General features: G+C 52.2%; 49 protein-coding genes and 4 pseudogenes. 29 read left to right on the forward strand and 24 right to left on the reverse strand.

The genetic code is table 11. The features are described from left to right. The 26 genes from pilV to A6U95_RS14120 form a co-directional block, all read left to right on the forward strand. Positions 1-1,213 (forward strand): shufflon system plasmid conjugative transfer pilus tip adhesin PilV (gene pilV / locus A6U95_RS14000; protein WP_241810657.1); only part of this gene is annotated, 1,213 nt, incomplete at its 5' end. A 34-nt stretch (positions 1,214-1,247) separates the two neighbouring features. Then, a complete protein-coding gene (locus tag A6U95_RS14005; protein WP_059202124.1) occupies positions 1,248-2,360 on the forward strand; it encodes an acyltransferase in 1,113 nt (370 codons plus the stop codon). Positions 2,361-2,552: 192 nt separating this feature from the next. Then, on the forward strand, positions 2,553-3,011 hold the full coding sequence (locus tag A6U95_RS14010; protein WP_059202205.1) for a DotD/TraH family lipoprotein: 459 nt from the start codon (positions 2,553-2,555) through the stop codon (positions 3,009-3,011). Further along, on the forward strand, positions 3,008-3,796 hold the full coding sequence (locus A6U95_RS14015) for a type IV secretory system conjugative DNA transfer family protein (protein ID WP_059202125.1): 789 nt from the start codon (positions 3,008-3,010) through the stop codon (positions 3,794-3,796). Before A6U95_RS14010 ends, A6U95_RS14015 begins: the two co-directional genes overlap by 4 nt. Beyond that, complete coding sequence (gene traJ, locus A6U95_RS14020; protein WP_059202126.1) at positions 3,793-4,950, forward strand: plasmid transfer ATPase TraJ; 1,158 nt, start codon at positions 3,793-3,795, stop codon at positions 4,948-4,950. Before A6U95_RS14015 ends, traJ begins: the two co-directional genes overlap by 4 nt. Further along, positions 4,947-5,207, forward strand: a complete 261-nt coding sequence (gene icmT / locus A6U95_RS14025; protein WP_059202127.1) for an IcmT/TraK family protein — start codon at positions 4,947-4,949, stop codon at positions 5,205-5,207. The genes traJ and icmT overlap by 4 nt, the downstream gene beginning before the upstream one ends. A gap of 15 nt (positions 5,208-5,222) precedes the next feature. After that, the gene (locus tag A6U95_RS14030; protein WP_059202128.1) at positions 5,223-8,474 is read left to right on the forward strand and encodes an LPD7 domain-containing protein; all 3,252 of its coding nucleotides are present in this window, start codon (positions 5,223-5,225) and stop codon (positions 8,472-8,474) included. Between the two features lie 7 nt (positions 8,475-8,481). Then, complete coding sequence (locus A6U95_RS31345; protein ID WP_071926308.1) at positions 8,482-8,943, forward strand: hypothetical protein; 462 nt, start codon at positions 8,482-8,484, stop codon at positions 8,941-8,943. A gap of 13 nt (positions 8,944-8,956) precedes the next feature. Beyond that, on the forward strand, positions 8,957-9,676 hold the full coding sequence (locus A6U95_RS14035; protein WP_059202129.1) for a DotI/IcmL/TraM family protein: 720 nt from the start codon (positions 8,957-8,959) through the stop codon (positions 9,674-9,676). A 17-nt stretch (positions 9,677-9,693) separates the two neighbouring features. After that, positions 9,694-10,716: a DotH/IcmK family type IV secretion protein gene (locus A6U95_RS14040; protein ID WP_065684910.1), complete on the forward strand. Its 1,023-nt coding sequence runs from the start codon at positions 9,694-9,696 to the stop codon at positions 10,714-10,716. A 2-nt stretch (positions 10,717-10,718) separates the two neighbouring features. Continuing rightward, positions 10,719-11,981, forward strand: coding sequence for a conjugal transfer protein TraO (gene traO, locus A6U95_RS14045; RefSeq protein ID WP_059202130.1), 1,263 nt, complete (start codon positions 10,719-10,721; stop codon positions 11,979-11,981). Positions 11,982-11,992: 11 nt separating this feature from the next. Next, entirely contained in the window at positions 11,993-12,787 is a 795-nt protein-coding gene (locus tag A6U95_RS14050; RefSeq protein WP_059202131.1) for a hypothetical protein, read from the forward strand. Positions 12,788-12,790: 3 nt separating this feature from the next. Next, a complete protein-coding gene (traQ, locus tag A6U95_RS14055; RefSeq protein ID WP_065684911.1) occupies positions 12,791-13,318 on the forward strand; it encodes a conjugal transfer protein TraQ in 528 nt (175 codons plus the stop codon). Between the two features lie 24 nt (positions 13,319-13,342). Continuing rightward, the gene (locus A6U95_RS14060; protein WP_059202132.1) at positions 13,343-13,726 is read left to right on the forward strand and encodes a DUF6750 family protein; all 384 of its coding nucleotides are present in this window, start codon (positions 13,343-13,345) and stop codon (positions 13,724-13,726) included. Positions 13,727-13,789: 63 nt separating this feature from the next. Beyond that, positions 13,790-14,734, forward strand: coding sequence for a hypothetical protein (locus A6U95_RS14065; protein WP_059202133.1), 945 nt, complete (start codon positions 13,790-13,792; stop codon positions 14,732-14,734). Between the two features lie 25 nt (positions 14,735-14,759). Next, positions 14,760-17,837, forward strand: coding sequence for a conjugal transfer protein (locus A6U95_RS14070; protein WP_059202134.1), 3,078 nt, complete (start codon positions 14,760-14,762; stop codon positions 17,835-17,837). Positions 17,838-17,851: 14 nt separating this feature from the next. Continuing rightward, positions 17,852-19,045: a conjugal transfer protein TraW gene (gene traW, locus A6U95_RS14075; RefSeq protein ID WP_059202135.1), complete on the forward strand. Its 1,194-nt coding sequence runs from the start codon at positions 17,852-17,854 to the stop codon at positions 19,043-19,045. Then, positions 19,045-19,554 (forward strand): conjugal transfer protein TraX, encoded by a 510-nt coding sequence (gene traX, locus A6U95_RS14080; protein ID WP_059202136.1) that lies wholly within the window; start codon positions 19,045-19,047, stop codon positions 19,552-19,554. Before traW ends, traX begins: the two co-directional genes overlap by 1 nt. A gap of 67 nt (positions 19,555-19,621) precedes the next feature. Then, the gene (locus tag A6U95_RS14085) at positions 19,622-21,769 is read left to right on the forward strand and encodes a DotA/TraY family protein (protein WP_059202137.1); all 2,148 of its coding nucleotides are present in this window, start codon (positions 19,622-19,624) and stop codon (positions 21,767-21,769) included. Between the two features lie 106 nt (positions 21,770-21,875). Continuing rightward, positions 21,876-22,127 carry a type II toxin-antitoxin system Phd/YefM family antitoxin gene (locus A6U95_RS14090; protein WP_059202138.1) on the forward strand — a complete coding sequence of 84 codons (252 nt, stop codon included), beginning with the start codon at positions 21,876-21,878 and terminating at the stop codon, positions 22,125-22,127. Continuing rightward, positions 22,124-22,411 carry a type II toxin-antitoxin system RelE/ParE family toxin gene (locus A6U95_RS14095; RefSeq protein WP_059202139.1) on the forward strand — a complete coding sequence of 96 codons (288 nt, stop codon included), beginning with the start codon at positions 22,124-22,126 and terminating at the stop codon, positions 22,409-22,411. The genes A6U95_RS14090 and A6U95_RS14095 overlap by 4 nt, the downstream gene beginning before the upstream one ends. 18 nt (positions 22,412-22,429) lie before the next feature. Beyond that, positions 22,430-23,104: a plasmid IncI1-type surface exclusion protein ExcA gene (excA, locus tag A6U95_RS14100; protein ID WP_059202140.1), complete on the forward strand. Its 675-nt coding sequence runs from the start codon at positions 22,430-22,432 to the stop codon at positions 23,102-23,104. Positions 23,105-23,195: 91 nt separating this feature from the next. Further along, positions 23,196-24,455, forward strand: a complete 1,260-nt coding sequence (locus A6U95_RS14105; protein ID WP_059202141.1) for a hypothetical protein — start codon at positions 23,196-23,198, stop codon at positions 24,453-24,455. 4 nt (positions 24,456-24,459) lie between these two features. After that, positions 24,460-25,527 carry a hypothetical protein gene (locus A6U95_RS14110; RefSeq protein ID WP_065684912.1) on the forward strand — a complete coding sequence of 356 codons (1,068 nt, stop codon included), beginning with the start codon at positions 24,460-24,462 and terminating at the stop codon, positions 25,525-25,527. Positions 25,528-25,537: 10 nt separating this feature from the next. Then, positions 25,538-27,868 carry an F-type conjugative transfer protein TrbC gene (gene trbC, locus A6U95_RS14115; protein ID WP_059202144.1) on the forward strand — a complete coding sequence of 777 codons (2,331 nt, stop codon included), beginning with the start codon at positions 25,538-25,540 and terminating at the stop codon, positions 27,866-27,868. 40 nt (positions 27,869-27,908) lie between these two features. Then, positions 27,909-28,307 carry a phospholipase D family protein gene (locus A6U95_RS14120; protein WP_241810658.1) on the forward strand — a complete coding sequence of 133 codons (399 nt, stop codon included), beginning with the start codon at positions 27,909-27,911 and terminating at the stop codon, positions 28,305-28,307. A 16-nt stretch (positions 28,308-28,323) separates the two neighbouring features. Here the strand turns inward: A6U95_RS14120 and A6U95_RS14125 are convergent, their stop codons facing one another. The 3 genes from A6U95_RS14125 to mobA are packed head-to-tail and all read right to left on the reverse strand — an operon-like array spanning position 28,324 to position 30,837. Continuing rightward, the gene (locus A6U95_RS14125) at positions 28,324-28,536 is read right to left on the reverse strand and encodes a hypothetical protein (protein ID WP_059202145.1); all 213 of its coding nucleotides are present in this window, start codon (positions 28,534-28,536) and stop codon (positions 28,324-28,326) included. A gap of 32 nt (positions 28,537-28,568) precedes the next feature. Then, on the reverse strand, positions 28,569-30,491 hold the full coding sequence (gene traI / locus A6U95_RS14130; protein ID WP_059202146.1) for a TraI/MobA(P) family conjugative relaxase: 1,923 nt from the start codon (positions 30,489-30,491) through the stop codon (positions 28,569-28,571). 1 nt (position 30,492) lies between these two features. After that, positions 30,493-30,837: a plasmid mobilization protein MobA gene (gene mobA, locus A6U95_RS14135; protein WP_059202209.1), complete on the reverse strand. Its 345-nt coding sequence runs from the start codon at positions 30,835-30,837 to the stop codon at positions 30,493-30,495. A 279-nt stretch (positions 30,838-31,116) separates the two neighbouring features. On the opposite strand from mobA, the gene A6U95_RS14140 reads away from it, so the two are divergent. Beyond that, the gene (locus A6U95_RS14140; RefSeq protein WP_059202147.1) at positions 31,117-31,455 is read left to right on the forward strand and encodes a hypothetical protein; all 339 of its coding nucleotides are present in this window, start codon (positions 31,117-31,119) and stop codon (positions 31,453-31,455) included. Positions 31,456-31,613: 158 nt separating this feature from the next. Here A6U95_RS14140 and A6U95_RS14145 read toward each other — a convergent pair whose 3' ends face one another. The 6 genes and pseudogenes from A6U95_RS14145 to A6U95_RS14170 all read right to left on the reverse strand — a co-directional run bounded on the left by A6U95_RS14145 (position 31,614) and on the right by A6U95_RS14170 (position 36,934). Further along, positions 31,614-32,447 (reverse strand): DUF932 domain-containing protein, encoded by an 834-nt coding sequence (locus tag A6U95_RS14145; RefSeq protein ID WP_059202240.1) that lies wholly within the window; start codon positions 32,445-32,447, stop codon positions 31,614-31,616. A gap of 453 nt (positions 32,448-32,900) precedes the next feature. Next, positions 32,901-33,467, reverse strand: a complete 567-nt coding sequence (locus tag A6U95_RS31200; RefSeq protein ID WP_065684913.1) for a DUF5983 family protein — start codon at positions 33,465-33,467, stop codon at positions 32,901-32,903. Between the two features lie 104 nt (positions 33,468-33,571). After that, positions 33,572-33,823 carry a hypothetical protein gene (locus A6U95_RS14155; protein WP_059202148.1) on the reverse strand — a complete coding sequence of 84 codons (252 nt, stop codon included), beginning with the start codon at positions 33,821-33,823 and terminating at the stop codon, positions 33,572-33,574. Between the two features lie 92 nt (positions 33,824-33,915). Continuing rightward, a complete protein-coding gene (locus tag A6U95_RS14160) occupies positions 33,916-34,356 on the reverse strand; it encodes a DUF1419 domain-containing protein (RefSeq protein ID WP_059202149.1) in 441 nt (146 codons plus the stop codon). 848 nt (positions 34,357-35,204) lie between these two features. Continuing rightward, entirely contained in the window at positions 35,205-35,525 is a 321-nt protein-coding gene (locus tag A6U95_RS14165; protein WP_065684914.1) for a hypothetical protein, read from the reverse strand. A gap of 300 nt (positions 35,526-35,825) precedes the next feature. Further along, positions 35,826-36,934, reverse strand: a pseudogene (locus A6U95_RS14170) (IS3 family transposase). A gap of 82 nt (positions 36,935-37,016) precedes the next feature. On the opposite strand from A6U95_RS14170, the pseudogene A6U95_RS31475 reads away from it, so the two are divergent. Continuing rightward, positions 37,017-37,295, forward strand: a pseudogene (locus tag A6U95_RS31475) (DNA polymerase V subunit UmuC); the annotation flags it as partial. Positions 37,296-37,457: 162 nt separating this feature from the next. On the opposite strand, the gene A6U95_RS14180 reads toward A6U95_RS31475, so the two are convergent. The 14 genes from A6U95_RS14180 to A6U95_RS14245 all read right to left on the reverse strand — a co-directional run bounded on the left by A6U95_RS14180 (position 37,458) and on the right by A6U95_RS14245 (position 46,437). Further along, entirely contained in the window at positions 37,458-37,739 is a 282-nt protein-coding gene (locus tag A6U95_RS14180; RefSeq protein ID WP_059202152.1) for a helix-turn-helix transcriptional regulator, read from the reverse strand. After that, a complete protein-coding gene (locus A6U95_RS14185) occupies positions 37,726-38,049 on the reverse strand; it encodes a type II toxin-antitoxin system RelE/ParE family toxin (protein WP_059202210.1) in 324 nt (107 codons plus the stop codon). The genes A6U95_RS14180 and A6U95_RS14185 overlap by 14 nt, the downstream gene beginning before the upstream one ends. A 118-nt stretch (positions 38,050-38,167) precedes the next feature. Continuing rightward, entirely contained in the window at positions 38,168-38,473 is a 306-nt protein-coding gene (locus tag A6U95_RS14190) for a hypothetical protein (protein ID WP_059202153.1), read from the reverse strand. Between the two features lie 371 nt (positions 38,474-38,844). Continuing rightward, a complete protein-coding gene (locus tag A6U95_RS14195; protein ID WP_059202154.1) occupies positions 38,845-40,935 on the reverse strand; it encodes a DEAD/DEAH box helicase in 2,091 nt (696 codons plus the stop codon). Between the two features lie 14 nt (positions 40,936-40,949). Continuing rightward, the gene (locus A6U95_RS14200; RefSeq protein ID WP_059202155.1) at positions 40,950-41,303 is read right to left on the reverse strand and encodes a DUF1870 family protein; all 354 of its coding nucleotides are present in this window, start codon (positions 41,301-41,303) and stop codon (positions 40,950-40,952) included. A gap of 44 nt (positions 41,304-41,347) precedes the next feature. Then, entirely contained in the window at positions 41,348-41,554 is a 207-nt protein-coding gene (locus A6U95_RS14205) for a hypothetical protein (protein WP_059202156.1), read from the reverse strand. 325 nt (positions 41,555-41,879) lie between these two features. Next, positions 41,880-42,143, reverse strand: a complete 264-nt coding sequence (locus tag A6U95_RS14210) for a hypothetical protein (RefSeq protein ID WP_059202157.1) — start codon at positions 42,141-42,143, stop codon at positions 41,880-41,882. Between the two features lie 70 nt (positions 42,144-42,213). After that, a complete protein-coding gene (locus A6U95_RS14215) occupies positions 42,214-42,534 on the reverse strand; it encodes a hypothetical protein (RefSeq protein ID WP_059202158.1) in 321 nt (106 codons plus the stop codon). Next, on the reverse strand, positions 42,531-42,980 hold the full coding sequence (locus A6U95_RS14220; protein ID WP_059202159.1) for a hypothetical protein: 450 nt from the start codon (positions 42,978-42,980) through the stop codon (positions 42,531-42,533). Before A6U95_RS14220 ends, A6U95_RS14215 begins: the two co-directional genes overlap by 4 nt. Then, positions 42,981-44,312, reverse strand: coding sequence for a ParB/RepB/Spo0J family partition protein (locus A6U95_RS14225; protein WP_059202160.1), 1,332 nt, complete (start codon positions 44,310-44,312; stop codon positions 42,981-42,983). Between the two features lie 2 nt (positions 44,313-44,314). Continuing rightward, positions 44,315-45,163 (reverse strand): ParA family protein, encoded by an 849-nt coding sequence (locus tag A6U95_RS14230; RefSeq protein WP_059202161.1) that lies wholly within the window; start codon positions 45,161-45,163, stop codon positions 44,315-44,317. Positions 45,164-45,212: 49 nt separating this feature from the next. Next, the gene (locus A6U95_RS14235; RefSeq protein ID WP_059202162.1) at positions 45,213-45,551 is read right to left on the reverse strand and encodes a single-stranded DNA-binding protein; all 339 of its coding nucleotides are present in this window, start codon (positions 45,549-45,551) and stop codon (positions 45,213-45,215) included. A gap of 159 nt (positions 45,552-45,710) precedes the next feature. Beyond that, positions 45,711-45,947: a hypothetical protein gene (locus A6U95_RS14240; RefSeq protein ID WP_059202163.1), complete on the reverse strand. Its 237-nt coding sequence runs from the start codon at positions 45,945-45,947 to the stop codon at positions 45,711-45,713. A gap of 127 nt (positions 45,948-46,074) precedes the next feature. Further along, positions 46,075-46,437 (reverse strand): hypothetical protein, encoded by a 363-nt coding sequence (locus A6U95_RS14245; protein ID WP_139102369.1) that lies wholly within the window; start codon positions 46,435-46,437, stop codon positions 46,075-46,077. 434 nt (positions 46,438-46,871) lie between these two features. On the opposite strand from A6U95_RS14245, the pseudogene A6U95_RS14250 reads away from it, so the two are divergent. Next, positions 46,872-47,566, forward strand: a pseudogene (locus A6U95_RS14250) (SOS response-associated peptidase family protein). A 519-nt stretch (positions 47,567-48,085) separates the two neighbouring features. On the opposite strand, the pseudogene A6U95_RS14260 reads toward A6U95_RS14250, so the two are convergent. Then, a pseudogene (locus A6U95_RS14260) lies at positions 48,086-48,269 on the reverse strand (phage integrase family protein); the annotation flags it as partial.

Consider the following 48,269-nt stretch of genomic DNA (forward strand, 5'->3'; position numbering starts at 1 on the left):
GGTCGTGACTGCCACACACCTGAGCACGGTGAGCCAGGGTGCACGCCGATACGTTAAAGATAACTACGACACGTTACTGAACCAGGTCAAAGGGGGCGGTAACGTCACGGTAACGGGGCAGACCCTACGGGATAAAGGGTATTTACCGCCGGGTTTTTCCCTGACCAACAATAATACCCAGACCTATATCCTCGCCGTGACGCGCAATCCCACGCAGACCGACAAACTGGTTGCCTTTGTGTTGACAGCCGGCGGTCAGGACATTGCATTCAAGGGGCAGCGGTATATCGCCCAGAACACCTCTGGCCTTGGGGGATATATCTATCCCGCCAATATTGCCAACGGTGCCGGTGGTGGCTGGCAAGTCAACCTGTCGAGTCTGGGGCTCAGTGGGCAGAGTGGTCACCTGGTGGCCTACCTGACGTCTGATGTATTGGCCGGTGGGGCAGAAGAAAGCGATCGCTTGTATCGTTTCAAAGTTAACGGCCGTCCCGACCTTAACAAGATGCATACTGCAATTGATATGGGCGCCAATGACGTGAATAATGCGAATAATATCAACGCTAAAACGGGTAATTTTAGTGAGGATGTTAACGGTAAACGGTTAATTGCTAATGACAGCGTTTGGTCCAGCGGGTGGATCACCGCTAACGGGGATATCCGCAGTAATAGCGGCTGGCTTATTACCAAGCATGGTAAAGGTTGGCTCAATGAAGACCACGGCGGGGGGTTCTACATGGAAGATAACGATTGGATCCGTTCGGTGAACAACAAGGGGATTTATACCGGTGGCCAAATCAAAGGCGGGACCGTTCGTGCTGACGGACGGGCATCAGTCGGTGAATATTTGCAACTTGATGGTACGGCAAATGCAGGGTGGGGATGTAGTCCTAATGGACTTGTTGGCAGAACATCTGAAGGTGTTCTCCTCTCTTGCCAAAATGGGATTTGGAAATCATTGGGGGCACTAGATACATTTAATGTTACTGGCGCAGAGCAATGTGAGAACCTTAAGGAATCGCGGGCATATTGTCCGGCAGGAACAAAGTTAGTATCCGGAGGATATAGATTATCCCGCTGGACGGTTTCAAACATTCTTAACTCTCCAGATGCGGCTTTTCCCGATGTAAGTTCGAATAGCTGGGTTGTAGTTACTCCAAATAATGAGTGGCGTACAACCTGCTTCACATCTATTGCAATTTGTTCAAAGTGAATTCACGTAGTCAAGAGGTCATCATTATAATATAATGATGATCTTTGCAATTGATGAAATAATAGCCATGACATCGAGTAAATTTAACAGCATCCAAGCCCTCAGGGGGTTGGCAGCACTAGCAGTAATGCTATTCCATTTCCGCTGGGCCATAAACAATGCATCCCCCGGTCTTGGTGATAAATTATTTGGTTGGGGTGCGATAGGTGTTGATCTGTTTTTTATAATTAGTGGCTTTGTTATTACACTATCTGCCAGTAAACTAAAACCTGGTATTCGTTCTGCTGTTTCATTCCTGAAAAAAAGGGCAAGAAGAATTCTACCTGCATACTTCTTTATTTTGTTGGTTACTTTCCTTCTATCTGGAGCCATGAGCACTTTTCACTACCCAGAGAAGGTAAGCAACTTGATAAGCGCATTAACCTTCACCCCAACGTTCGATAATAATGCACCTTTTTATATCGAGGATAATGGGTTTTACGGTGTACGCTGGACACTTAATTATGAAGTTATATTTTATTTGGTAATGGCATTCTGCTTAATAACCAAGTACAGATGGTTGATGTTGTTTGGGGTTTTTATTTTAAGCCTGGTGGGGGCACCTCTTTTAACTGGCCAGCAGTTGACCCTAAGCGTATCGGGTTATCAGTTTGGGCATCCATTGTTAAACTTGGTTACTAATCCGATAATATTAACGTTTTTAATGGGTGTTGCTTTTGGTCTTGTTTACCCATACACAAAAAACATAAGCATAAAAATCCGTATTTCCATATTGATTTTATCAGTAATGCTTACTGGTTATTGCCTGCTGTTTTCGTCATTGATCGGCCATGGCGTAATGATGTCTGGATGGTATCTTTTTATTTTATTTGCAGCCATAGTATTAAATGACGGCATCATAGCCAAATATATACCCACCTCGCTAGTTACCTTGGGTGAGATTTCATTTTCCCTCTACTTAATTCATTCATTAATGAATAACGGCATTGGAAGCCGATTGGAAAAAATGGGTGTTATTGATGATGGGATCCTGAGATTTGTTGTATCTTGTGCTATCTCCATCGGCCTAGCCTACTTGTCGTATAGGTTTATTGAAAGACCTTTGAGTATGAGAAAACAAAAACCACTAAGACATGAGACTGTGTAGATAATAAAAGGGGGCGCAACGCCCTCTTTTATCACATGCAGATTTATATATATCAATAAACCTCACAATAAAAACCTACAACTAGAGAATTTCAGAGAAAAAAATTATCCGAATTTATTTTTTATTCCGCAAAATCTGTTAACTCACGCAATAACCTCCATTAAATGCCGTATTACTGCAGGAATATCTATGATGAAAACCACGTATCTGGCCGGTTTGGCATTTATTTTGCTGTCCGGTTGTCAGGCACAACAACCTCACACGACTAGCCCACAGCAGTTACTGTCCGTATCAGACGATGCTTCACGCATTTACAGTACTCAACAACAACTTTACCTGAACGGCGCACTCAATCAGAAGTCTGCCCGGTTCCCAGATAGCTTCACGGCGAATAGCGATCGCCTCTCACTGGACTGGGAGGGTGACGCCATTGAACTGCTAGCCCAACTCGCCCGCCAGCGCGGGCTTAATTTTGCTTACAGCGGCGTTCGCCTGCCGCTACCAGTCAGCGTACACGTCAATAACATCACGTTCGAAAATCTGCTGCGCCAGTTGGAAACGCAGATTGGCTGGCGTGCCACCCTGAAACAGCAACCGCTGGAACTGCACCTGTATTTCTCCCTGCCGGATAAAGGAGGTCGCCTCGCATGAAACGACAGCTTCTTGCAGGCCTGCTGCTGTGCATTGCCCTGCCTGCGTTTGCCGAAGACACTCCACCGACGGATATTTCCGACTACCTTAACCCGGCAGTGAATGATTTCAACGGTCTCAGCGATACCGTCTGGCAAATGCTCAATGATGCGGGCCAGACGGTCGGATTTCAGGGAGGTAAAGCCCAGCGCGCCTGGGAACTTCGTCAAATACTAACCGCCCGCGACAGCGTACTGAACAACATGTACGACTTCAGACCGCTTATCAGCAAACAGGGTTATCTACCGCCAGTGATCGCCACGGCGAGCGACATGGCACACGTGACGCCAGATCAGATCCGGTCAGCGTACCGCACCTATAACATTCTTGTGCCGGCACGCTTTGTCAGTAATCCACCGGGATGGCGCACTTGGCTTCTGCCAGGACTCGCAGCCAGACGGATCGACGCGCCAGACGTCAGCGTCCGACCCAAAAACAGCAAGGAAAAAACTGTCTGGGAAGACGCCGTACGCCGAGGATGGGAAGAAGGTCGCCTCAGTGCCGACCGCACGTTGGAAGCCAACTTCAACCGCCTGACCCGCGACTTCACCGGCATGCTGCGTTATTCCACCCTGTTACAACAAGGCATGATTCAAGCACCAGACGTTAAAGAAACCCAGCAGAGCGTCACCGGCACACGTGATGAACTGATGATCGGTGACAAAGTGAAACGCATTAAAGATCCGGCCAGTTTTGTGGTGGACAAAAACCAATGGAAACCAGCAATTCGTAAGGGGGCACAATGACGTTTCCGGCTTTTGAGTTTCATAAGCATGGAGGGATAAATGGAGACAGCTTGCGGACATTCCTGGTTCACTGCGCACGCCACGGGGTATCCGACATCTTTCTTCAAGGGGGCGGCCCCCTGGTGGTAGATCTGCACGGCCGAAAGGTCAGGGGCAGTGAGTTTCGTATCGAGCCGCCCCAGTTGGCGCGCCTCATGGATGAAGTGTTCTCTGAGCAAATCAAAGGGGACCTGAAAGCCGGTAAAGGGGTCGACCGAGCACTGCAGCTGACGGGCGACATGTACAACCGTTACGGGCTTGAGCGCGGCGAACGTCTTCGCTTTCGTTGTAACTTCGTACAGGCAACTATCGGCGACTATGACATGGTGCCGGCCCTGACACTCAGGACCATCCCGACGGTTATCCCGCAGCTGGAAAACTTGGGGTTGGAAGAGGATTTATTCCCCTGCCTTCTGCCGCATAAAGGTCTTGGCCTGGTTGTCGGGGAAACAGGATCCGGTAAATCCACTATCCTGGCGTCGATTTATCAGTACTGCGCATTGCACGACCCCGATCGCAAGATAGTCACTGCAGAAGACCCGATCGAGTTTCTTCTGAACTTCCCCGACGCGATACTGATGCCAGAGCAGTCGCAGATAGGCAGAGACGTGGCCTCATTCGCCGAACACCTCCGCCTTACCCTGCGTCGTGCACCGGGCGTGATTGGGGTCGGCGAGATTCGTGACCCTGAGACGCTGAACGGCGCCATCATGAACGGTCAATCCGGACATGCCTGCCTGTCCACCATGCATACCAATTCCCCTGGGGAGACTATCCCCCGCGCCCTGATGCTCGTTCCAGTAGAGCAACGTGAGGCCATGGCCCACAACCTGCTCAGTAACCTGCAGTACGTCATTGCCCAGCGGCTGCTGCGCACGACCGACGGTAAACGCCAATCCATCAGGGAATATCTGGTGTTTGACGACGAAGTTAAAGAGGCGCTTGGCCAGCTGGATTACACCCAGTGGCGTGACTGGATTGACCGCCATCTCAGCGAACGCGGGGAACGAATGGCTGACAAGGCCTGGCGTCTTTATCAGTCTGGTCGCATCGACCGGAAAGAGCTGCTGACCGTTATCAGTCCCCGTGAAATCGACAGGAGGACCGCAATGTGAAGATATGCGAATGGCGGGATGCCGGACGGCGGCTGGAGATCTTCGGTATTCCGGTGCTGCTGTTTGCCTTGTATGCCGCCTGGTTTCAGTGGCCTGAGACCAGCACGTTATACATCATCACCGGCATCATCCTCTTCTTTCGGCTTCTCTCATTCTTCGGCTTCACCATCACCGTGCTCTGGCAACGATTGGTTTTCCGCATACGTGGCCAGCGTCTGACCGGGCGCCCTTGGTGGTATCAAAAATTCTTTGAATAACAGAGGGACAGAACCATGCAGAAACGCACGTACCTGACTATCACACGGGATAACAAAAAGGACGCGATCCGCGCAGCCGGTCGTCTTCCTAGTGGTGGATACCCCCTTGAGTATGATCGTTCAGAAAAACTCTGGTTTGCAGTGGCTGACGCGGACCTGGAGAAGGTGAAAGCCTGGTTGCCTGCACATACCGTGACGGACCTTAACCGGACCATTACCGATAATCTGACGCCAGCAGAAGAATTCGCACAGGTGCTCAAGGACGCGGGCTTCATTCTGCCCGGCAACGAACTGCCTGAAATGGATGGGAAAAGACACAGGGTAGCTACGGAAGATGATAAACCAGGAGCCACTTCGGGTGTCTATCAGGGCTTTCTGGATGGCCGACCAGCGGGCTGGTACCAGGATCACCGGGCAAGTGAAGGCAAGGTGAACTGGACCTCCACCGGCTCACATACCTATGACCCAGCAGAAGCAATTAAGCAGCGGGCGCTGGCTGCTCAGAAACGCTGGGACAGGGAAATGCAGTCTCAGGTGGAATTCACGCAGATTGGCAAAAAGCTGACACAGCAGTGGAGCAAAATGCCCCCCGCGCCGGCGTCACACCCTTACCTTTCCCGCAAGGGAGTACCGGCGACAGAAGGGGTCAGGCTGGATAAGTACGACAACCTGGTCATTCCCCTGCGTAACAGCGGTGGAGACATACGAACCCTGCAGTACATCAAGCCTGACGGTACCAAGAACCTGAAAAAAGGCGCCGAGAAAACCGGTAACTTTTTCGTTGTCGGTGGATCACTCAGTGCGAGTCAGCCCATCCTCTATGCCGAGGGTTACGCTACAGCCGCAAGCCTTCATATGGCCACCGGGATCCCCGTCGTGATGACGGTGGATGCCGGCAATATGGTGACAGTGTCACGAAAACTGAAGGAACAGTATCCCGACGCGGCTCACATCATCCTAGGTGAGGATGACTTCACCAAAAGTGATAACAAGGGCCTGAACAAGGCCCAGGAAGCAGCAAAGGCCATCGACGGAACGTACATCATCCCGCAGTTCACTGACGGTGAACGGGCACAGGCCTTTTCCGGTACGGCTTCATTCAGTGATTTTAACGATATTCATGCCTCCCGTGGACTCGATGCCGTTCGCGACCAGTTGGCGCCAGTACTTGATCCTTTACTCCCTCATTGGCGTCAGACCTTCTCAGAGGAAAACACCATGCCAGATACGAACCATCTGCAGGACACCCCAGCAGACAGGCAACCAAACGCGGTGGCCATGACTGATAATAATGTCACTCAAACCGTCACAGACGCCGCACCGATACTGCCTCAGGAACCCATCCCGATACCGGCTGAGGAAAAGCCAGTATCGGAGGTGATTGCATCCCCCCTCTCGGAACCGCAAATCCCGGTGCAACAACTACCAGAGAGCAACACCGTACAGGCAGAAGTCATCTCGCCATTGGCTGAACCCACACCGTCAGCAGGCCAGGAAGTGCCAGAACAGCAAACACCATTACCACAGCAACCAGAGAACGGCACCACACAGGCTGAGATCATTCCACCATTACCGGACCCCGTTCAGCAGCCAGCGCAGCCCCTCCCTGCACCTTCTGACTCTGCCGCACCATCCGGAAACCCGGCTCCTGGAACAAAGTCCGAAAATGGCTTTAATTTCACTTTTGGCCGCCTACCTGGTGATGTCAGCCCCCCGGAATCCTCCGTCACACCAATTAACCTGGATGAGCTGCTGCAGGGGCTGACCAGTCGTCAGGACGGGCAGACCTGGGTGTATGCACTTAATGGCGAGGATGCGTTCCGGGATTACGGCGATCGAATTGTCATGGCCACACCACAGGCCAGTGAGAACGATCGCATGATACTGGCGGCTCTGCTCTCGGCAAAAGCGAACCAGCGCGGTGCCGTGGAAATCACCGGTAGCGATGACTTTATCCAACGCACCCTGACGTTGATTGTCGATCACAACATTGACGTGCATCTGAAAAATCCGCAGCAGCGGGAACAGTTCGGAGCGCTGCTTAAGGCCCGGACTGAGAACGCAACCCAACAGAATGGACTGAATATCGGCACGGCAGACACCGCAGCAGGTCCGGCGCCCACGGCTACGCAACCCGCACCAGGGGAAAAGTCACCCACTCCTGACGCCACTATACCGGCGCAAAGCTCGGGCCCCGTAGTCTCCCCGATGGAGGCACCAGTAAATAGCGGAGCAGCCGTTCATCCGGCAGCACCAGAGCTCAGCATTCCTGAAAGAGAGAGCCTGCGAACCGGTCTCACCGGTAAGCTGCTCGATGCAGGTAAGGCACCGTACCAGTTCGATAAAAACAACACCGACAGTTTTTATCTGCAACTGCGTACCAAAACCGGCAATAAAACCTTCTGGGGTGTCGAACTGGAGCAGGCTCTTAAGGACAGCGGTAAGCAGGCAGGCGATATGGTGAAACTACAGTACCTCGGCAAGAAACCGATCACCATCAACGTCCCGGTCGCCAACGACGACGGAACAGTTACCCGTTATGAACGACTCGAAACGCACCGAAACCACTGGGCAGTCACACCGGCGGCAGACAACCGCCTGCTGGTCGCGGACAAAAACGCCGTTGCGCCGGCCGCGTTGTCCGCCTATGACGGCAACGTCTTCTGGCAGTTGCAGCAGCAGATCGTTCAGTCTGCACAACTGTCCGTCTCGGTACCGAAAGCCATTGGCCACGGTCTGCTGTACACCGGACCTGATGGCAAAGGACATGTCGCACCTGAAACACCGCCGGCAGACGCGCCAGTGCCGGAACACTCAAAAGCCGCAGGCTCGGTGGTGATGCAGGCACTGACCGCTGACGGTGAAATGCTGGCGCATCTGGCCAAAGGACACGGTGACTATCTGCAGGGTGTTGTCCGTCATGAAGGACAACTGCACAACGTGTTGGCCCGGATTTGCACCGGGGATAACGGCCATACCTTCCTTGCCCTGAACGCTGTTCAGGACAACGGCTCACCGCAGCTTATCGGTCACGCCTCTGCAGTGAATTCGTTGAAAAATGGTATCCCCAGCTACGACACGTTTGCCTTCCAGATGAAGGGAGCGGATGCCCCAAAATTTGCCGTTCCTCTAGTTTCCCCGGAAAAGATCCCGCCGGCCTTGCACAGCAAACTGGGCTTCTCTCAGGCATATACACCGCCGAAAGCTGAGGAACCCGTTCAGGCACCTCGTGCGCAGGTTAAACCGGCTCAACCACAACCGATGTGAGGTCATCATGCGTCGTATACTTTGCTCCACCCTCCTATTTCTGGCGTGTCTGCCTGCAGCTGATGCCGCATCATGCCGGGCGGGTACCGCCGCACAGGCTGGCAGTCAAGCCGGCTACAACCGGGCAAAAGAAGCGGCAGAAGCCTGGTCACAACGTCAGAACAACGTGTCTGCGTCACTAGGAGACTGTCTAGGGAATATCTCCACCACCATCACCGCCCCGACCTTCCCAAACCTGGCCGATATAATGAATCAGATTGGCCAGAAAATTTGTAAAGCTGCCCGGGACAAAATTAATGATTATGTCCCATCCACTATCGACCCCTGGGGAGATTTACCGTCGACGGCCGGACTCTCATCTTACGGCGTAAGTGTTCCATCCCCCCGCTCTCAGCCGGTCATGCAGGTGACAGCACCGGTGGCCTCAGGCACCAGTGGCGGAAGTTCCTCTTTCATCTCCCTGAACTGACGGAAACTATCCAGTGAAGAAACAAAATTCAGTCTCCCCACGGGAGGCCTCTTCGGCCACAGCTGAAGAAAACGCTGAGCTTGAAAAACGTATGGGGCCCTTCATGGCAACCCTGCAACTTCAGAAAGAGCGCATGCTCGATGCTGACTTTGCCCGGAGAACGTTGAAAGTTGCCCTTATCGCATCAACAGTCAGCCTGCTTCAGCTACCGCTGACGGCTTGGCTGGGGTGGCAAGTTGCTCACCCCCCCACAAAATACTTCGCCACGTACAAGGGCAGTGTGCTGGCGCAGTATCCGACGTCGGAACCAGCCTACACGGATGATGACATCGTGGATTTCGGAGACAAACTTATCCGAAGCGCTTTCCAGCTTGATTTCAAAAACTACCGCGTCCAGATAAGTCAACAGCAGCAGAAATTCTCAGAAGCCGGATTTTCCAGTTACTACGCGGCACTGACCGGTTCAAATCTGTTCGACAAGGTTGTGAAAGAAAAAATGCTGATGTCAGCAAATATCACCCGTAAGGGCATGATTTATCGCCGTGGCCGGGAGGGTTCAAATGGTCCTTACATGTGGGACGTGCAGTATCCGGTCACCCTGAGCCTGGATGGTCAGACCCGCAGTCTTCCGCCACAGACCTTTATTTTCACCGTCCGCATCCAGCGAACTGACGTCAGCGTAAAACCGGAAGGTATTGAAGCGGCTTCCATTGTCACACGCGACGCCCGTTAACACTCTCAGGTATTCCCATGAATAAACGAACTCTTACAGCAGTAGCTCTGCTGCTTTCGGCCACGTCCGCACTGGCAGCAGAATGGGTGCCGGCACGTTCCGGAACCTCACCCACCACTAATTTGCCTGCAGCGCCGTCACCAACCCCCACTCAGGCACAACCCGCCCCGGAGGGACAACCTGTGGCGGCTACTCCTCCACAGAACGATATTACCGCCCCACTTCGTCAGTACGCGCCACCGGCACCGCCGACAGCAGAACAGGCGTGGGCCATGAGTCAGGTCAATCCGTTAGGCAGCCAGCAGGGGGTAGAAATGCTGGGCGAGGCGATGGATGGCGCCAGCAGGGGACGTGCATGGCAGTCTGCAGATGTGGTACCGCGTATTTCTTCTCTTACCGTCAACCTGTCCCCGGGGGCCTCGCTTCCTGTATTACGGACCACCACCTCCCAGGCCAGTTCCGTGATGTTCACCGATAACACCGGCGCACCATGGCCACTCGCTGCACCACCGTATAACGGGAACTCAGAGGGCTTTGTGGTGAACTACATCCCGGACAGCAGCGTGATGACTGTTCAGGCCCAGCGGCAGTATGACCGGGGCAACATTACCGTGTACCTGAAAGGTCTGCCCGTTCCCGTCATCGTTGACGTGAATAGCGGTGAGGCCTCGGATAAATCAAAGTCCCGTATCGTCGACGGCCGACTGGATCTGCGCATTCCGCAACAGGGCCCTCAGGCGAAGCGCATGCCGTCAGGGCAAGCAAAAATCGGCCTCAACGATGCCACACTGCAGGCGTTCCTCGATGGTGTACCACCCAAAGAAGCCCGTCGTCTGAAAACTCAAGGCACACTGCCTTACACGCAGGTCTGGCAGATGGGCGACGACCTGTATATCCGCACCCGCAGCGAGATCCGTGATGAATTCGAACTTACACAGTCCTCCGGAGATGGAACCTGGCTTTATAAGCTCCCCCTGACCCCGGAAGTGGCGTTCTCAAACGCCGGTAAAACCGTGTATTTGTCCATTTCTCTGGAGTAACTATGTCCGCCGAAAAAGACGTCAGCCGGGACGTGAAAAAAACCGTCATTATTGTCGCCACGGTCATCTTCAGTGTGATCGCCGGCGGCTTTCTTCTGGTCTCCTGGGTGAGTGCTCCCCCACCGGCAGCGTCCCGGATCAACGTGGACAAAGCGGCGGGAGGCTCCGGTAAAACGGCCCCAGAAAGTGCGCAGTACCGGAAAATCCTCCGCGAAAATAATGCGGATGGCGCCCAACAGGCCCAAGCCACAAATGGCAGCTTCATCTCCTCGGTGGAATCCGGCACCGTGAGGCAAGTTCCTCCGATATCACGGGAGCCAGCCCCGCTACCGGACCCGCAGCCCATACAGGTTCAGCAATATGCACCGCCACCGATTTCCAGGGACGCCATCGTTGATCCCGATAAGAAAAAAGCGCTAGAGGCCCTGATTAAGGAGTTGGTCGCCCAGCGCCGCGCACCATCCGGACAGTTGGCCAGTGCTGCTGGGGCAACCAGTGCACAGACTGGCGGCAACGCCCTTGGTGGTGCACAGAGCAATCCCTATTCTGGATGGACAGAAAGCCTGACACCAGTGAGTGTCAGGAACGGTTCGTCAGGGCCTCAGCCCGGAAGTACCAACCGCGTAGTTATCCCGATCGGCAGCCGCCCTGGAGCCATGATTGATACGGCCATTGATTCGGATAACACCAGGTCCCAGGTGTTGGCGCACATTCCAGCAGGTCCCTATGCCGGCGCGACGCTCACGGCCAATGGCGTGCAACTCGCCGGCGATGGCGTTTCTATCAATTTCACTAGCATGAGCTGGAACAATGATACCTGGCGTATCAATGCTTGGGCAGCGATGCCGGATACTCTGCAGTCTTCTGTCGCGTCCGAGGTCAGTAATCGATACGCGACACGTATTCTACTGCCCGCGCTGGCCAACGGCCTTGGACTGGGGGGCCAACTGTATGCCAGTGCTAACACTCAGATCATGAGTAACGGGTTCAATACCCTTGAAGGCCGCGTTGGCATGCCTGATGGTAAAGCAGTGGCTGGTACCGTACTCGGTGGCGCTGCGCAACAGGCAGGCCAGGTCATCGCCAGCGATGCCCAAAAACTCCCCGTTAAACAGGTCCTCGTTAATCGCGGCCAGAGTATCGCCGTGATCTTTATGTCTGCGGTGAAAGAGAGTGATAAGGAAACCAACACACCGACGGACAGCGCACCGACAGGTGTACGGCTACAACCTGCTGGCACCTTTACCCCTGCCTCTCATCCCTGAAGAGAAACGCCATGAAAGATGAATATTTTGACTCTGACCTTGAACTGGAGGACTCGGTGCTACCCAAAGTGGGTCCGGCAGAAGACGCCGACACAGAGGGCATGGTTTCGCTTCCACCGGCGGTGGAGGAAACGCCCCGCAAGCGTCAGATTATGGGGTATGACCTGAGTACCTTGCTTATTGCTGGCACCGCGCTAATTGCCCTGACCGTTTATGCCGTGTGGCCAGACTCCCCACCACCACAGGCATTTATTCCCGATAATACCGTTCAGCAGGCACCGCTGAATCATGCAGAGCCGCCTTTCACACCGCCCACGCCTGAAGTGACGGACACGGATCCACCTTCACAGATGGACACGGCTGACACCATGCCGCCAGCAGTAACGGAAAAGGAGACCGATGAAATCCGGCAATACGGCGTCGCCAATCGGGAAGCGATTACGACACTGAACGGGCGCCTGAGCAATGCAGAACGGCGACTGGCATTACTGGAAGATCAGCTTCGATCACAGCAACAGCGAGCCCCCCTCACCAGCACAGCAACTGCAACACGGTCAGCGAAAGCTACCACCACGCCGCACCGGGTAAAACGCACGGATCAAAGCACCGCAGTCGCCCGTTCCACAGGCAGTGTGAAAGGTTGGCGCGTTCACACTCTCTACCCCGGTATGGCCTGGATAACTCATAGCGGCAGCACCTGGTCCGTTCGCCCCGGAGACGTCCTGCAAGGGCTGACTATCCGCAGCATCGATATCCAACGCCGGGTTGTGGTGACAGATAAAGGCAACATCCGACAAGAGGACTAGTAAATGGACGCCATTCAGATCCTGGTTCACGTGGCGGACAACCTGAAGAGCAGCGGGATCCGTCTCATTCTGGCGCTCGGCTTTATGTTTGGTCTCGCCGGTTGTATCGCCACGCTTGTCTCTGTGGCCCGCCAGTCACGCAGTGGCAAACCGGCCAGCGTGATGAAAGCGCTGGTTTCGGTCTGCTTAGGCGGCGCCCTGATTGCCCTGCAGCAAATGATGAACAAAGCCGCACATACCCTGAACTTCGGGGATGTTTCCTTTGATGCCATTGCCTATGCCCCTGACTCCATGGGGCAAGCCAAGCTGGCCATTGATGCCGTTCTCACGCTGCTGCGTGCGGTCGGCGTGTTGTTTTTCTACATGGGTGTGGTTCGCGCCCGGCGTTCCCTGGTTGACGGCCACACCGGCCTGTCAGCCCGGGAAGACGTCTCTACAGGCCTGGTGATGGCCATCACCGGCATTCTCTTGGTCTGTAACCCCGAACTACTTAATGCACTGCAAAAAACACTGGGTCTCACCTGGAATTAATTCAACAACAAAGAGGTAGTAATAATGCGTAATTTCACACTGTTCGTTTCCGTTCGTCTCTGGCTGTCTCTGCATGCAGCGCGTGCTGCTGCTGTCGCTACACTCAGCGCCATTCTAGGGACATTCACCCTGCCAGCTTGGGCTGCAGATGATATGTTCGGCATGCTCGATAGCGTGGCTGACGGTGCGGATAACTCAGGGAAAAGCCTGTTGAAACTGGCTAAGTTTGGCGGTATCGGTCTGGTGCTGGTTGGTGTAGGTCTCTGGGTGGCCAAAAAGAAAAACCCGCAGATCACCTGGGGTTGGATCCTCACCCCGATGGGTGCCGGTTTTATTCTGATCGCCATTGACCAATTCATCAAGAAAGGCCAGACCACCATCAAGCTGAACCCAGTTGACGTAGGTTAATCCATCACCCTCCCCGGTATTTTTGTATCGGGGAGGGCTCCATCAGTAAGAAGGAGTCCGGCCTTGAACACCTGCCTGGAAAACGCCAGCATGATTTATCCGGTAATGCTGGAGCCCTGTCTACCCGACTATGAAACCGATGCGGCTGCCCCGGTCATTCGTCTGGACGAACCGGATAATCTCACCTGCTGTGAACTACTCACCCCTCTGGCCAGCCAGCTCTGGCACTGTGGCATCACCCGCCATGAAGCAGGCTACGACTGTGATGTGATACTACTCCCACTGGAGCCCGTCACAGACCTGCTGAAAAACCAGCCGTCATCATCCTTAACGGAGCAAGTACTGAAGGCCTGCCGACGTTGGAGCAGATTGAAGGTCGAGTTTATTAGGCTGACACTGCCGCGCAGGCAGGAGAATTTCGGCATCGAGCAGCAGGTATGGGGCCATGAATCGGCAGGTTACCCGCCGGCCCTGCGTCGGCAAGCACGGCAACTGACCGGTGACTGCTGTGATTTCTGCCACTACCAGAGCAAGCACAATTCGCTGATATTCCGGGACAACAATCCGGAAAACCAGGCAGAAAACAATCTCGGCGTTGCCTGTGCGGTCTGCGCCTGCAGTCGTCATCTGAATCGACTAGGAGCCAATGATGGAGTCATGGTGTATCTGCCGGAGCTGGCCCCTGCCGATTTGAGTCATCTGCTGAGAGCTGTCGTCATTGCGAGGCAGCAGGGGGATGAACGCCAGAAACAGGGGGCATCTCTTGTGCTTCGCTGGCTGGCCGAACACCGCAAAGAAGCAGAATCATTTTGGGGAACCAGTCATCCTGGCGAATTTGGGCAGGCGCTGATGCAGGCGCCAGTCAGGCTTCGGGAAGATCTGCAGCAACGCCTGCGGCACATTGCGCTCATTCCCAACCCGGACCTGCTTGCCCGGCATATCGGCCCGGCCGCGCTCACCCCGAACACCTGGCTTGCCCTGTTCAATCAGTATCACAGTCTGGCCTGACAGCCCCTCAGAGAGAGAAACATCCATGAAGAACCCGTTAGTGTCCGCAATGAAAGGGGTGGAAGAAGCGCTGGCTTATGCTTCCCGCTATGCACTGGGGCATGACTTTACCCGCTACTGCGATCTGCAGACGGTCATTGGCCTCACTGAGGACGACATAAAGCGCCGCCCTAGAATGGCCTCACCGTATATTTTTGTCACCGAAGAAGGGCATTATGCCAGCGTATTCGAAGTTGAAGGAACTTACTGCCTGTTCAACGAACAACAGGCCATTACCGAGGAAGAACGTCGTGACAAGGCCCTGTTCAGTAACTATGTCCAGCGGCTGCATACGCTGCTGACCAGCGAATTTCAGGACGTTGGCCATAAACTCAGTTTTGTCTTTGAGCGTGATCCAGATAAAGCCGAGGAAGAGCTGCGTAAACTGTTGTCGCACCAGTACCGAGGGCTTAAACGTATGGGCCTCGACCTGTCGGATATCCTTGACGAGCGCATTGAAAAAATGGCGCCCTTTGTAGCCCGTGAGCGCGCTTTCCTGGTGGTATATACCGCGCGTGAAGCGATCTCTTCCTCCGAAATCCGTGATGAAGAAAAGCGGCGTGAAGCCGTGATGAAGTCTGCCCCAGGCGCGCGATACGGGCAGAACCCACTGTTCCACGAACTGGAAGGACTGAAGATCCGTCACGATACCTTCGTCACCACGCTGGAAAGCCAGTTTTGTCAGGGTGACTTCGGAACACGTATTCGCCTGATGGATGCCCGCGAATTCGGGCTGGATCTCCGTGAAGAGGTAGAGCGTGAAAGTACCTCCCCTGACTGGCGCCCTTTCTTGCCTGGTGATGTCACCTGGCCACATGGCGTGCCAAAGGGATATGACCACTCCACGCTCCTGGCACCGCACCTTCGCTACCAACTCTTCAACAGTGAGCCAAAAGTGGAGGGTAACTTCGTACGTCTCGATGGATACTGGCACGCAACCCTGGCGCTGTCTTTGGGGCCACAGCATCCCGAAACCTTCAGCGAGCTGTTCAGTAAAATGAGTCGTCACCTCCCCTGGCGCATCCGGATGGACCTGATGCCAAACGGTCTGAAAATCCTGGGAGGGAAAAAGGTCGTCCTGAGTATGGCCGCACTGCTTCCTCCGCTCCGTCCGGTATATAACTCCGTTCAATGGCTTGAGGAGGCTAGTAAAAGCGATCCGGTCTGTGCCATGACCATCTGCGCCAGCACATGGGGACGGACAAAGGAAACGACCAAACGAAACCGTACGTTGCTACAGAAAGGTCTTCAGTCCTGGGGAGTCTGTGAGGTCACCAGTACATTCGGTGACCCATTGGGTGCCTGGGTGGCCACTCTGGCCGGCGCCAACGCCCTCAGTATTCCGTCGATGATGTTCCCACCGTTATCTGCGGCGCTCGCCCTGCTGCCCCTGCAGCGTCCTAATACGCCCTGGGCGGATGATGCCAGCATCGTGTTTTCCACACCGGACGGCAAAATTTTCCCTGTGAAACTGGCCAGTACGCTGCAGACAAAATTCACCGAAATCGTTGCTGGTGAACCGGGTACCGGTAAATCAGTCGCGCTTGGCGCACTCAGCGAAGCGATCCTGTTTTCCGGCCAGAACAGCCTTCCGTTCTTGTCCTACGTGGACAAGGGGTTTTCCGCACTGGGGGTAATCCGGCTTATCCAGGACGCTCTGCCACCAGAACGTAAACATGAGGCGGTTGGCCTAGTGCTGGAAAATAGCCGTAATCACTGCAAAAACCCTTTCGACGTTCAGTTGGGGATGAAATACCCACTGTCTCCAGAGAAGGAATATCTGGTTAATATCTGCGAAACACTCTGTGTGAATCCGGAATCCGGCATTCCCCCAAACGCCCAGGACTGTCGGCAGATCCTGAGCAAAATCATCGATACCGCATATGAGAACAATGCGGATAAGGACCCCATCCGCTACGCGCCAACACTTGAACCTGACGTTGATGCCGCGCTGGAAAAAACAGGTCTAAATCATAAATTTGATGAGCATTGGTGGAAAAAAGCCACGTGGTATGAGGTCCGGGACATGCTGTTCGCCAAGGGCGAGATAAAAGCGGCCACCCGGGCACATTACCAGGCAATGCCGGAACTGAGCGATCTGCAGGTTTACCTCAATGATGCAGATGTGCGCATGCAGTTCGATTCCATCACCCGCGACGGCAGTGGTGAAACACTTCTGTCCTATATCGGTCGCTGCCTGTCTGATGCCCTAGGTACTTACAAAATGCTGGCCAGCCGGACGGTTTTCGAGCTCAATTCGGATACCCGGGTAATTGCCATTGACCTGAACAACGTTGTCGGCGGAAAAACCCGTTCAGGTCAGGTGAAAACTGGCCTAATGTACCTGTACGCGGGTCAATTGGCAGCCGGTCATTACGAACTCCCACAGTACCGTAATGAGTTGATGGAGCATCTGCCTGAGATGTACCGTCCTTTCCATCACGAACGCCTGACACAGTTGGCGCAGGAGGTAAAAACCAAAATCTATGATGAGCTCCATAATGCGAAAGACATCCCTTTCATCATGAACAAGCTGGTCACTCAGGATCTTGAAAACCGTAAGTTCTTTATCCGCACCGTACTCAGCTCACAGTATTTAAATCACTTCCCGCAAGAGATCCTGAAGTCCGCTAACAGTATGTACCTGATGCAGATCAGCCACGAAGACTTACCGCTTCTGACGGAACACTTTGGCGTGCCCGCGCACACGGCCCAGGCCTTCCGCCATATCGGCTCCGGGGCCTCTCCCGACGGTAGCGGGACCCACTTTCTAGCATGCTTCCGCCTGAAGACTGGCCGGGTGGTACAAATCCTGAAAAACACCCTCGGACCAAAGGAGCTGTGGGCGCTGAACTCCACCCCGAAAGATGCACAACTGCGCGATCAGCTGTATGACCGACTCGACGGGACTACCGCCCGCAGCATTCTGGCAGCGGCCTTCCCAACCGGCAGCGCGGAAAGGCTGATTGATCTTCGCCAGAAAGAAGCAAAAGAAACAGATCACAGCAACGTCATCAACCGTCTGGCCAGCGAACTCATTGCCGAACGCGGCCTGCAAATCTGACCCAGGAATTCCCCATGAGAAAATCTGTCCTTACCGCCTGTATTGGCGGCCTGGTGCTGTCTGCCTTTCAGGCCTCAGCCTATACAGTGAATGTTAACAGCAGTATTCCTATCACTACAGAGGTCGTACCGCAGTTGAGCACGGCCAATGCCACCCTGGGCAGTATTCTCTCGACAGGGCAACAAATTGGCGGGGCTATCAGCTCCGGCAACGACAAGATTGCCGCTATGATCCAGCAGTCCACGGAGAACATGCAGCAATACACCACGTATGCGCAGCAGGCGCAAAATCTGGAGACGGCGCGCCGCAGCTACACGGTACCGGAAACCATCTGCAGTGAATCTGCCTCCGGGCAAGCTTCACAGATAGCCCGCCAGGCAGGTGCCAAACAGGCCAGCCTCTCCAGGGGCGATGGCGTCAGCAACAGCTCCATTAAAAAAGCGTTGTCGTCAAAACCTGATGCCCCGGAAAAGGATCAGTTCACCACGGCAGACATTCACCGAAAATACTGCACACAAGAAGATGCCGATGCTTGGGGGAGCATGTGTAATGGCGTCTCTGATTTGCCAGGGGGCGATAAACAGATCCGCTCTCTGTTGGGCGGCGCCGGCGCTGAAGATAAGGTTCCGGATCTGACATTCACCCAGGAGCAGACGGATGCAGCCATGATGTACCTGAAAAACTCATCACGTCGCAGCGTGGGTCGTGCCCTGAAAAAAGGGGAAGTGAAGACCGACAGTGGCCTTCAATACATTGGCATGATGACCGAACATGACGCCATTCAGAGTGCAGCTGAACAGCCTCAACTGGCCATGGTCGCAGCCAGCCAGCCCAACGAAGCCACTAAAGACGTGCTGGCCGAAACCCTGCAAGCCCCATCCAGTAAAGCATGGTATGACCAGAACGCGTCTGCAGAGGCTAAACGCACCGGCACGATGTCCCTGCGTGAATTCGAATCGTTTGAAGTCAATCGACGATATGCCAATACCGACTATCTGACCGACCTACAGGAGATGGATGGCGACAACCTGATGCGCGAATCCATTCGTGTACAGAGTCTGCAAAATGCCCTGTTGTTGGGTATCAAACAGCAGTTGCAGGAGAATGCCATTCTGTCTGGCCAGCAGTTGAGCCTCAGTAGCGCCCAGTACTATGAACCCCGCCTCGCGCAGAAACTGCAGCAGGCAGCAGCCGGAGCCACCCGCTGATGAAAAAGATCTATAAAGTCACCTGGTATGCCGCCAATGTGTTGCTTCCCCTGTCAGAAACGGCCCGCATCTTGCGGACCATGAAATATTCAGGAAGTAAACTGGCAGAGCAGGCCCGCCGCCTGAAGCAGGAAAAACAGACGGCTTCTAATGAAATACTGTCCTTTGATGAGGCACTTAGAATCAGTGGTATGAGTCACGAGACACTGATACGACGTTATCTCAGCACCAAACGGATCTGGCTGATGCTCTTTGGTGTAGCGGTGATCTTCATCGTGTTACTGCCATTCGCAACGCTGATGGTTGAGGGCCCTGTCTCGGGTACCCTGATAGTCCGAGTCATGAGCATGGCATTCATGCTGGTCGGATTTGCCGGGCTGATGTTTGCACGTGCCTTGAATAGTCAGTACCACCTGTGGCAGTTGCAGGCCCGCTACCTCGGGACATTTGCTGAATGGAAAGCTGCCGGTCACTGGCTACGGGATATTTTCAGCTGGCAACTGCGCTGAGAGGTCGCTTCACCCTTCGATGACTCCCGTCCGGGAGCCGCTTCAGCCGTACTACGGAAAACTCTCCATGAAAAGATACCTTCTTCTGGCGTCAGCCTTTGCGCTGGCCTGCCTGGTGCTGCCGGCATTCGCTGAAAACATCAATTTTGACACGATAAACTCTGCGGCAACCCGTAACACCGACCTGTCCCGTCAACTGCTGATCATGGTCTTCGGTGATGTGGTAAATAACCCGCTGCAGCCCGCGAACGTAAGCTTTATCGGCCAGTTGTATGGTGTGTTCAATGGCATCATTGCTGGACTCGCGTTTATCTGGTTTATGGGGATCACGCTACGGGCAACCGTACTGACTGGGAACCGGGGTAAGGTTTTCGGACGGGGCACCACGATGATGGCACCCGTTTCCTCTCTGGCCGGGTTCATGGCCATGGTTCCAACGCCTTCCGGATGGTCTATCGCCAACCTGGCATTTCTCTGGATGTCTTCCATCATGGGCATTGGCAGTGCCAACCTTCTGGTTGATAAAGCCGCAGACTCCGTGATGGAAGGACAGTCAATGATTATGCAGCCGGTCGCTGGCGAAACTATCTCAGCGGCCCGCGGCATTTTCGATATGTATCTCTGCAAGGCCGCGCTGAACACTGAACAGTCGCAAATGCATCAGAACGGTAGCAGCGGTACTCCCCCCATGTCGGTACAGCGTTCAACTGACAATAGAGAAGTCCGGGTAACGAACGGCAGCGCTATCTGCGGCAGCGCCAGACTCCCGGAGACCACAGACAATACCTCCTGGTTCTCGTTCAGCGTTCCTATCAACTCTGGACCTCTGGAGAATGCACAGAACACCGCGTTCAATACGATTAACAGCACGTTATCGAACAGTGCTGATAACTTTGTTAGCGCCTGGCTCAACTACCAGGATGGTGGGCAGTCCCAACTCCCAGACGTTGAGTCACAAATCCAGCAGGCGGCCAGACAATACGAGGACACCATCAACGCGGCAACCTCTGCAGTCAACAATGAAGGGGCTATCCGGGGAGAATTGGCCACCTATCTCAAGCAGAGCGGCTGGATCTCATTAGGTGCCTGGTATCAGTCGTTTGCCACCGCGAATCAAAAAGTAAATAGTGTTGCTAATCAGAGCCCTATCGTCACGGGACCTTCCAGTGTTGGTGAAGTTGGCGTTGGACGGCTGCAGGAGGAAATTAAGACAGCCCTATTGGCTCAGAAAAAAAACTCAACGTTTACTCCACCGTTGGGTTCAGTAAACATGCCTGGCAACGACAACATTGATGATGGACAATCGGCTAACTCAACGTTGCTGAAAATACTTAATAACTCTTACGGGATAAAGTTTGCAAATTTCATTGTTCATTCAGTTATGGATGGTGAAAACTCCAATAATTCCAGTCAAGTTAACCCGCTTCTAAAAATGAAGTCTATCGGCGATTACACCTTAGGTGCGGCTCAATCGACTTTCGCTGCATTTACCATTGCAAAGGGGCTCGTTGACTGGGGGAATGGAACCGGGGTGGGAAAAATAGTCAATGCTGTATCAGGTGCAGGCTATTTGGCAAAAAGTGTTATTGGCTCTATCGCCCCAATTGTCTACTTCATCCTGCTTATACTACTGAGTATTGGATTTTCCCTTTCAATTTTTCTTCCATTCATACCTTTGATTTACTGGATCACTTCTTGTACGTCATGGCTAGGAAGCGTTCTTATTGGTACGACAGCAGGAACATTGTGGTCGGCAACACATATAGGTACTGAGGAAGACAAAGGTAGCCGCGCTAATTATGGTTATATATTCCTGATTGATGCCGCCATTCGCCCATCATTGATGGTCTTTGGCTTTTTCTTTGCCAGCCTGGTTGTGGTTGCTATCGGGACATTGCTCAATATATTAATTTTGCCCGCAATGGCTAATATTCAAGCAGACTCCATCACCGGACTAACCAGTATTATCGGTATATTGATGATTTACGCTCGAATTTGTACCACGCTAGTCTCTTCAGCGTTCAGTTTACAAGTATACCTGCCAGATTATGTCATCGCGTGGTTGGGCGGACGCGAGGCGGCACAGATGATGAAGGGTGCTGTTGAGTCGGCCCGGAACATGTTTGCTGGATTTGGCAGTAAAGCTGTCCATGCGCCGGGCATTAAACGGATGGATCAAAACAAGCCTGGGGGCAATTCTGACGGCTTCAAATAACCCTGTTGCCCGAGAAAAACCGGGCAATAACCGTACAAAAGACTTGTTAATAGGTTTTAAAGTGGTAAAGTTTAACCTATAAAACGGTTTTTACGGGGAGAGCTACATGCCTAACATCATTCATAGCACCATGACTGCCAGCATCACCGAGCTGAAAACGAATCCAATGGCCACAGTCAACTCTGGAGAGGGGTATCCGGTCGCCATTTTGAACCGCAATCAGCCTGCGTTCTACTGTATCCCTGCGGCACTGTACGAACAGATGCTCGATTATATTGATGATCAGGAGCTGGCAAACCTGGTCAAGGAGCGTTCGGAGCAGACACTGCATGATGTCAATCTGGACCGCTATGTATGACCTACAAAGTAAAGTTCAGAACTGATGCGCTTAAGGAATGGAATAATCTCGACCGTTCCATTCAGCAGCAGTTTGCTAAAAAACTAAAGAAATGTACTGAGAACCCGCACATACCCTCAGCTAAGCTGAGGGGCATGCCGGATTGCTACAAGATTAAACTCCGTGCATCCGGCTTCAGGCTGGTTTATCAGGTCATTAATGATGAGTTAATTATTGCTGTCGTTGCTGTTGGGAAACGTGAACATAGCGAAGTTTACAACCAGGCCAGCAAACGACTCAAATAAAATATCAGGATGATTCATATGACGGTTAAACATGTAGATACATATTCAAAGAAGTGGCCAGTAGCTTTTGTGGGCACGCTTTCAGGGATGTATTTTATATTCGGCCTTCCAATTCACATTGCCCTGGCTGCCTTTATATATGCCTATGCCAAGTTCTATGGCTTCCAGCAGCCTGACATTACACTTAGTATTTTCATTTGGGTTTCTTTAGCCTTAACTGCCATTCTTATACTGACAACAATTTCTAGACAGAAAAAAAACATCAAGGCGTTTACCTCTTACTTTAGTGAAAAAAATTTCAACGAGGCAACTCCGTCCAACACAGCTAAAAGTTGGACCGGTTTAAGTTATCTGGCTCTCGATACTAAAAATGGAACGATACTGTATATTAATCACCCAGACACCACCATCTTTAACTTTTTCGTGCCTAAAGATGTTCGTGTTATGGGATTTGGCATGCACGACTGGAAGTCAATTGAGGTGGAAGGCAAAACGCTCACGATCTACACAGGCAAACCTGAGCTTCCATCTATTAGCATCTCGACCGGTAAAGCAAACGAGTTGTATGAGAAAATCAACGCCATGCGCAACCAGGACTGGACTTATGAGAACAACGTTCCCGGTTATGTAGAGCACCAGGCTAAACGCATTGCCGATGAACATGGTCTTAACTTGATCCTACCTCCCAACTAATTTCATCCTGCAGTAACTCAACCTTATGACGTCGGGGCACCCTTTTCAGGGTGCCTCTTCTTTTGCTTCTGCAAAATACCAAAGGCTTCCCATGGCGCAACCCATTCGCAACGATGTCCATTCAGGCAATGACTGGACAATGGCTGCTATCGGCCTGATTGTCACGCTGATCATCGCAGCCCTTTTCTTTCGGCAAATAACCATTGAATACATCACAACCCTGCTCTACTGGATGTGGAGTCTGGCAGACTTTCCCCGATTCCATGCTGATGCCACCTGGCGTATAAATCTGCTGGCCACCACTCACAATAACGCGGAGACGGTCACCTGGTCTGAATTCTTTGCTGTGATGGACGTCACCGCCGGCATACTGCTGGTCGTCCTGATCCCATTGGCCATCGTCGGCATCATTGCCGTTCGGCGCCACCAGGCCAGCCGGACCCGTCGCGATATCTCCATCCATTCACTACCGCGCATCATGTCGAGTTTTTCTCCAGCGATTATTCCAGCCCTGACCTATGGCGATAAAAAAAACCAGTTGCTGAACGTCGATCCCGAGGAGCATCGCAGCGCCCAGTCACCGGACGAATTCGCCATCGAGCATAAGCTGGTTGTAAACAACCGGCTCCGCCGCGACCTGGCAGAGGCACTCTTTACCGCTCAACTAGGCACTCCATTCGCTGATGCGGATAACGCCTTTGAGCAGTTTAATGACCATGAGCGCGCCATGTTCACCATCTTTGGCCTACAGCATTTCCTTGATAAACGGTCTGAGGCTGAGCAGTTGCTTGACGTGCTGAACCGTTCAACGCTCAAGTCAGACCGCAGGTATCGCAATAAAATTGGCTACCCCAACCTCTCTCTGGCAAATCCAGCTTTCCGGAAAGTCATCGCATCACCGGCCGCGCAGACCTGGATCAAACAGTATCGCTATGCCCGGACAGCCATTGCCGCGCTGCATGATAACGACCTTCATCTTCCCATCAGGCGCTACCGCTGGCTGAAAGGTCTGGACAGAACACTCTGGTATGCCTTGGCGTCAACCGGTCGCCCCTGGCCGTTCGTTGAGGGCGCCGCCGTGGTCAGTCATTCCCACTGGGAGAAGCTGGCTGCACGCTATCGGGTACGACTGAGTAAACCCATTTTGACGCTAGCCCTAGACGGGCTGGAACACGACCTGAGAAATATTGGCGCCGTCGTTGATGACACCCCGACGGCAGCTCGACCTTCTCTCGATGAACTAGAGGACGATGATGACGCTGAAGACAGTGGTGAGTCTTCACCACCGACCCCGGCAGTTGAACAACATGTCCACCGCCACGTAAATTCCTTACGCCCCAAAATGAGATAATCCCATGTCAGAACATAAAGCTTGCGACACCTCTATTGAAATTAACGGCCAACACCTGCAGGTGCGACTTAATGGTCACAGCCTGTTTAGCCTGTATCGTCCTTCACCCGATCGCTATCTGCTGACATTGGAGCAAGATAATGGGCAGTACACCATCTGGATGCGCCAGCCCTGTAACGTATTTGCCAGATTGTTTTCAACCGATGACCCTGAGCTGGCCAACAACATCATGAACATCACGGCTGACGCGCTACAGCGCATGGCCATGAATGAAATCCAGCCCCCCCCCCTGCGTCGTCGTGGCGTTGTCCGACTGAAATACGCCGGCGCGATATTTGCCGTGGCGATATTTGCCGTAGCGTGGGCTTCATGGCTCAGCACGCTCCCTCACCCGCCAGAACTGACCCCGCAAGCGGCTGCCGAATTGTCTTCCATGATCAAATCAGCAACAAATACACGACAGCTGCCTCCGCTACTAACTCCGGCCCCGATCGAAGCGCCAGTTAATCCCTCCACTGCAGAGATAACACCACCGACACAACGCAGCACACTTTCGCCAGAAGATGCGGCTGAGGCCCGCAGGATGTTAGCAACCCGTCTGAAAAATGGTGCCTCCAGAAAGGAATTTACCGTTAGCCTTTCTTCTGGTCATCCGCGATCCCTGTTCGTCTTCGCGGATCCTGAGTGCGAGAACTGCCGCATTTTCGAACCTACCGTTCAGGCTCTGTCAGAACAGTACAACGTTGAAATTTTCCCGGTCACGCTGATTGGTAAAGCACGAACCGCAGAACGTGTCGTGCCGCTGTTGTGCTCGCCAGCGGAAAAGCGTGCCGGCATGTGGCGCGACCTGTTTGACGTTGGCGCCGGCATGCTGAACCCGGCTAAGAAAGCAAAATCTGAACCTTCAGCCTGCGAAGCTGGCCAGAACGCCCTGGCCCGTAACGACCTGGCGTTTGAACTTTACAAACTCCCGGGCACACCGACGGTTATCAGCGATGACGGCCGTCTGATCCCGTTGCAGGCCATGACCAGCGATACCGCTCTGCAGGTGTTCCTGAACAGCGCACAATGAGGAGATATCGATGGATTTAAAAGGACGCCATGGGCCGGTTGAAAGCCAGCTGATAAGCCGTCAGGTACAGGGGCGGCTGACAGAGCGATTCATGCTCGCCCCGTTTACAGTTCAGTTGGTACTGGTGATATCTCTGATTGCTGGCGTGCAATGGCAGGCGACCCTGCTGATCTCCCTGCCCGTCAGCATTGCCATGCTGGTTGCCTTTAGTGATCAACGTTTTCGCCTACCGCTCCGGATACCAATGGATGTGGGAGGCCTGGACCTGTCGACCGATCGCGAACTCAGTTGGAATATCCCGCTGCTAAATCTCAACTTGCCAAAAATTGTGCGCAGTAAAGCAGAAGGTATTTTGTGCCTTGGTACGGGTCGTTGGAGTCACAGAGGCAAAGAATTATGGCTTTCTAAATCTGATAGCCTGCGTCATATGCAGATTATGGCAACCACCGGAGGGGGCAAGACGGAAACGTTGTATTCTCTGTACCTGAATACACTGTGCTGGGCTCGTGGTTGCTGTATCTCGGATGGTAAGGCACAGATTGACCTGGCGGTTGCCACCTGGTCGATGGCCAGACGCTTTGGCCAAGAAGACGACTGGCATGTTCTGAACTTTATCACTGGTAATGATGACCGTTTCAAAAGACTGATGATCGGGGATAAATCCCGCCCCCAGTCAAACAGCACCAACCCGTTCGCCTATGGTAGCCCGACATTTATCATCCAACTGATGGAGTCATTACTGCCGGCGGGGAACGGCAGCGATGAGGGATGGAAAGATAAAGCTCGCGCCATGATGAATGCCCTGATCTACGCGTTATGTTACAAGCGCTCGCGGGATAACATCATGCTGACCCAAGCTGTTATCCAGTCATACCTCCCCCTGGTGAAATTTGTGGGTCTGTATCGTGAAGCTCTGGAAGAAGGCTGGCACGAAGAAGGCTTCAAGCCAATGGAGAACTATCTTGCCAACCTCGCCGGCTTTGATATGAAGCTCATCAACCGACCAGGAGAATGGTCTCAGGGGGCTCTTGACCAGCACGGGTACCTTATCCAGCAGTTCACTCGCATGCTGAGTATGTTTAACGACACCTACGGCCATATTTTCCCCAAAAACGGAGGCGATATCGATATGCAGGATATCCTGCACAATGACCGTACCCTGGTTGTCCTGATACCCGCACTCGAGCTCTCCGATAACGAAGCCGCCACCCTCGGTAAGCTCTACATCTCTGACATCAGGATGAACATCGCCAAAGACTTGGGTAACAAAATTGAAGGCTCCCCAGAGCACACGCTAACAGTGAAGAAATTCGCCAGTAAGTTTCCATTTCTGCTTTTGTGCGACGAGGTGGGCTACTACTTTGCTCCTGGGATGGATAAGTTGGCAGCGCAATTACGTTCCCTGGCGTTCATGCTTATCATTCTTGGCCAGGACATTCAGGCCATGATGAATCGCAGCAAAGAAGTCCACTCAGTCAACGCTAACCTGGGCACCAAACAGTTCATGAAAACAGAGGATACGGAAGATACCCTGAAGATGATACGTGCCGTGGGCGGTACAGGTCAGTACGCCGAGCAAAGAACCATGGACCGTACCGGAATGGGCAACTACCAGGAGGTTGACCGCGTGGAATTCCGCGACAGGGACAATATCCAGCTGTCCGAGCTCAAGGCACTGAAATCTGGTGAAGGCATCATCGTATTCGAAGACCAGCAGGTGCGCAGCAACTCCATTTACATCCCGGATGACGAGAAAATATCAAAGCTGGAGATAAAAATTAACCGGTACGTCCCTATTCGACGTCCAGACTTCAGAGATCTGTGTCGTGAAGTACCCGCTGCGGCGCGTCGTCGCCCGGTATCCCAGGAACGCGCGAACAATATACTGGATATCTGCAGGACTAGAGCACCAGATGAATGGTCCGGCCGCCTGAATGCCCGTATTGCAGACAAAGCCCTCCTGGCGTTGACCACCATCGCCGCCGATCTCGATAACCGCAATGACGTTACTTACACCCCGGAAGAACGCGGCGCTCTGCTGTTTGAAACGGCCATCAGCGCCTTGGAAAAAACCCAGGGACGTTACCAGTGGCTGAAAGAGAGGGAAAACATTCGCATATCGAAAAAAAGGATAGATGAAGCACACAAAAATAGCGCTGGCTCTGACACTTCACCAGTTGCAGAACAACCTGCACAATCGGTGATACCGACACCCCTCCCCATACAGAACGAGATCCCCCCGTACACGGAGAACCAAAATCATGATGACTGGTATCAGAACTTTACTTCCGACGCTTTTGTTGACGATTTTACTAACACCCCTGACCACCATAGCTTCTAAAGCACAAATCACTACGGGATTTTCCCCTGGGGGAAGTGCCGTGACTAACGTGTTGAGAGCCATCAATAGTGCACGTGAAACTATCGACGTGGCAGCATACAGCTTTACCAGCAAAGAAGTGGCCATGGCATTAAACGACGCAAGTCTGCGGGGGATCAAAGTGCGGGTAGTGGCAGACGCCAAAGATAACGGGGGACGCTATTCTGCCGTAACTTGGCTACAACATAAGGGCATTCCGGTAAGACTAAACGACAGGTACGCGATTCAGCACAATAAATTTCTGGTCGTTGACGGTGTGACGACTCAGACGGGATCGTTCAACTACACATCCAGCGCAGTGAAGCGCAACGCAGAAAATACAATCGTTATCCGGAATGAACCAACCACAGCCGGCGCTTACCAACAGGAGTTCAACCGTCTATGGCAGGAGGGAAGCTGAGTAACTAACAACCCCCTTATGGGGCAATTCTTTCATCCCAGGAGTAGGTTGTTGGCCCATCTTCTCCTGATTTGGCCTGTGCTACAAAGGCCGGATAATCATCCCCGAGAAGACTCCTGCACATTTGATCAATAACCCATGCTTTATGGTGAGCTTCGTCGGTTCCACCGTATTGCATGGCAATCTCCAACGCATGTCTATGCCGGTGAATTAACTCATCATTGCCCATGAGTAATTCCTTTATAGAGTGAAGATGCTGCTTTAACTAGGTTTATAACCTCCTCCTGGTTGTAGCTTCTCCGACTGCGAAGTATTAGCATTGTTCTGCTGTTTCTCCTCATCATAGCCAGCCTGCTGGCGCTGTAGTGGATGTGTTAACGGTACAGTTTTTCCTGATGATGCATTGAAATGTGGGATATACCGAATAGCACCCTGCACAAATTCTTTCTCCCCCCTGACCTCAACTTTCTCTCCGCTCTTCTGCCCGGTGATGTGCAACGCCATTGCCAGATTTTTACCCTTCTCTGTCGGTACATCGGCAACCTCGATAAACAACCCTCGATCAAGCAATACAGGTTTACCCGCCGAAGAATACACAACGGCACCGTCACGGTTAACGTGCGTATCATAGCCACGGATCTGCGACGGTTTAATATCGTCTGCAACAGCATGAAGAATAACGTTGTCTGAGATAGCGGCAGTACGGTTCTTACGTTTCTCACGGTACGCCCATCCGCGCAGCTGAGAGATAGCAGCAGCGTCATGTTGCGTAGCCTGAACCTCCACCCATGCACGATAGGATAGTGGACGGGAATCCGGACGCTCTTTCAGTGCCGTCCTCTCATCGCGGATCTGCAAACGCAGCGCCGCCATATCCTTCATCTTATCCACTTCCAGTGCACGGAACATCAGCTTACGCAGTAGTAGGTCAGGCATATTCAGGCGAACGTTATTTTTACGGATGCGGTAGCTTGCCGACACTTCACGGAAACGGGTACGCACGTCGTCAGCTGATATCACAGGCCGAACAAAACTGGTTTTGTATGCTTTGTAACGGGCAATCAGATCCTCTCGGGATATAGCCCGCTCAACGCGACGTTCCGACCTTGCCCCTTTATCGCGGCGGTGAAGCAGGATGTCATACTGAGAGTTAACATTTACCGCACTCTGCAACACGTCTTTACCGTCACGATCCACTTCGCGGATTACCGCAGCCGACGTGAATGCCCCGATAAGTTCCTGCTGGCAGTCTAGCGTCAGTTCCGGGTGCAGCCGGCTAGCCTTTACCGGTCGCTGAGTATCATCACCTAAATCATAAATCGCCAACCCCTTGCCTTTCTGTCGCAGCTCAATACCGGCAGAAATCAGCACGTTATGCACGTCATCCCAGGAGTACTCTGCCTGCAGAAATAGCGAGTCAAGTTTCTCCCTGCAGTTATCCACGGCATAAGAGAACAGGCTCTCTTTATCACTAAAATGCTCCAGTTGGCGCGCAGCTGCAGGTGCAGACTTATAAAAGTTTCGCTGACGAACGATCGCCCCGGAGTCGTTAACCACGTAAGGACCGTTGTCATGCTTCCAGCCATACTTCAGTTCCATCTCACGGCAGCATCGGTCCAGGGTGAAGTGGTCGTTGTACAGTGACGCGGCTTTGTAACTCACCGGATTAACGCGGTTGACGGTCATATGACAGTGAAGATTATCGGTGTCGTCATGGATGGCAAAAACATACTGATGCCCTTCCATTCCAAGACGGTTAAGGCAATGCCTTGCGGATTCAAAAATCTGGTCAGGCGTCGGTCGTTCGGTCTCAGGCCACGACAGGATGACGTGATAGACAGGGTCATTACAGCGGGTATTTTGCACGCCAACCATGTCCATTTCCGTGGAGGCTGTAGCTAGGGAAAAACAGTTGGTCTCGCAGATGACATTATCGCAACGCACCTGCTGGCGCCCGTCCGGGAACGTTGCGATAACATCCTGAGAATCCGGTAGCGCATTACGTGTCGCATACCCGACCAAGTCATTGAAAATTTTATCTTCCGAACGTGACTTGCGAACAAAGGGTCGTTCCGGCGACAGTGTTTCGCTCATCTCAACATCATCGCGCAGAATGGTGTAGGAGACGAGTTGCACGAAGCTGGATTTACCATCACGACGCCTTTCGGCCACGACTGCGAGCATCTTAATCCTCTGTGTTGTTCAGGCTCTCGGCCCGAAATTTCATTAACGTTTTCTGAAGTGAGGCCAGCGTATCAGCAAACTGCTTGCTGAGTTCTGGTGTCATCACTCCCAATTTTTGCATCTCGGTGTAGAGGTGCTTTTGCAGGCCCCCCAACTTCAGAATCTCATTCATCTGCCTGGTGTCACCTTTGGCCACAATGCGACGACCAAGGGCTGAACGCCGGAGAAATTCTCCTATCGAGAGACCTGCAGCTTTCGCACTGGCCTGGATTTGTTCCTTCTCTTCCGGATAGCACCGCACGCTGCCCAAGAGCGCCGTTCTCTGGCGTTTTTCACTCTTACTCATCTTCAATCCTTCACGCCAGTTGAGGCGATAACCGTAATCCGGGTGTCGGGACAGAGTCCTGACCAGGTCGTTTTGTGGGGCCGACTGCGTGCAGGCGGTGCTACAAAACATACCCTGTCCCACGTTTAGCGTCATATTCCGATTCTTTGTCTGAAGTATATTTTATTTCGGCTTCGCCGTCACTGGCTTACACCAGAAATGCCGGGTTCTGGCACTGAGTTATTTCGGGAGGTATACTCGTAGCCTAGAATTGAGCACATAAACACAGGAAATTGAAGAATGGCTGAGAAGAAATGGTATAGCGTCGAGGATGTTGAGCTAGCTAAGTCGTCACTGGATGATCTGCCGGATTTGACACCAACACGTCTCACAAAAACAGATGTACTGGAGCAATTAAAGGAAAAAATTATTGAGCTGGCGAATAACAAAGGTTACAGCGTGGAAGATATTCGAAGTGCGCTCGAATCTGCCGGGATACCAACCAGCGTGAAGGCCATCAGGGATATTCTTAATACCCGAAAAAAATCGCCACCACGTACGGTTAAAAGTAAAAAAACGGCAGGCACGGTTGATAGCAGTAACAAGAAACCTGAACCAGAATCGAATCCGACGAGCTAATCAGGTGAGCCACTCAGGGGCGGACGGGAGAAAGAGAAAAGTCACGTCAGTGGCGTTTCTCTTTCGGTCGGGCGGGGGATAGTTTCGTACAGGTTCAATACCTGTATGAAACGACAAGGCTGTAAAGGTGGCGGAGGTTTTCCCCCGTCGGATACACATCAGGATTTAATTTTCTTCATTTTTTCCGCCATTTCCCACAGCGCACGGTTCAGTTTGATATCCCCGTCAATGCCCGTGACCGCACGGGTACGCTGTAATCTTCCTTTCGCCGATGACGCCCACAGCCCGCCCTTAACCATATTTTCCTGAACGCGCTGATAGGTAGTCCACAGGTCGCCGGGCTTATCCGCCTCGCGGCGAGCACGTAACACATCTTCTGGCTCCAGTGGGATATGTTTTCCCTCCCCTTTTTCGTCATATTTCCAGCTGAGGGCTGTCTCCGCAAAGATACGTTGTTCATCTCTGTTAAGCGGGATATTTTTCATCTCTTCACTCGATTCGGTGATACCGTCGAATATTGCCAGCACCTCATATGCGCCCTCGATAACCTGACTCACAACGTCGCCTTTGTGCGGAACGCGAATTTCACCGAACGTCTGCCCACACACCATGCCATTCGCACAGACGAAGCGGAAAAGCCCTGGGATCATCTGGTAGCTGCTACTCCCGTCATGGCTGTTGAGCAAAATAATTTCCGGCACTTCCTGCCCGCCAATCTGCCCTTCACGGCGCAGACGAAGCATGTGTTTGGTGTGCTCGCGTTTTCCCACATCGCGTGTGCGAGTCTGGCAGGCAAAAAAGGGCTGAAAACCTTCCGTGCGCAGATTGTCCAGCAGGGTGATGGTCGGAATGTACGTGTAGCGCTCACTGCGGGACGCGTGTTTGTCTTCTGAAAACACACTCGGGACATAGCGCATTAACTCGTCATTAGTCAGAGCGCGCTCTTTGCGGATAACATTGGCAGAACGGAAAGCAGAGGATAAACGGGCCATGGTAATTCTCCTGAATGGTTTAAATAATGACTGTCTTCTGGCGTTCTCCTTTCGAAGGTGAGTCACCGTCGCGGGAGGGCGTTGCCGTGATGAAATGACCGGCCCGGACCATCAGGGATTCATGCAAGGGGGCTGCCGGAGGCCGCAGCGCAAAAAACTGACCGAAGAGAAGGCGTGCGAACGGGTGATGGCAGCAGGCGCAGCCTTTACCCTTGCCTGAATCACGGTCCGTGCCAGTGTCTTTCACGGCAAGGGCAACCCGTGACCACGCAGGGAACAGAAAGGGAAACGCCGGAGGGAAGTGGCGGGCAACGCCCGTTTCCTTTGAGGGGCCGCCACGCGGACCCGGTCGGGGCGGCGCTGGCGCAAGCCAGCTGCGAGCCCCGAGTGCTGAGTACGCGGAAAAGTATGCTGATCGGGAAGCGCATTGCCCCGGAGTCCGGGGAAAAATGATTACCAGTCGAATGTCGCTAGACCGTCCAGTTCATCTCCCACAGCAGAAAAATGGATCATGCTGATATTGCCCTGCTTTATGCCCTGCCAGATAACCCAGCGCGCAGCACCTGACAGCCCTTTTTGTTTCAGCTTCAGGAGGGGGGATCTGACAGCATCAAGGCGGATCATGAATCCGACGCCTGTGTCATGGATCCATTCCCGGGTAGACGTGTCGCAAGTCAGGTCACCCAGCAGATGGATGTCAGCAAGCGTAATATGGGAGGTAGAGCATTCAAGAACAGGGCGCATCACTCTCGCGCCCAGCGTAAGCGTTTTTCCCCATCCCAGCGACTCAACAACATCATTCCAGGCCCACTCTTCGTTTTCCGGAGCGGGCAGGGTCAGAAGCTTAAACGGAACACCCAACGTCTCCGCCAGGTGTTCTCCAACACCGCAGACGGGATCATCTCTTTCAGCAAAATCGGCACACGCCAGGTAATTTCCGTGCAGGTAAAGCGCCTCATCGCAGTTTTCAAGCTGAATAACCGTGACGCCATAAGGCGCGCCCTCTGTAATTTTTTTCATTGTGTACTCCGTCGCAGCAGGCGTTCGTTTCCGGGAGTCAGCGGCTCGATGCCGGTGACTCCCGGACGGGTCAGAAAATGCCGCCCCGGAGGACGGCACAGGTATCAGGCATACGCCCGCTTAATCTCCAGTGAGCGCAGCAACTGCCCCCACTCCACCACGTTCAGTGCCGGGATGCGCACAGGCTTGCGCTTGCGCTGACAGCGGGCGATATGACGCCCCAGCGCCTTCACGCGTGGCGAGATGCTCTCTTCTGCGACGGTGTCACGCTGTACGCGATGGTGCTTTCTCACCTCCGCGCTTTCGCGCTGCTTTACAAAATAGCCCTGACATGCAAGGATAAAGTCGTCTTTCATGATGTAACTCCATCTGAGACTTGTAGTGTCCGGTCTGCTCGAACAGACCGGGATGAATAAGCAGAGCGCCCGCTCTGCTTTTTTATTGCCGCTTATGCGGCAATTCCGGCGGCGTCGATAAACGCCCTGATCTTCCCGATAATTTCCTCATGCGTGAGCGTCACTTCGTTACGCATCGTGAAAAAGCGCGTGCGGTATTGGGCGAAAATGTCCGTGATGTTGCCGCTGTACATTTCGCTCAGCTTGAACGTCTGGCTCTCTGGAGTACCCTGCCAGTCCAGAGGCGGCAGAACTTCCAGCATGTCAGTGAATTTTTCTTCGCTGATTTCAGACACTGGCCGATAATTGGCCGCCGCAAAACGTGCTTTCGCCTCCCCCACTGTCACCAGTTCCCAGCGATCGCCATTGGCGTTCAGCTCTTCCAGCGTCTTCGACGTAACACAGGCAGTGGTACGCCACGCACCTTCCACAAAGTGCGCTTTGCACCAGCCGTTAAATGCACTTGATTTACTCCAGAACGCCATTGCAGTCATCGCGAATCTCCTCATCTGTTGTGCCCTTCGGCTTCTTTCTGGTGTCCCCTTTTTTTCCGTTTCCGGAAGGCGGGGAGCACGTTGCTGTGACACATGACCGCCCTGTTCCAGCAGGGTCGGAAACAAGGGGGATGACAAAGCCGCTGCGCAAGCGACTGACCAACGGGAGGGAGTGCGAACGGGTGCAGGCATCAGGCTTCAGCCGGCCCCTTGTTTACGGACCGGAACGGGGCAGCGTCAGTCACAGCAAAAGTGAACACCGCTGACAACGGGGCCAAAGTGGGCGCCAGAGAAGCCGGTTTACCGGCTTTCCTTAGCGGCCGTCAGAGACGGCCAGTTAAAGTGGCGCTGCCGGAACGGCAGCTGCTCACGCCGCCCTTCAGGCATCGCTTGCTATCCCAACGGGACGGAGACAGGCCCCGTACTGGCTCCGCGTAGCCTGGTGGCCACGGGGACACCCGGCGAAGTGCAGGCGACGACCCGGGTCACCGGGAAGCCGAAGGGGCCCAGACGGGTTTGAATTTCTTTGATTGTGGCGCTTTTATGCCCCGAAATTCGGTTAAAAATAGAATTTAAATAAGTGCATTTTCTGCATTATGCACCTGACAGATTTAACCCCGGAATTGGAAATATTTACCGCCCTGAATCGCATGATTTCAGGACATCCGGAACCGGGCCGGAGCGCCGCAGGCGCCGGGCTTCGGTCCCTGCAGGCTTCAGCCTGCAGAAGAGTTTTCCCGCCCGCCGAAGTCGGTTGTCCACAGTGCAGGTCAGTAAGGTACCGGACAGCCTGTGGATAACATGCTCAGGAGCGCACGGTTCGCGACACGCCCCTGAGAGGTTGCTATTTAACCACCATAGTGCGCTACATTACCCAGCAGCCAGTCCGGGCCGATAACATCACTCCATCCGTGCTCATCCTCGTCGTCATACTCCAGACTGTCATCAACACAATCAACGAGACGACCTTCTTCATAGCGCCGGTACAGCATGCTGGCAAGCCGGGGCTCTGACATCCCCTCTGGTAACGGCCAGGAGATCCCGGAGGCCTCAAGGCGTTTGAGCATTTTCTGGATGGCACCCGTGCTGACATCGGCGCACTGGCTTATCTGACGGAATGACAGGCCGACCTCAAAACGCAGCCTTAAAATTTCATGGATTTTACGCATTGCGATTCTCTTGTTTGGCATATATCACCCCATGGAATGAAAGGGATAGATATAGCAGCAAAAATCAATGCGTTAAGAATGATTCTGGAAACGTGAACAGCAATTCCGGTCAGGTGAACACCGATTCTGGCAAAATGAACAGTGATTCTGATCATGGTGCAAAATCGTGGTATTTTCCGTCGGAATACGCGTTCACGCGAAACCAGAAACTGCGTTCACGTTCCGCCAGAATGAGTGTTCACGATCGGCCAGAATATGCATCCCCGTATGTGATCCATTCATAATCAGGAATAACCGGCTTCATTCTGGCTGCATATTCTGGCAACCGGCAGATTTCTCGGCAAATTCAGGCGGTGTCATCCAGCCCAGGGCAGAATGGGGACGGCTCTGGTTATAGTGTATGCGCCAGCCCTCGATTTTGCACCGTGCATCCTCCACAGACATGAACCAGTTCTCGTTCAAACATTCCTGCCGCAATCTGCCATTAAAGGACTCCACCGTAGCGTTGTCCGTCGGTGTTCCCGGGCGTGAGAAGTCGATCCTGATCCCTCTTTCATACACCCACTTGTCCAGCATTTTCCCTGCAAATTCAGAACCATTATCGGTTTTCAGCAACTGCGGTAAAGGACGCCTGAGCGCTATGCTGTTCAGCATCTCTGCCACTTCTGTCGAACGCAGATTCTGTCCCACACAGATCACCAGGCATTCGCGGGTGTAAAGGTCGATAACCGTCAACAGGCGCAGTCGTCGCCCGTCAAACAACGCATCAGAAACAAAATCCATGCCCCAGACGTGGTTTGGATATAAGCCCTGAGGCTGCGGCTGCCGCCGCTGGGCAGATTTATTGCGACGTGGTCGTTTGAGGCGTAGCGACAGCCCTTGCTCACAGTAGAGGCGGTAGATCCGTTTGTGATTGTCGCGCCAGCCCTCACGCCGTAGCATCACGTGTACCCGGCGATATCCGTAGTGAATTCGCGTTTCGGTGATCTCACGAATACGCAGGCGCAGTGCGCTGTCATCGGCAGCAACAGAACGATATCTAAACGAGCTGCGGCTGAGCCGTAGCGCAAAACAGATTTGTCTTTCGCTGGCACCATATCGGGCCTGTAAATCCCTGACCCATTCGCGCAGGCGTGCCAGCGTCAGTTCTTTTTTGCCAGCACATCCTGCAGCATCGCCTTGTCGAGGCTCAGATCAGCAACCAGCCTCTTCAGCCTGAGATTTTCTTCTTCGAGCTGCCGCATGTGCTTCAGCTCTGAAGGGGAAATCCCGCCGTATTTTTTACGCCACGTGTAAAAGGTGGCATCAGAGATACCCAGTTTACGGCAGACTTCAGGCACCGATGTACCCAGCTCGGCCTGTTTCAGGGCAAAGACAATCTGTTCTTCGGTGAATCGTGACTTTTTCATCGGCACAACCTCCACTCAGGGGAGTGTTTATCATGCCGGAATTCTGTTTCTGAATGGAGCAGGATTTTGGGGTAGGGTCAATATAGCGTGCTTCAGCTCGAACTATGCCCTTTACGGCGACATAAGCTCACGCGTCATGGCCACGCTTGAAGCCCTGGCTCCCCAGCTGACTATTTACTCGAACGATGAAGCGTTTTTGGATGTGACCGGCATCGATACCGGCGAGCCTTTACTCGATTTTGGCCGTCGCGTACGTGCAACAGTGGCACAGCAAACCGGGCTGACATGCGGAATTGGCATAGCGCAAACGCTCACGCTAGCCAAGCTGGCCAACCATGCTGCAAAGACATGGCCACAACGAATTAGCAGTAAAGTTAGGAAGAAAGAAAAGAAGAGGAAGAAGAGCGGCATGTGTAAGAACGGCGCCGCAAGCGCCGTCCTCACCCTGCTTTTGCCGCCAGGTGTTGACCGCCCAGGGCAAGGCATGACACTGAGGCCCGGAGAGTCCGAGCCTCGTCGTCAATCAGAACGAAATGGTCACATGCTCAATGCCGCAGGCTTTCGCATAGCGGGCAATGGTTTCAACACTCGATTTCGTCACGTTGTTTTCCATTCGGCTGACGGTCGAGGCATTAACGCCCATGGCATTGGCAACTTGAGCGCTGGTAAGTCCTGCCACATTGCGCCACTCGGCCAACGTCGCCTGTAAACGCTCTTTGCGAATTTCATCCTCCATGGCTGCCTTGTACTCACTGTTTTCCATCATTTCGGCCTGAACCTGAGCATGAGTTTTATACTTTGTCATTTATCATCTCCTCGAGTCGCTGCATTGCCAGATCAATTTCACTTTTTGGGGTTTTTGGTGTCTTTTTAATAAAGATCCTGAGCATAAAAATGCGCTCCCCTTTCTGATATACCCATATCCCGCGAGAGATATCTTTTCCCATCGAGCGGATCTCATAGAGACCATTACCCAGTGGCTTGGTATCCGGCTCTCGCAGTTGCCGGGGATCACTCTCCAGCTTGCCGATGATCCGGGACAGTTTCGCGGCAACGACCGGGGGTAGCTCCTTCAATTCCTTTTCCGCTTCGTAGTGATAGATTACCGTGAACATCATTCCATCCCTGTGCCTTAACCATTATTGCATTATAATGCAATTTGCATTGTAATGCAATTTCTATGACCTTTGCCTCATGTTAATTCAGCGGCGGGATCCCACCGCTGAACCACGATTAGGCCAAACCGTTATAGGTCACACGGTAATCGAGATACTTAGTTCCACGCATGATTTCTTCCACTTGCACAACGTTATGCGCCACATTATTGATAATCATGATCTGCTCGATTGCGGCGTGCAGATGGCTACGCTCTATCCTTTCGGGCACTACAGCCAGTGATGTATCGGGAACGTTGACGGGCATCCACAAATTGTTATCAGCACCCGATAAAGGGGGATCGCAGAAGTGGATAGATGGCGTTCCTTTGAGCACGGTTAGAATGACAGTAAGGGTTTTGCGGCGATTAACGGGAATATTCATGATGGCTCCTGTGAGTATGGCGTATTGCCGAAGAGGAAATGGCCTTCCATTTCCTACAAAGGTATTATGCAATAAAACCCGTTAAATATCAATTGTGACATCCTATTACGTCACTAATTTCGCATGCGAAAATGATTGAATGGAAGGCGACAAGGATATTGTGGAAGAGATCGGCTCTTTCAAATCGCCGGAATTGCGTTGCCCTATGCAGCTCTGCGCGCCCCCCTTCCTGCCAGGCGAATTTTTGCGAAGCCTGCCAGCGTACAGCAATGTTAGTGCCCCCAGTCGAAGACAAGCGACACTGACAGCGATGGCTGAGAGTTTCGCATGCGAAATATCACATCGCCCTAGGTACTCGATGAGTCTAAGATCTATGTGCCGCTTGGTGTGTCCTGGTTAGGCTCTACTATCTGAATGTTATACAACTTTTCCAGCTCTCTGATTTTTGCCAGGCGATCCTGTTCCAGGGTCTTTATTTTGTAGCGCCGTCTAATGACTCCCCGAAAGCTGTTCATGGATGGGGTAACACGCCGGTTATCCCGTAGCGTTTCGGCCAGATCTGCCAATTTAGTAAAAAACGAGCGGTCACGCTCTCCAGCTATATCTAGTTTAAGCCCTGTCTGTATCAATGCGCTCACCTGTTCCTCGGTAAGTTCATTGTTGATATACTTTTTACGCTGGTACTTTACCCAATCGACCAGAGCGGAGCCCTTTGGTACCTCACCAGAATCATTGACCTCTGTTTTTAGTAGACGCAGATTGGCCTCAAAGTTATGCTTGAAGGTATCAAATGTAACGCCCAGGGAGTTGAGAGCATCTTCCTGATAAGCAGGTAATGTACCGTTTCGGTGAGCCGCCCTTCGCGCCTTAATGAACTGAAGGAACGGTCCGATTGACGCATCAGAAACTGTATTCCCAGCCTCCAAATAGGCGCGTAACTCTTCAAGGTTCTGATAAAACAACTCCTGATTGTAATCCCAGATGAAACCAAACTCATCGAGAATACGTTTTTTTTCGGGATCCAGGCGGTTACGTGCGTACAGCGCTCGCATGTGTTTTACCCATATCCCAAAGCTCCCCGCGTTCGCAGTTAATACGCGGCTGTGACCGTTAATACTTATAAACTCTTTCAGCTGTTCCACGCGATCGAGGAACGTCTTATTGAAGGATGTATAGACTTTTAGATAGATCAAATCTGCGAGCTTATGCACATCAAAACTGCTGTCGTCCGTATATCTGAAAAATGACGGTAGTAACGTGTGACCTGGTGTGCTGCTGTCTGGGGAATACAATTTAATCGCGCGATGTAGGAGTTCATCGTTCTCTGAGAGCGAGTTTAAAACCTGCATGATGGCAGAGAAATCGCTGTACTCTACCGCGTTATCGCCACTGAGTACCGGCAGGATGATATAACCAAAGTCCTTGCCTGGGTACTTGCGCATTGCCCTACCGGCACATTGGATGATATCAATCGGCGATGTCTTGCTGCTGCAGAACATGGTGGCGTCGGTTGCCGGAACATTCATCCCTTCATTCAGGCACCGGGCGTTAGTGATCACACACGAATCACTGTCCTTATAAATGGCGAAATGGGCATTACGGGTATAAGGCCCCTGCAGGCTAGATACATGGGTGACCGGGGTATCGAGTACATCGGAAAAGATGGTCGCCGCCTTGCTCGCCTCATCGATCGTGGCATGGTAGGTGATTACTTTTTTTAGCCCGTACTGCTCCATTGCTCGCTTAAGGGTGAGCGCGATAGCATAGGTTTTGTGTTCTGAGGTGGAAATGGTTTTCTCTTTCAGATAGCTGCGAACTTCATCATCGGTGACACAGGCGACCAACAGTTTATAGTCACTGATAACGCCGTCTTCAATAGCTTCGCGGATCTGATAGGTATAAACGAGTTTTCCGTAGAGTTCTTCATTGTCCATACTGAAGAATTCTGTATCGTCATCTTTCTCATTGTAGGATGCGTGCCTTGGGGTAGCTGTCATCCCGAGGCGCTTAATGACGTTCGGATAGCCTGTCAGTGTCTGGTTGAATAACGTACTCAACTTCCCTGCAGTCCGATGCATCTCATCGTAGATCACCAAATCGACTTGCATGCCACTCTCGGCCAGCACTGTGAGCAACACTGGCGCGGAGTTGTAGGTCGTGACCATGGCCATTTTACCCGGGTGTTCTCCCAAGAATACCTCTGGCTCAATCGCATTTTCACTGTGATATTGGAACACGCGCCGATCGGTTGTTTGCCGGTATTCGTCAGCAATCTGGTCAACTAACATAATGGTCGGGGCGACAATCACCGTCACCAGGGCGTGGAGTCGATCTGCGATCATGGCTCCGGTATATGTTTTGCCTGAACCACAGCACATGACGACGAGTGCATTGTCAGCCGTGTGCAGCTCCTGGACAGCGAGTTCGGTGGCTTTCTCCTGGAAATACTTAGGTGTAAACATCAGGCGCTCATTATTCAAATCAGATTGGCAATGCCGGCAGACAAGCATTCTCCTGCAACAGAGTTGGTGATTTTCCACATTACGACATTGCGCTTGCCTGTCGCCTTCTCAAACTCGTCAACCGTCATGTAAAAATTCAACGTGATGCGTTCACCTTTGCGACGAAATTCCTCAAAGCGGTCTTCGGTCATGTTGTCACGCAGGGTAGCGAAATCGGTGATCTCATTGGCTACATCATCGGGGACAGCTCGAGAACCGTCCTCCCACCGCTGCCAGGTACGAGTTGTCACCTGACCGATATGCTCGGCGGCCTCACTGCATTCCAAAGCGAGGATCTGACGGAGCGCTTTTAATTCTTTGTTTGTCATAATGCGGCCCGATAGCAAGCAGCCCTTCAGGAGGGCTGCAATGATTATTTTTCGATGATATTGAAGATTTGGCGCAGCAGGGATGCATGGTTATAGCTTTCTTTGTCGATGTAGGTGAAGTCACCGCGCTCAACGTTGAAAACTTCGCCATTGTGATTGACGTTATGAATAGCTTGGTGTTCTGCCAGGGCTTCTACTTTGGCAAACTTATCTGCGGGAACATCATAAGCGATGGTGATAGTCGTGGTCATTTTTCGTCACTCTCTTTAGAGGTGATCCGAGCTAATCCCGAACCATGGGTCTAGTATAGGTCGCGAACGCGACCATCGCAAGAGACATACTTCACAACTTTAGGGGCCTAGCTAACCGACTGAGGATAAGCAGCCGAGAATTTCGCATGCGAAATCGAGCTGGCAAGTTCACCACGACGTTTACCTGGTAAACCCAGGCTGTTGAACCCGATAATCCAGAATCGCACTTAGCGCGGCGATGAAGAACTATACGGTCATGTTTAGCTAGCCGGAGCTGACTGCAGATGATTGCACGATAGGGTAACCGGCCAAAATAGGGATTCTTTTACATGTCCTTTCTTAATGCTCGTTTGCCAACGACATAAGCGCCGACCGGGCCACAAAACCCAATCACAACGTAGAAGCTGTCCCACACGCCGCCTGGATATTGTTTGGTCATCAAATAACAGCCGTACATTGCCGCCGCGTACAGGACATAAAGATAAAAGGTCCATCGGAAAAAGCGGCGTCTAGTATGCTTAATTTGATAGAGCAGCTTCCCCCCGTCCCTGGTCTGATCTTCAAACATCATTTTCATTTTATTGGTCATTGGTCATTGGTCATTGGTCATTGGTCATTGGTCATTTTTCCTTAAATTGACTTTTCGCATGCGAAACTTTTTACGCTCGTCGATACGCTTTCAAGACCTTTGAAGTCAGTTGGTAGTACGGTGTCGCCCAACGGCCATTGGGTATTGTGGAGTATGTAGGCTTATCTGCCCTTTTGTCACAATACAGGATTTCAATCACACCGGATTCGGCGAGACGTTTGGCAACGGCGGAAACGTTCGTATCGGTGATATCGATTAATGAAGCTACCGTTTCTTTTTCCAGGATTGTTTCGCCGCGATCGAATGCATCAAGTAGGCAAGCCAGCATCGATGTAGCATAACCAATCCTGCCGGTATCTTTCAAAATACGATCAAGCTCTAAGAACGTCATTTAGGTATTCTCTTTTTACGCGTGCGATAGTGAGCGTCATTTTCCAGGGCAGCGTAAAGCCAGCCGGCCGCGACATCGCGATCAAACGTGGGCGGCAACAAACTCAAGAGCAACTCACAGTCTTTTGATTTTATGGTTAACGTGAGGATTGAAGCGCATGCGGCCCACTCTGCATGTTCTTTAGGCATCCACCCGTTTTCAAGCAGCATGGACATGGCCGCCTGCATACCCCAACGGGGAGTATTGTTCTTAATCCCCCATTCATTGATGGCAGCCCCGGTAAGCGGCCTTCCCCGATCTTGGAGAAAGCCGTTTTTTATGGCGGTATTAACCAGAACGTCTGCAGCTTGTGCAGACGTCAGTTCTGTGGTCATCACCCATGTTTTTACAATTCGCGGTAAAAATTCTTCCGCCAGTAGTGCAAAGGGTGTCTTAGTCGTAAGCATTTAGACCTCTTTAATCCCCAGAACCGTCACCTCTTTTGCCTCAATGCAGATTTCACCAACAGGGAGTTTGATCCAGACCAGACCAAATTCGTCCGCCGTTTTGTCCATGACCAGGTAGCCTTCTTCGCCGTCGACCATGACCATGACACGTCTGCTCGTTACTACTGGTGAGGTAGTAGTCGATGCTGCGAGACTGGCTGATTGATGGTTGATCTCTATCCTCTCGGTCTGTTGCTCATCGCTGCCTGCGCTAGCAGAACTGGTTGCTTTCGGTACAGCTAGTTGCTCAGACGCTCCAGGCAAATTGCCGCTTTCAGGATCATTGATCTCGACCTTCACAGGTTGTTGGCCACCGTTATCATTCGCCCCAGGCTGAACGGCAGCGGCCCCTGTAGGCACAGCCACTTGCTCAGACACTCCCCCAACCTCATGGCTATTACTTTCGAATGCCTGGGGCTGTTGACCATCGTTCTCACCAGATGATTGCTGTTCGCTGGTACCCTGGCCATGCTGTTCTGCAGGCTTTGGAGGAACAACCGGTTTCCCTTTCAGCAAGTTCAGTTCTTTAATGGCGTTCCCGCGTGTCAACTTTCCATCGCGTAACAACGCCACCATTTTTTCAGCCCTGTCCGGATTGATATCGCTGATTTGGCTAAGGGTATAAACCATATCGAGATCTTTGGTGACCTTATCTTTCAATAAGGATTTCACCACTTCCGGCGCATCCAGCAATCGCATGTGCTTGCTGACAAATGTCTGCGGCTTGCCAAGCACCTTTGCGATTTCTGCCTGAGTCATGTTCCAGGTAGTTTTCAGCTCATGCATGTTGTCCGCAGTGGCTAAAGGTTTAAGACCGGACTGGTGAATATTTTCAGTCAGCTGAGTAATGATCCGATGTCGGTCATCCTTCGGCGGGGGACCGACATAAATATCGATATACTTCTCGCCACGTTTCTTTTCTGATCTCCATCGAGTTTCCCCAAATAATATCCGATAACCTCGTTTGTCACGGGGATAGCAACGTGGTGGTGAAAGGACCCCGACTTCATTGAAACTATTGGCCATGCCTTCTATCGTAGCCGCGTCAAAATCTTCCTCCGGACGGACCTGTTTAACCGCATAGACTTCATCGATCGGCACGCGAATAATCTGGCCATTCGGTTCTAACTCAGCACGCGACACATCTTGCAGCACTCGGTGGTTCAACTGCTCCGTTGGCAACATCACCTCACGTTCTTGCAAACTTGATACAGGCGCAGCCTCCGGCATGGAGGCGGCCTGCTGCCGTTGCTCCTTTTGCTTCTGCAACTGATTTTTAAATCCCTTGGCCATGTTTAGCCTCCAGTCCGTGCAATAATGGTATCAACCAGGCGATCGTAACTGGTCACGAGTGGACTCTTAGGGTCATGCTCTTTTATCGTGGTGTTAAGCTCGATCGCTTCGCGTACTTTGGTTGCTACAAACGGCATCACTTCCAATAAATGCTCTTTGCTAAAACCCTGTTCTTCAAGGATCTCAATCAGCATTTCAAGGTTGGCGGTATCAACCTGGGCATATCGACCTTCCAGCATCGGTTTTTTATAGTTAGCCACAGTTGCCTGAGTGACAAACACCCCAAGAAGCTTCAAGCCTGGGTTGTAGCGCTCTTTGATTTTCTTGAACGAATTAATGTGTTTTTCAACGCCAAGCCGAGAACTTTTCTCCAGCACAGTGGGGATCAGCAGGAAGTCAGCGACAATATGATTGGCCAACAACAAGTTTGACCATACCGGTGATGAATCGATAATGATGTAATCGTATGCTTCCTTCAGCGCCTCAAATCGCTCTTTGAAGTCAAATGCACAGTCAGCATGGCGGTTATTCACGTCATTGAGATCATCAGTCGCCCCCATAAATCCCCGCCCGTCTGGCAATGTGAGAGGGTTGAATGGCGTATCCGGACCTGCGTACATACGTGAAACGTGTGCTTCCCCTGGCGTGAATGTACGGCCTTGCGGATTTTCATCAATCTCAGGCGGCAAACCGTCAGGGAACTGGCGTGACGTTAACGCACTCATCCAGTCACCATCTATCGCGCATGTACGCTTATTGCGTGCCTGCAGCTCAGAAGAAATTTCGGTGGTGGAAAATGTCTTACCGATCCCACCTTTTTGCGAACAAATTACAATTACTTTTGCAGCCATCTTTGCATCCTCTTCAAAAATATTTCGCATGCGAAAACAGATAAAATCGTTACTGGTGCGGAGCCTGATTGCTATTCAGCTCTCTTCGTTTATTGCCAGGTGCGATGAGTTCGGCATGGATGGCCACGAAAGAATAGCCATATATGTTTGAACCGTCTTTCTCGTACATTTTGTTCTTGATGGTAAAATCAACCGATATTGTGTCACCCACTAAACACCGATCCGCGATGCGTTCGGCAACGCTATCATAGGCAATGAGTTCCAGTTTCGTTTGCTGATCATCACGATTGCGCAGCTCGGCGACAGTGAATAAACAGTATTGGGATTCATCATGTTGGATCAGTTGTGGTTGTACCAGTAAACGGCCAACAATGGCATTGTGTTGCATGTTGCATCTCCTATGAGCCGGGCGTTTCGCCGAAGTATCAGGTGGCCTTCCGCCTAACGTTCATCAATCTATCAGGATGATATTAAAATATCAATAAAGATATTTTAAAAGCATCTTCTTTCTCACATTCTTAACGGTTCCACTATTTCGCATGCGAAATTAAGCAATATAGGCGACAACCTTTCCTGATTTTGAATCACAAGCGCTGATAAGAGCGTAGCCTTTCTCGGCGAGTTCCATTGTCAGCCTTAAAATTTCCCGCGCCAGGTGCTCCTTTCCACGCGTTGAGAACTGTGACGGCTTACCGTATTCCTCGACAAAATGGGCGATGCTATCCGCTTTAACCTGGGCTTTTCGGTAGCTTTCTAAGAGTGAAATACGGGAAATTTTTATCATCCGGCAACAGAAGTCACCATGATTGATAATGTCTGTTTTGTAGGGGGTGACATCTTTGACGTTGTAACGCAGGGGTATCCGAGCAGGGAAGAACGCGAGGCTCTCTCTTTATCTTCTGCCAACCTGATCAGCATGCCAGGAACGCTTCAAATTCGTCCTGAATACCACGCTCAATGGCTATATCTTTCAATATTTCCAGGATCTTCTGTGGGATAGGCCCATCATGGTTGTCCAGGAACTGGTTAAGAGGAGTCGACATTGAGATCTTAAGGCGATGGACACGACAATGCAGCATAAACAGACTTGGCAGGGCAAACAGGCTGGCCATCAAGAAGTGGTCGTTCAACTTAACAAGATCGGTTGATGACCATAGTGCAGAAATAATCGCCCAGCCATGCCAGTTGGTCATGCCGCAGAGAAGCAGAACACCGGCCCAGGTAAGAAAAGGTCTACTGTCAAAAACATCAATAACCCTGAGCTGCAGTGCCAAGAACAAGTTACCTATTATTCGCATGCTATTCCCTTACAATTCATCTCATTCGTTCCGCTGATAATCGACAACCTGTCACTCTGACTAACTGGATTGACTGAGGAGATCAGATAGTAATGCCCGCTGCCGCTCGTTTTCATCCAGGGTGAGCAATCACGGTTGCCGGCGCTCTCGATCATATTTACTTTTTATCCTTCAGTCATACGATGCATGATCTCAAATTTTCCAACCGATGAACAATGTGACGCTGGCATAAAGCAGCAGTAATGCCTATAAATTGCTCGTTCGATATCAGCTTGCCTGGTGCGAAGGAGCGATTTGAACAACCATCGGGCGTTAGCGCTCTTCAGAACAGCTTCCCGTGGTATTGCATCTGCCTTCCGAGGCTCAACTATACTTCGTACACGTTACCGTTCTTCAAAATGGCCACCGCTATGTGTGGACGTTTCGCGCAATTTCAGACTACCGCGCAGTATCTCGAACAACTCGGCTCAGATCTGGAGTTTGTCAGCGGCTTCGATACCGCCCCCCTCGCACGCTACAATATTGGCCCTGGTGCACGGGTTCTAATGCTCAACCAACGTGATGACACATTGCATCTCGATGCCGTTCGTTGGGGCTATCAACCCCTGTGGGCCAAAGAGGCGCACCGGCCTGCCATGATCAATGCCCGCGTCGAAACCGCCGCAACCAGCCGGATGTTCAAGCCCTTATGGGATCACGGAAGGGGGCTGATCATGGCTGACGGTTGGTATGAATGGAAAAAAGATCCGCTCGATGCCAAACGCAAACAGCCTTACTTCATCTATCATCGAGAACAGCACCCGATCTTTTTGCCGCCATCTCCCGTTTTCATCCCGATCGGCTCGAACCTGACGATGACGAGGGCTTTGTGATTGTCACTGCGTCAACCGATGCGGGATTGTTAGATATTCACGATCGTCGGCCGCTGGTGATGACAATTTAGGCCTCACGCGAATGGTTAGATCCAGGTACCTCACCGGCACGAGTCTTAGATCTGGTCACGCAGAACGCTTTACCTCCCGAGGCGTTTTCTTGGCACCCGGTAGAAAATGTTAAAAACAATACCGCTTCCTTGATTGAGCCCATATCAGGCCCCCTGGTATGAATTAGCCTCCCGCTTAGATATTCTCTGCGGCTCTTTCTTGTTCCCTAGCTTTTACCGCCTGAATGAGCATATCGAGTTGATCTTTCACGACTTGAGTCGTCGGTTGCGCATCCACCGGATAATTGGCTAAAAAGGCGCAAAATTCACCTCGGACATTGTAGAGCTCAGCGATTTTATCATGAACTCCATTTGGTCGGAGGAGGGACTAATCTCCCAGTCCCTGTATAAACTCCAGCCCATATCCTGAATATAGAGATCCCGACGGTTGAAATAGATTACGACCATACCCCAACAGCATAGGGTGGTCATGCAGGCAGATACGCCGTGAAGGATCACCTCAACAGCAGAGACATATGGCAAATCAGAGAACCATTCAGGATACAGCAGGTTCAGCCATGACCAACTGGCCGTCCCCGCAAAGAAAAGCACCAAACCCCAGGTGAGTAACGGGAAGCTGCGAATCCAAAAGCCACGTTCATTATTAAATTGTGCAGGCCTCTACTCTTAATTTCCATTCCCTTATTTTCCCTTGTCTATCACTCCGGATGGATGTGGAGCGTCCCGCAACATGGCGAGCGCCTCTTGTGCTGGCAGCGTAAATTGTACCTGGCGGTTGGCCACGATATCGAGCGCAAACACCCGGGTATACACTTCTGTGCTTTCCCCTTTTTCGTGGCCCATCAGCCCCTGCAACACCTTCAGC

It is taken from the genome of Serratia sp. 14-2641 (genome assembly GCF_001692375.1).
Classification (GTDB): Bacteria; Pseudomonadota; Gammaproteobacteria; order Enterobacterales; family Enterobacteriaceae; genus Chania; species Chania fonticola_C.

Coding starts and splice junctions, on each gene's coding strand:
- A6U95_RS14185 (WP_059202210.1), bottom strand. CDS start 38,049: ATGTTCACGGTAATCTATCACTACGAAGCGGAAAAGGAATTGAAGGAG.
- traQ (WP_065684911.1), top strand. CDS start 12,791: ATGGACGCCATTCAGATCCTGGTTCACGTGGCGGACAACCTGAAGAGC.
- A6U95_RS14110 (WP_065684912.1), top strand. CDS start 24,460: ATGTCAGAACATAAAGCTTGCGACACCTCTATTGAAATTAACGGCCAA.
- A6U95_RS14105 (WP_059202141.1), top strand. CDS start 23,196: ATGGCGCAACCCATTCGCAACGATGTCCATTCAGGCAATGACTGGACA.
- A6U95_RS14125 (WP_059202145.1), bottom strand. CDS start 28,536: ATGGGCAATGATGAGTTAATTCACCGGCATAGACATGCGTTGGAGATT.
- A6U95_RS14180 (WP_059202152.1), bottom strand. CDS start 37,739: ATGACAAAGTATAAAACTCATGCTCAGGTTCAGGCCGAAATGATGGAA.
- traJ (WP_059202126.1), top strand. CDS start 3,793: ATGACGTTTCCGGCTTTTGAGTTTCATAAGCATGGAGGGATAAATGGA.
- A6U95_RS14040 (WP_065684910.1), top strand. CDS start 9,694: ATGAATAAACGAACTCTTACAGCAGTAGCTCTGCTGCTTTCGGCCACG.
- A6U95_RS14160 (WP_059202149.1), bottom strand. CDS start 34,356: ATGACTGCAATGGCGTTCTGGAGTAAATCAAGTGCATTTAACGGCTGG.
- A6U95_RS31345 (WP_071926308.1), top strand. CDS start 8,482: ATGCGTCGTATACTTTGCTCCACCCTCCTATTTCTGGCGTGTCTGCCT.
- traW (WP_059202135.1), top strand. CDS start 17,852: ATGAGAAAATCTGTCCTTACCGCCTGTATTGGCGGCCTGGTGCTGTCT.
- trbC (WP_059202144.1), top strand. CDS start 25,538: ATGGATTTAAAAGGACGCCATGGGCCGGTTGAAAGCCAGCTGATAAGC.
- A6U95_RS14235 (WP_059202162.1), bottom strand. CDS start 45,551: ATGCAACACAATGCCATTGTTGGCCGTTTACTGGTACAACCACAACTG.
- A6U95_RS14210 (WP_059202157.1), bottom strand. CDS start 42,143: ATGACCAATAAAATGAAAATGATGTTTGAAGATCAGACCAGGGACGGG.
- traX (WP_059202136.1), top strand. CDS start 19,045: ATGAAAAAGATCTATAAAGTCACCTGGTATGCCGCCAATGTGTTGCTT.
- A6U95_RS14165 (WP_065684914.1), bottom strand. CDS start 35,525: ATGCGTAAAATCCATGAAATTTTAAGGCTGCGTTTTGAGGTCGGCCTG.
- A6U95_RS14155 (WP_059202148.1), bottom strand. CDS start 33,823: ATGAAAGACGACTTTATCCTTGCATGTCAGGGCTATTTTGTAAAGCAG.
- excA (WP_059202140.1), top strand. CDS start 22,430: ATGACGGTTAAACATGTAGATACATATTCAAAGAAGTGGCCAGTAGCT.
- A6U95_RS31200 (WP_065684913.1), bottom strand. CDS start 33,467: ATGAAAAAAATTACAGAGGGCGCGCCTTATGGCGTCACGGTTATTCAG.
- A6U95_RS14205 (WP_059202156.1), bottom strand. CDS start 41,554: ATGACCACGACTATCACCATCGCTTATGATGTTCCCGCAGATAAGTTT.
- A6U95_RS14190 (WP_059202153.1), bottom strand. CDS start 38,473: ATGAATATTCCCGTTAATCGCCGCAAAACCCTTACTGTCATTCTAACC.
- A6U95_RS14015 (WP_059202125.1), top strand. CDS start 3,008: ATGAAACGACAGCTTCTTGCAGGCCTGCTGCTGTGCATTGCCCTGCCT.
- A6U95_RS14240 (WP_059202163.1), bottom strand. CDS start 45,947: ATGATAAAAATTTCCCGTATTTCACTCTTAGAAAGCTACCGAAAAGCC.
- A6U95_RS14050 (WP_059202131.1), top strand. CDS start 11,993: ATGAAAGATGAATATTTTGACTCTGACCTTGAACTGGAGGACTCGGTG.
- traO (WP_059202130.1), top strand. CDS start 10,719: ATGTCCGCCGAAAAAGACGTCAGCCGGGACGTGAAAAAAACCGTCATT.
- A6U95_RS14095 (WP_059202139.1), top strand. CDS start 22,124: ATGACCTACAAAGTAAAGTTCAGAACTGATGCGCTTAAGGAATGGAAT.
- A6U95_RS14195 (WP_059202154.1), bottom strand. CDS start 40,935: ATGTTTACACCTAAGTATTTCCAGGAGAAAGCCACCGAACTCGCTGTC.
- A6U95_RS14090 (WP_059202138.1), top strand. CDS start 21,876: ATGCCTAACATCATTCATAGCACCATGACTGCCAGCATCACCGAGCTG.
- A6U95_RS14005 (WP_059202124.1), top strand. CDS start 1,248: ATGATGATCTTTGCAATTGATGAAATAATAGCCATGACATCGAGTAAA.
- A6U95_RS14030 (WP_059202128.1), top strand. CDS start 5,223: ATGCAGAAACGCACGTACCTGACTATCACACGGGATAACAAAAAGGAC.
- A6U95_RS14060 (WP_059202132.1), top strand. CDS start 13,343: ATGCGTAATTTCACACTGTTCGTTTCCGTTCGTCTCTGGCTGTCTCTG.
- A6U95_RS14085 (WP_059202137.1), top strand. CDS start 19,622: ATGAAAAGATACCTTCTTCTGGCGTCAGCCTTTGCGCTGGCCTGCCTG.
- A6U95_RS14010 (WP_059202205.1), top strand. CDS start 2,553: ATGAAAACCACGTATCTGGCCGGTTTGGCATTTATTTTGCTGTCCGGT.
- A6U95_RS14140 (WP_059202147.1), top strand. CDS start 31,117: ATGGCTGAGAAGAAATGGTATAGCGTCGAGGATGTTGAGCTAGCTAAG.
- A6U95_RS14225 (WP_059202160.1), bottom strand. CDS start 44,312: ATGGCCAAGGGATTTAAAAATCAGTTGCAGAAGCAAAAGGAGCAACGG.
- traI (WP_059202146.1), bottom strand. CDS start 30,491: ATGCTCGCAGTCGTGGCCGAAAGGCGTCGTGATGGTAAATCCAGCTTC.
- A6U95_RS14215 (WP_059202158.1), bottom strand. CDS start 42,534: ATGACGTTCTTAGAGCTTGATCGTATTTTGAAAGATACCGGCAGGATT.
- A6U95_RS14220 (WP_059202159.1), bottom strand. CDS start 42,980: ATGCTTACGACTAAGACACCCTTTGCACTACTGGCGGAAGAATTTTTA.
- A6U95_RS14230 (WP_059202161.1), bottom strand. CDS start 45,163: ATGGCTGCAAAAGTAATTGTAATTTGTTCGCAAAAAGGTGGGATCGGT.
- A6U95_RS14145 (WP_059202240.1), bottom strand. CDS start 32,447: ATGGCCCGTTTATCCTCTGCTTTCCGTTCTGCCAATGTTATCCGCAAA.
- A6U95_RS14070 (WP_059202134.1), top strand. CDS start 14,760: ATGAAGAACCCGTTAGTGTCCGCAATGAAAGGGGTGGAAGAAGCGCTG.
- mobA (WP_059202209.1), bottom strand. CDS start 30,837: ATGAGTAAGAGTGAAAAACGCCAGAGAACGGCGCTCTTGGGCAGCGTG.
- A6U95_RS14200 (WP_059202155.1), bottom strand. CDS start 41,303: ATGACAAACAAAGAATTAAAAGCGCTCCGTCAGATCCTCGCTTTGGAA.